Origin of the sequence: Acidiphilium sp. C61, from assembly GCF_905116885.1 — a bacterium.
Taxonomy (GTDB): domain Bacteria; phylum Pseudomonadota; class Alphaproteobacteria; order Acetobacterales; family Acetobacteraceae; genus Acidiphilium.
Map to the genome: position 1 here is coordinate 2,789,589 of NZ_CAJHNI010000005.1, position 56,402 is coordinate 2,845,990.

General features: G+C 67.9%; 51 protein-coding genes and 1 tRNA gene (2 of these 52 cut by a window edge). 25 read left to right on the forward strand and 27 right to left on the reverse strand.

The window, feature by feature from the left end:
- Together HUW10_RS15895 and HUW10_RS15900 are read left to right on the forward strand one after the other, a co-directional pair.
- Positions 1 to 492 carry the end of a polysaccharide biosynthesis tyrosine autokinase gene (locus HUW10_RS15895; protein ID WP_174504368.1) on the forward strand. The gene continues 1,680 nt to the left of window position 1, outside the view, so the window shows 492 of its 2,172 coding nt (coding positions 1,681-2,172); its start codon lies beyond the left edge, outside the window; it ends in the stop codon at positions 490 to 492.
- The gene (locus HUW10_RS15900) at positions 446 to 1,867 is read left to right on the forward strand and encodes a hypothetical protein (RefSeq protein WP_236656448.1); all 1,422 of its coding nucleotides are present in this window, start codon (positions 446 to 448) and stop codon (positions 1,865 to 1,867) included. The genes HUW10_RS15895 and HUW10_RS15900 overlap by 47 nt, the downstream gene beginning before the upstream one ends.
- Here HUW10_RS15900 and HUW10_RS15905 read toward each other — a convergent pair.
- Genes HUW10_RS15905 through HUW10_RS15915 form a run of 3 tightly spaced genes read right to left on the reverse strand, consistent with a single transcriptional unit; the run spans position 1,825 to position 3,975 of the window.
- Entirely contained in the window at positions 1,825 to 2,046 is a 222-nt protein-coding gene (locus HUW10_RS15905) for a hypothetical protein (RefSeq protein WP_174504369.1), read from the reverse strand. The genes HUW10_RS15900 and HUW10_RS15905 overlap by 43 nt on opposite strands.
- A 7-nt stretch (positions 2,047 to 2,053) precedes the next feature.
- Positions 2,054 to 3,049, reverse strand: coding sequence for an acyltransferase family protein (locus tag HUW10_RS15910; protein ID WP_174504370.1), 996 nt, complete (start codon positions 3,047 to 3,049; stop codon positions 2,054 to 2,056).
- Complete coding sequence (locus HUW10_RS15915; RefSeq protein WP_174504371.1) at positions 3,046 to 3,975, reverse strand: glycosyltransferase family 2 protein; 930 nt, start codon at positions 3,973 to 3,975, stop codon at positions 3,046 to 3,048. The genes HUW10_RS15910 and HUW10_RS15915 overlap by 4 nt, the downstream gene beginning before the upstream one ends.
- A 77-nt stretch (positions 3,976 to 4,052) precedes the next feature.
- Here HUW10_RS15915 and HUW10_RS15920 point away from each other — a divergent pair, with 77 nt between their 5' ends.
- The 10 genes from HUW10_RS15920 to HUW10_RS15965 all read left to right on the forward strand — a co-directional run bounded on the left by HUW10_RS15920 (position 4,053) and on the right by HUW10_RS15965 (position 13,794).
- Entirely contained in the window at positions 4,053 to 5,306 is a 1,254-nt protein-coding gene (locus HUW10_RS15920; protein WP_236656449.1) for an outer membrane beta-barrel protein, read from the forward strand.
- Positions 5,303 to 6,181: a WecB/TagA/CpsF family glycosyltransferase gene (locus tag HUW10_RS15925; RefSeq protein WP_174504372.1), complete on the forward strand. Its 879-nt coding sequence runs from the start codon at positions 5,303 to 5,305 to the stop codon at positions 6,179 to 6,181. Before HUW10_RS15920 ends, HUW10_RS15925 begins: the two co-directional genes overlap by 4 nt.
- The gene (locus HUW10_RS15930; protein ID WP_174504373.1) at positions 6,123 to 7,730 is read left to right on the forward strand and encodes a carboxyl transferase domain-containing protein; all 1,608 of its coding nucleotides are present in this window, start codon (positions 6,123 to 6,125) and stop codon (positions 7,728 to 7,730) included. Before HUW10_RS15925 ends, HUW10_RS15930 begins: the two co-directional genes overlap by 59 nt.
- 4 nt (positions 7,731 to 7,734) lie before the next feature.
- Positions 7,735 to 8,523, forward strand: coding sequence for an enoyl-CoA hydratase-related protein (locus tag HUW10_RS15935; protein WP_174504374.1), 789 nt, complete (start codon positions 7,735 to 7,737; stop codon positions 8,521 to 8,523).
- Between the two features lie 3 nt (positions 8,524 to 8,526).
- A complete protein-coding gene (locus HUW10_RS15940; RefSeq protein WP_174504375.1) occupies positions 8,527 to 10,515 on the forward strand; it encodes an acetyl/propionyl/methylcrotonyl-CoA carboxylase subunit alpha in 1,989 nt (662 codons plus the stop codon).
- 21 nt (positions 10,516 to 10,536) lie between these two features.
- A complete protein-coding gene (locus tag HUW10_RS15945) occupies positions 10,537 to 10,836 on the forward strand; it encodes a putative quinol monooxygenase (RefSeq protein ID WP_174504376.1) in 300 nt (99 codons plus the stop codon).
- A gap of 144 nt (positions 10,837 to 10,980) precedes the next feature.
- Entirely contained in the window at positions 10,981 to 11,457 is a 477-nt protein-coding gene (gene rpsF / locus HUW10_RS15950; RefSeq protein WP_174504377.1) for a 30S ribosomal protein S6, read from the forward strand.
- 3 nt (positions 11,458 to 11,460) lie between these two features.
- Positions 11,461 to 11,748, forward strand: coding sequence for a 30S ribosomal protein S18 (rpsR, locus tag HUW10_RS15955; protein ID WP_174504378.1), 288 nt, complete (start codon positions 11,461 to 11,463; stop codon positions 11,746 to 11,748).
- 12 nt (positions 11,749 to 11,760) lie between these two features.
- Positions 11,761 to 12,321, forward strand: a complete 561-nt coding sequence (gene rplI / locus HUW10_RS15960; protein ID WP_174504379.1) for a 50S ribosomal protein L9 — start codon at positions 11,761 to 11,763, stop codon at positions 12,319 to 12,321.
- A 198-nt stretch (positions 12,322 to 12,519) separates the two neighbouring features.
- Positions 12,520 to 13,794 (forward strand): cyclopropane-fatty-acyl-phospholipid synthase family protein, encoded by a 1,275-nt coding sequence (locus tag HUW10_RS15965; RefSeq protein WP_174504380.1) that lies wholly within the window; start codon positions 12,520 to 12,522, stop codon positions 13,792 to 13,794.
- On the opposite strand, the gene murA is transcribed toward HUW10_RS15965, so the two are convergent.
- The 3 genes from murA to HUW10_RS15980 are packed head-to-tail and all read right to left on the reverse strand — an operon-like array spanning position 13,731 to position 15,715.
- Positions 13,731 to 14,987 carry a UDP-N-acetylglucosamine 1-carboxyvinyltransferase gene (murA, locus tag HUW10_RS15970; protein ID WP_174504381.1) on the reverse strand — a complete coding sequence of 419 codons (1,257 nt, stop codon included), beginning with the start codon at positions 14,985 to 14,987 and terminating at the stop codon, positions 13,731 to 13,733. The genes HUW10_RS15965 and murA overlap by 64 nt on opposite strands.
- A gap of 6 nt (positions 14,988 to 14,993) precedes the next feature.
- Positions 14,994 to 15,548: a dCTP deaminase gene (gene dcd, locus HUW10_RS15975; protein ID WP_174504382.1), complete on the reverse strand. Its 555-nt coding sequence runs from the start codon at positions 15,546 to 15,548 to the stop codon at positions 14,994 to 14,996.
- Entirely contained in the window at positions 15,539 to 15,715 is a 177-nt protein-coding gene (locus HUW10_RS15980; protein WP_174504383.1) for a hypothetical protein, read from the reverse strand. The genes dcd and HUW10_RS15980 overlap by 10 nt, the downstream gene beginning before the upstream one ends.
- A gap of 88 nt (positions 15,716 to 15,803) precedes the next feature.
- Between HUW10_RS15980 and HUW10_RS15985 the strand changes: the two genes are divergently transcribed.
- A tRNA-Thr gene (locus tag HUW10_RS15985) sits at positions 15,804 to 15,878 on the forward strand.
- Positions 15,879 to 15,969: 91 nt separating this feature from the next.
- On the opposite strand, the gene HUW10_RS15990 is transcribed toward HUW10_RS15985, so the two are convergent.
- The 8 genes from HUW10_RS15990 to HUW10_RS16025 form a co-directional block, all read right to left on the reverse strand.
- Entirely contained in the window at positions 15,970 to 19,740 is a 3,771-nt protein-coding gene (locus tag HUW10_RS15990) for a glycosyltransferase (protein WP_174504384.1), read from the reverse strand.
- Positions 19,741 to 19,771: 31 nt separating this feature from the next.
- Positions 19,772 to 21,028 carry an FkbM family methyltransferase gene (locus HUW10_RS15995; RefSeq protein WP_174504385.1) on the reverse strand — a complete coding sequence of 419 codons (1,257 nt, stop codon included), beginning with the start codon at positions 21,026 to 21,028 and terminating at the stop codon, positions 19,772 to 19,774.
- Positions 21,029 to 21,473: 445 nt separating this feature from the next.
- A complete protein-coding gene (locus tag HUW10_RS16000; RefSeq protein WP_174504386.1) occupies positions 21,474 to 22,049 on the reverse strand; it encodes a carboxymuconolactone decarboxylase family protein in 576 nt (191 codons plus the stop codon).
- Positions 22,050 to 22,471: 422 nt separating this feature from the next.
- Positions 22,472 to 23,443 carry a CDF family Co(II)/Ni(II) efflux transporter DmeF gene (dmeF, locus tag HUW10_RS16005; protein ID WP_174504387.1) on the reverse strand — a complete coding sequence of 324 codons (972 nt, stop codon included), beginning with the start codon at positions 23,441 to 23,443 and terminating at the stop codon, positions 22,472 to 22,474.
- 8 nt (positions 23,444 to 23,451) lie between these two features.
- Positions 23,452 to 23,730 carry a metal/formaldehyde-sensitive transcriptional repressor gene (locus tag HUW10_RS16010; protein WP_174504388.1) on the reverse strand — a complete coding sequence of 93 codons (279 nt, stop codon included), beginning with the start codon at positions 23,728 to 23,730 and terminating at the stop codon, positions 23,452 to 23,454.
- Between the two features lie 171 nt (positions 23,731 to 23,901).
- Positions 23,902 to 25,122, reverse strand: coding sequence for an outer membrane beta-barrel protein (locus HUW10_RS16015; protein ID WP_174504389.1), 1,221 nt, complete (start codon positions 25,120 to 25,122; stop codon positions 23,902 to 23,904).
- A 232-nt stretch (positions 25,123 to 25,354) separates the two neighbouring features.
- A protein-coding gene (locus HUW10_RS16020) for an IS5 family transposase (RefSeq protein ID WP_174502420.1) occupies positions 25,355 to 26,106 on the reverse strand; the annotation gives its coding sequence in 2 pieces (ribosomal slippage) (positions 25,355 to 25,776 and positions 25,776 to 26,106; 753 coding nt in all).
- A 71-nt stretch (positions 26,107 to 26,177) separates the two neighbouring features.
- Positions 26,178 to 26,929, reverse strand: a protein-coding gene (locus tag HUW10_RS16025) for an IS5 family transposase (protein ID WP_174502217.1) whose coding sequence is annotated in 2 segments (ribosomal slippage) — positions 26,178 to 26,599 and positions 26,599 to 26,929 — 753 coding nt in all. Because the reading frame shifts where the segments join, the coding sequence is not laid out codon by codon here.
- 121 nt (positions 26,930 to 27,050) lie between these two features.
- On the opposite strand from HUW10_RS16025, the gene HUW10_RS16030 reads away from it, so the two are divergent.
- Positions 27,051 to 27,805, forward strand: a protein-coding gene (locus tag HUW10_RS16030) for an IS5 family transposase (RefSeq protein WP_371808630.1) whose coding sequence is annotated in 2 segments (ribosomal slippage) — positions 27,051 to 27,371 and positions 27,374 to 27,805 — 753 coding nt in all. Because the reading frame shifts where the segments join, the coding sequence is not laid out codon by codon here.
- Between the two features lie 113 nt (positions 27,806 to 27,918).
- On the opposite strand, the gene HUW10_RS16035 is transcribed toward HUW10_RS16030, so the two are convergent.
- From HUW10_RS16035 to HUW10_RS16045, 3 genes are read right to left on the reverse strand one after another with little or no spacing between them, the layout of a single operon-like run.
- Positions 27,919 to 30,687 (reverse strand): ATP-dependent DNA helicase, encoded by a 2,769-nt coding sequence (locus HUW10_RS16035; protein ID WP_174504390.1) that lies wholly within the window; start codon positions 30,685 to 30,687, stop codon positions 27,919 to 27,921.
- 47 nt (positions 30,688 to 30,734) lie between these two features.
- Positions 30,735 to 31,370, reverse strand: a complete 636-nt coding sequence (locus tag HUW10_RS16040; RefSeq protein WP_174504391.1) for a uracil-DNA glycosylase — start codon at positions 31,368 to 31,370, stop codon at positions 30,735 to 30,737.
- 23 nt (positions 31,371 to 31,393) lie between these two features.
- Positions 31,394 to 31,966 carry an NYN domain-containing protein gene (locus tag HUW10_RS16045; protein ID WP_174504392.1) on the reverse strand — a complete coding sequence of 191 codons (573 nt, stop codon included), beginning with the start codon at positions 31,964 to 31,966 and terminating at the stop codon, positions 31,394 to 31,396.
- Positions 31,967 to 32,072: 106 nt separating this feature from the next.
- Here HUW10_RS16045 and folK point away from each other — a divergent pair, with 106 nt between their 5' ends.
- The 6 genes from folK to HUW10_RS16075 all read left to right on the forward strand — a co-directional run bounded on the left by folK (position 32,073) and on the right by HUW10_RS16075 (position 38,727).
- Positions 32,073 to 32,573, forward strand: coding sequence for a 2-amino-4-hydroxy-6-hydroxymethyldihydropteridine diphosphokinase (gene folK / locus HUW10_RS16050; RefSeq protein ID WP_174504393.1), 501 nt, complete (start codon positions 32,073 to 32,075; stop codon positions 32,571 to 32,573).
- Positions 32,574 to 32,672: 99 nt separating this feature from the next.
- The gene (rpoZ, locus tag HUW10_RS16055; RefSeq protein ID WP_174504394.1) at positions 32,673 to 33,083 is read left to right on the forward strand and encodes a DNA-directed RNA polymerase subunit omega; all 411 of its coding nucleotides are present in this window, start codon (positions 32,673 to 32,675) and stop codon (positions 33,081 to 33,083) included.
- Between the two features lie 81 nt (positions 33,084 to 33,164).
- Positions 33,165 to 35,369: a bifunctional (p)ppGpp synthetase/guanosine-3',5'-bis(diphosphate) 3'-pyrophosphohydrolase gene (locus HUW10_RS16060; protein WP_236656538.1), complete on the forward strand. Its 2,205-nt coding sequence runs from the start codon at positions 33,165 to 33,167 to the stop codon at positions 35,367 to 35,369.
- A 45-nt stretch (positions 35,370 to 35,414) separates the two neighbouring features.
- Entirely contained in the window at positions 35,415 to 35,819 is a 405-nt protein-coding gene (gene acpS / locus HUW10_RS16065) for a holo-ACP synthase (RefSeq protein WP_174504395.1), read from the forward strand.
- Positions 35,820 to 35,823: 4 nt separating this feature from the next.
- Positions 35,824 to 36,912, forward strand: coding sequence for a class I SAM-dependent RNA methyltransferase (locus HUW10_RS16070; protein ID WP_236656450.1), 1,089 nt, complete (start codon positions 35,824 to 35,826; stop codon positions 36,910 to 36,912).
- 240 nt (positions 36,913 to 37,152) lie between these two features.
- Positions 37,153 to 38,727, forward strand: coding sequence for a 2-isopropylmalate synthase (locus HUW10_RS16075; RefSeq protein WP_174504396.1), 1,575 nt, complete (start codon positions 37,153 to 37,155; stop codon positions 38,725 to 38,727).
- Between the two features lie 130 nt (positions 38,728 to 38,857).
- Here HUW10_RS16075 and HUW10_RS16080 read toward each other — a convergent pair whose 3' ends face one another.
- From HUW10_RS16080 to HUW10_RS16115, 8 genes are all read right to left on the reverse strand, one after another.
- The gene (locus HUW10_RS16080; protein WP_236656451.1) at positions 38,858 to 39,754 is read right to left on the reverse strand and encodes an alpha/beta fold hydrolase; all 897 of its coding nucleotides are present in this window, start codon (positions 39,752 to 39,754) and stop codon (positions 38,858 to 38,860) included.
- The gene (locus tag HUW10_RS16085; protein ID WP_174504398.1) at positions 39,751 to 41,232 is read right to left on the reverse strand and encodes a glycosyltransferase family 39 protein; all 1,482 of its coding nucleotides are present in this window, start codon (positions 41,230 to 41,232) and stop codon (positions 39,751 to 39,753) included. The genes HUW10_RS16080 and HUW10_RS16085 overlap by 4 nt, the downstream gene beginning before the upstream one ends.
- Before the next feature lie 60 nt (positions 41,233 to 41,292).
- Positions 41,293 to 42,552 carry an FAD-binding oxidoreductase gene (locus tag HUW10_RS16090; RefSeq protein WP_174504399.1) on the reverse strand — a complete coding sequence of 420 codons (1,260 nt, stop codon included), beginning with the start codon at positions 42,550 to 42,552 and terminating at the stop codon, positions 41,293 to 41,295.
- Between the two features lie 5 nt (positions 42,553 to 42,557).
- On the reverse strand, positions 42,558 to 43,898 hold the full coding sequence (locus tag HUW10_RS16095) for a glutamine synthetase family protein (protein ID WP_174504400.1): 1,341 nt from the start codon (positions 43,896 to 43,898) through the stop codon (positions 42,558 to 42,560).
- Positions 43,899 to 44,131: 233 nt separating this feature from the next.
- Positions 44,132 to 45,208 carry a spermidine/putrescine ABC transporter substrate-binding protein gene (locus tag HUW10_RS16100; protein ID WP_174504401.1) on the reverse strand — a complete coding sequence of 359 codons (1,077 nt, stop codon included), beginning with the start codon at positions 45,206 to 45,208 and terminating at the stop codon, positions 44,132 to 44,134.
- Positions 45,209 to 45,282: 74 nt separating this feature from the next.
- Positions 45,283 to 46,122, reverse strand: a complete 840-nt coding sequence (locus tag HUW10_RS16105; RefSeq protein ID WP_236656452.1) for an ABC transporter permease — start codon at positions 46,120 to 46,122, stop codon at positions 45,283 to 45,285.
- A 10-nt stretch (positions 46,123 to 46,132) separates the two neighbouring features.
- Entirely contained in the window at positions 46,133 to 47,062 is a 930-nt protein-coding gene (locus tag HUW10_RS16110) for an ABC transporter permease (protein ID WP_174504403.1), read from the reverse strand.
- A complete protein-coding gene (locus HUW10_RS16115; RefSeq protein ID WP_236656453.1) occupies positions 47,059 to 48,132 on the reverse strand; it encodes an ABC transporter ATP-binding protein in 1,074 nt (357 codons plus the stop codon). The genes HUW10_RS16110 and HUW10_RS16115 overlap by 4 nt, the downstream gene beginning before the upstream one ends.
- Positions 48,133 to 48,553: 421 nt before the next feature.
- Here HUW10_RS16115 and ald point away from each other — a divergent pair, with 421 nt between their 5' ends.
- The 4 genes from ald (at position 48,554) to HUW10_RS16135 (ending at position 53,300) form a co-directional block, all read left to right on the forward strand.
- A complete protein-coding gene (gene ald / locus HUW10_RS16120) occupies positions 48,554 to 49,669 on the forward strand; it encodes an alanine dehydrogenase (RefSeq protein ID WP_174504404.1) in 1,116 nt (371 codons plus the stop codon).
- Between the two features lie 2 nt (positions 49,670 to 49,671).
- Entirely contained in the window at positions 49,672 to 50,307 is a 636-nt protein-coding gene (locus tag HUW10_RS16125) for a cupin domain-containing protein (RefSeq protein WP_174504405.1), read from the forward strand.
- 253 nt (positions 50,308 to 50,560) lie between these two features.
- On the forward strand, positions 50,561 to 51,937 hold the full coding sequence (locus HUW10_RS16130; protein WP_174504406.1) for an aspartate aminotransferase family protein: 1,377 nt from the start codon (positions 50,561 to 50,563) through the stop codon (positions 51,935 to 51,937).
- A 1-nt stretch (position 51,938) separates the two neighbouring features.
- Positions 51,939 to 53,300 carry a glutamine synthetase family protein gene (locus HUW10_RS16135; protein ID WP_174504407.1) on the forward strand — a complete coding sequence of 454 codons (1,362 nt, stop codon included), beginning with the start codon at positions 51,939 to 51,941 and terminating at the stop codon, positions 53,298 to 53,300.
- 121 nt (positions 53,301 to 53,421) lie between these two features.
- Here HUW10_RS16135 and HUW10_RS16140 read toward each other — a convergent pair whose 3' ends face one another.
- Positions 53,422 to 55,431, reverse strand: a complete 2,010-nt coding sequence (locus tag HUW10_RS16140) for a sigma-54-dependent Fis family transcriptional regulator (protein WP_236656454.1) — start codon at positions 55,429 to 55,431, stop codon at positions 53,422 to 53,424.
- Entirely contained in the window at positions 55,424 to 55,900 is a 477-nt protein-coding gene (locus HUW10_RS16145; RefSeq protein WP_174504408.1) for a hypothetical protein, read from the reverse strand. The genes HUW10_RS16140 and HUW10_RS16145 overlap by 8 nt, the downstream gene beginning before the upstream one ends.
- A 319-nt stretch (positions 55,901 to 56,219) precedes the next feature.
- On the opposite strand from HUW10_RS16145, the gene HUW10_RS16150 reads away from it, so the two are divergent.
- Positions 56,220 to 56,402: the 5' portion of a DUF167 domain-containing protein gene (locus HUW10_RS16150; protein WP_174504409.1), read on the forward strand. The gene runs 171 nt beyond the window's last position; 183 of the gene's 354 nt are visible here — the first part of the coding sequence; it begins with the start codon at positions 56,220 to 56,222; its stop codon lies beyond the right edge, outside the window.

Here is a 56,402-nt window from a genome sequence, read left to right on the forward strand (position 1 = left end):
CGCCAGCCGAGCCTCGACATGGTCTTTGGCCTTGGCGGCCTTCCCGGCCTGACCGACCATCTCGCCGGGCGCGTTGCGCTGGAGGCGGCGATCCACCGCCCCGCCATCGAGGATGACGACGCCGTTCCCGACGTCATGCCGGCCGGGGCGGTGCCGCGCGAGGCGCTGGCCTTGTTCATGTCCGACCGGCTCGGTCTTCTGATGGACGAACTTCACCGGCGCTACGACCTCGTGATCCTCGACCTCCCGCCGGTCTTCGCCCTGGCCGAGGCGCAGGTGCTCGCCCGCGCCGCCGCGGCCGTGCTGCTGTGCATCCGCTGGGGGCAGACCCCCCGGCGGACCGTGACGGCGGCGATGGCGCTGCTGGCACAGCCGGGGCTGCGTATCCAGGGCGCGGTGCTCACCCGGGTCGACGGCGCGCGCCACGCCCGCTCCGGATTTCCCGATGCCGAGCTCTATCATCCGCGCTATGGCGGCTATTTCCGCTCCTGACGCCCAAGGCCGGACGCGCACCGCCCGGCGGGCGGACCTCCTGCTGTGCGGGGGCGGGGCGCTCATGCTGCTCTGGCCGGCGCTGGAAAACGGATATCCGCTGATCTTCTCGGATACCGGAACCTATATCTCGCAGGTTCTCGAGCTGCATCTCGGCTGGGATCGGCCGCCATTCTACAGCCTGCTGGTGATCGTCGCCGGGCTGGGGCGGTCGCTCTGGCCGGTGATCATCGTGCAGGCGCTGGCCGCCGCCTGGCTGGTCCGCGCCATCCATCGCCAGCTCGCGCCCGCCGCCGGCGCGCTCGAAACCGGCGTGCTGCTCGCGGGCCTTGCCGCCGGAACCTCGCTGTCCTGGACCGCGTCGCAAGTGATGCCGGACATCTTCACGCCGCTGATGGTGCTCGCCTTCGCCGGCCTCGTGCTCGATCCCGCCGCGAAGACCGCGGGTGCCGGCCACGCGCTGGCGATCGGCGCCGCGATCGTCGTGCATCTGAGCAACATGCCGATCTATGCCGGGCTCTGCCTTGCGGTCCTGCCGCTGCGCTGTCTGCGCCACCGGGTCCGCTGGCGGGTGCTGCTGCTGCCGTTCCTGCTCGGCGTTGCATGCCTGACGGCGGTCAACACGCTGGCGCGCGGCAGCCCCTCGCCCTCGCCCTATGGCGCGACCTTCCTCCTCGCCCGGCTGATCGAGAACGGGCCGGCGCGCGCGACGCTTGCGGCCGATTGTCCGCGCGCGGGCTGGGCGCTCTGCGCCTATCGCGACGACATGCCGCGCACCGCCGATGCGTTTCTCTGGCGGGCCGACAGTCCGCTCTACCGCGCCGGCGGTCCGCGCCGTCTTGTCGCGCAGACGGATGCGATCGTCGACCGGACGCTCGCCTCGCATCCGCGCGCCGTGCTGCGCGCGGCGGGGCGGGATTTTGCCCTGCAACTCGTCACCTTCGCGCCGGGCAGCGGCCTGCGCCCCTGGTATGCGACCGCCTGGCAAACGATCCGGCGCGACCTGCCGCGCCCGGCCTATGAAAGCTATGTCGCCAGCCGCCAGGCGCGCGGGCGAATGGTCGTCCCGCCTTTCCTTGCCGCGCTCATGCGCCTGCTCGCCGCTGGCGGCATGGCGGCGACCGCGCTGTTCGCGCTGTTCACGCTCTTCGCCGTTTCACGCCGCGACATCGGCGAGGCGGCGCGATCGCTGGGTTTGCTCTGCTGGATCGTCCTGCTCGCGCTGGCGGGCAACGCGGCGGTGACGGGCGCGCTCTCCGGCCCCCATGCCCGCTACCAGAGCCGGGTTGTCTGGCTTGCGGTGCTCTCCGGCTGGCTGGTGCTGCGGCAGGTTCAGGCCGGGTGCCGGTCCCGCCCGACCAGCAGCACGAAATAGAGTCTCAGCCGGCCGAAGCCGAGCCGGCGCCGCCAGTCGATCATGTGGGTCGGGCGATGGCGCATCCCGAAATGCAGCTCGATCGCGCGGAGCTGGGCGTCGGAAAAACTGACCGCGAGCTCACGCGGCAGCGCGTCGAGAAACCGGCCGAGCGGGGCCGAATGGTCTGGCGCGGCCATGGCCGCATCACTCGGTCATCCGGTCGAGCACGGGTATGGCGCGCAGAACCCTTTGCTTGAGCAGGATCGGGCCGATCAGCCCGGCGCTCATCAGCGTTGCGGCGAACGGGAGGAATCGCGCGCCGTTCCAGCCCGTGACCAGCAGCAGGAGCCCCTTGGCGAGGCCGATGAAAATGGTGTTGAAAAGATAAATCATCAGGGAATTCCGCCCGATCGTTTCGACAATGCGGACGGATGATAGGCATGGAATCCTTACCAGCGCATGAAGCGCCGGGATGGCCGCAAGCCCGAGCCCGAGCAGCCGCAGGTTGAACGGCAGCGCGCCGCCATCGGCCGCGATGGCCGTGCAGCCGGCCGCGAACACCGCGAGCAGCGACCAGCGCCAGCGGTCGATCCATCCCGTCCAGCGATCGCCCAGCGCTCCGGCGGCAAGGCCCGCGCCGAAGAAAATCGCATAGCGCCCGGCCTCGGCCAGATAGAGATGCCAGGGCAGGGGGGCGAGCTGGACCGCCGCGAACACCCCGATCACCGGCCAGAGGCGGCGGCCGCAGGCGGCGAACAGCGGCGGCGTCGCCACGCTGAGCAGGAACAGCGTTGCCAGATACCAGAGCGAATAGGCCGGGCTTGCCAGCGGTCGCCACAGCACGTCGGCAAGCCCGGCGACCAGGCCGCCCGGCATGTTGTCGACATGGATGAAGCGCGCGGCGGCGAGCTTTCCCGCGGTGATGACGAACGCCATGACGCCGAAGGGGATCAGCAGGCGCCGCACCCGCGCGCCGAACAGCGCCGGCCAGCGCGCGGGCGGCGCCGTCGCGTGGCCCGCCAGCCAGGCGACCAGCCCGCTCAGGTAGAAGAAGAACGGCATGTGAAAGCCATAGATCGCGCGACGCAGCGCCGGGTACCACACCACATGCGACGGCTCCTGCCGCGCCACGATGTGGCCAAAGACAACGAGAACGATCGCCAGCCCCTTGGCGCGGTCGATATCCGCCCGCCGGCTCACGGCAGGGCGGTGTCGATGGCGCGGCCCTCGCCCAGCGTGCCCCGCAGGAAGCCCCGCGCATAGGCAGCCTTGCACCGCAGGCCGATCTGGGCGGTGCTTCCTGCCGGCAACAGCCCGAGTGGGGCGAGCAGCAGCGCGTGCAGCAGGAAGCGCGCCGCCCGGTGAAGCCGCTTCTCGCCCAGGGCGCCGAGCATCACCGCCTCTGACACGCCCGACCAGTATTGCCGGCCGACCAGCCAGACCGGGTTGAGCCGGGCGCGGTCGATCTCGTGATACACGACGAGATCGGGGGTGAAGCGCACGCTCAGCCCGCTCTGCCGCAGCCGGCGCAGCACGTAGGTCTCCTCGTTCGAGATCATCAGCCGGCCGCGCCGGCCGAGGCAGGTGGGAAATCCGCCGAGGCGGGTGAGAACCTCGCGCCGGAAGGCGATGTTGGCGCCGTAGGGGTCGAGCCCCGCGGTACTCTCGTCCGTGCAAGGCGGGTCGATGATGGTCAGCACGGCGCGCAGCGCCGGCGGCCACCAGCCCGGCAGTTGCGCCTGCCATTGCGGCAGGATCAGCCCGCCGGTCGCCGCGAGATCGGGATCGGCGGCGATCGTGCGCAGCAACACCGCACACCAGTCCGGCCAGGGCGTCGCATCGTCGTCGAGATAGGCGATCCAGTCGCCGCGCGCGGAGGCGAGGGCGGCGTTGCGCGCCTCGCTCAGCCCGGGTGTTGGCAGCCGCAGGTGCCGCGCGCCGTGCTGTGTCGCTGCCGCGCGGATCGTCTCGGCCTGGTCCGGCGCCGAACCGGAATCGATCACGATTGCCTCAACTGTCTCCGGCAGTGGGGCCAGGGCGGCGAGGCAGCGTTCGGTCTGGCGACCACGATTATGGCTGCAAATCGCGATGCTGAGGCGGGCGGGACCGGCGGCTTCGTGGCGCATGGGTTCGTTTTTCCGCGACATGCAATTAAAGGTTGTGTATATCTGAACCTAATTGACCAGTAATTGCAATTTAATTGATGCGATATCGGCATTTCTCCTGCCTCGCGGCCGCAGCATTGCTCGCCTCTCTGCCCGCCCGGGCGGCGCACGCGGGCGGGCTCGGCAGCCTGTTGCCAATGTCGGTGCCGGGCTTCGGCACGGCGCCGGGCGTCTCGGCCCGGTCCCGGCTCTACCGTGGCGATCTGCCGGTGCCGGTTGCCCCGCTCGCGGCGGCGGGGCTGGAAATTTTTCCCCGCCTCACGACCGCCGCGGGGCTGGACACGGCGCCCGCTTCCGGCGCGCCCGCCACCGCAACCGCCAGCCTGCGGCCGGAAATCCGGCTGCTCGACCAGGATCTCGGGCTTGCCGGTTTCGCCGCCGTCACCCTCGACCGCTATGCCCGCGATCCCGCTGCCAATGCCAACCGGCTGACCACGGCGCTCGGCCTCGCGCTGCCCTTCGGCCCCGACCGGCTGACGCTCGGCGTCGCCCATGTCGATGCGGCGGAGACGGCGCTCGGCCTCGCCGCGGATGGCGGTGCCGCGCCGCTCGATGTCACCACCGATTCCGCCCGGGCCGGGCTCAGGCTCGGCCTCGGCGCGCTCGACGCCGCCGGAAGCATCGCGTTCGATGGCGAACGGGTGAGCGGCACCGCCGCCGCGGCGACCGGGTTTCGCAGCCGCCAGGGGCTGCGCGCGGAACTGCGGCTGGAAAATGCGGCACCGGCGCCGCTGCGCGCGCTGCTGATGCTGCGCGCCGGCACCGTACGCTATCCCGGCAGCGTCCCCGGCGGCATCGTTGCCGACAGTTCCAGCCTCGATGCGCTGGCCGGGATCGTGACGGACCCGCGGGCGATCTGGCGCCTGCGCGTCATCGCCGGCGCCGAGCGGACGCGATACGGGGCTGGCGGGCCGGCCTCCGGCATCGCCGCGATCGGCGATGTCGCGGTGGAATGGACGCCGGATGACCTCATCGCCGTCGCTCTCGATCTCTCGCGCCGCGCCGGCCAGGATGCGGGCTTCGGCAGCCCCGGCAGCATGCTGACCACGGAGCGTCTCGGCCTTGCCGGGTCCTATTCGCGCTCCCTGCTGCTCACGCTCGACGTCGCCGCACGCCAGGGCCGGATCGCCGGCCATGCCGCCGCCGAGATCGACCTTGCCGCCGGCGCGCGATGGCGGCTTTCGCGCGCCCTGTCGCTCCGCCCGTCGTTTCGCCTCGCCGGCCGTCACAACCTGCCCGGTGCCGCGTCGCGCCAGCTGTCGCTGACGCTGTCCCTGGTCTGGACGCCGTGAGCGGCGCGCCCTTCGCCCCGTTCGGCCTGCGGTTCGATGCCCCCGGTCCGGACGCCGCGCGCGATCTCGTGCTGGGCTGGGACCGGCAGCGACCCTTCGGCTATGTCGTGACCCCGAACGTCGATCATCTCGGCCGGCTGCGGCGGCAGCAGGCATTGCGCGCCGCCTATGACGAGGCCGCGCTCTGCCTGCTGGATTCGCGCGTGGTTGCCGGTCTCGCCCGCTTGTGCGGGGTGGCCCCGCCGCCGGTGGTCACCGGGGCGGACTTGCTTGCGGCCATCATGCCGGCGCTCGCCGCGCGCGGCGCGCGCGTGGCCGTGGCAGGGCTTGATGCGGCGGCGATGGGCGCCTTCGCGGCGCGCTGTCCGGGCATCGATTTCACCCATCACGAACCGCCGCGCGGCTTCGAGCACGACGCCGCCGCCCTCGGCGCGGTGGTGGCGTTCATCGAGCGCGCGCGGGCGGATTGCACGATCCTCGCCGTCGGCTCGCCGCGGCAGGAGGTGCTGGCGCGGGCGGTGCGCCGGCGCGGCCGCGCCGTCGGCATCGGGTTATGCGTCGGCGCCGCGCCGCTTTTTCTCGCCGGGGTGCTGCGCCGCGCGCCGGCGCCGCTGCGTGCGGCGGGGCTGGAATGGGCGTGGCGGCTGCTGTGCGAGCCGGCGCGTCTCGCACGACGATATCTGATCGACGGGCCGCCGGTCCTGCTCGCACTCGCGCGCGAGTTCCGCCGCCCCGCCTTGCCGCGGCCCGGCAGTTGCGCGATAGACGAACGCATAATCAACGGGATGGAGGCGCAATGTTCAGGCAGGCTGTCGCATGACGGCGTTCCGCTCGTCCCTCGATCCGCGCAGCGCCGCGTTCCGGGCGAATCATGAGGCGATGCGCCGGCTGGTCGAGGATCTGCGCGACAAGGTGGAGGCCATCCGCGAAGGCGGCGGTGAAGCGGCGCGCGAGCGGCATCTGGCGCGGGGCAAGCTGCTGCCGCGCGAGCGCATCCGCACCCTGATCGACCCGGCCTCGCCCTTTCTCGAATTCTCCCAGTTCGCCGGCCACGGCATGTATGACGAGCCGGTGCCGGCCGGCGGCATCATCACCGGGATCGGCCGCGTATCGGGGCGGGAATGCGTGATCGTCGTCAACGACGCGACGGTGAAGGGCGGCACCTACTACCCGATCACGGTCAGGAAGCATCTCCGCGCCCAGGCGATCGCGATGCAGAACCGGCTGCCCTGTGTCTATCTCGTCGATTCCGGCGGCGCCAACCTGCCCAACCAGGACGAGGTCTTCCCCGACCGCGAGCATTTCGGCCGCATCTTCTACAACCAGGCGCAGATGTCGGCGGCGGGGATCGCGCAGATCGCGGTGGTAATGGGCTCCTGCACGGCGGGCGGCGCCTATGTGCCGGCGATGGCCGATGAGAGCATCATCGTCCGCGAGCAGGGCACGATCTTTCTCGGCGGCCCGCCGCTGGTCAAGGCGGCGACCGGCGAGGTCGTCACCGCCGAGGCGCTGGGCGGTGCGGATGTCCATACGAGGGTCTCCGGCGTCGCCGATCATTTCGCCGAGTCGGACGCGCACGCCCTCGGCATCGCCCGGCGGATCATCGCCGGGCTCAACACCCGCAAGCCAGCGCAGATGGACCTCCTGCCGCCCCGCCCGCCGGTGGGTGCGCCGGATACGATCTATGGCGCAATCCCGGCCGATCCGCGCACGCCCTACGATGTGCGCGAGGTGATCCGGCTCATCGTCGATGCCGGCGAATTCGACGAGTTCAAGGCCCGCTACGGCACGACGCTGGTGACCGCCTTCGCCCGCATCTGGGGCTACCCGGTCGGCATCGTCGCGAATAACGGCGTGCTGTTCTCCGAATCCGCGCTCAAGGGCGCGCATTTCATCGAGCTTTGCGCCCAGCGGGGGATACCGCTGGTCTTTCTGCAGAACATCACCGGCTTCATGGTCGGGCGGAAATACGAATCCGGCGGCATCGCCCGCGATGGCGCGAAACTCGTCACCGCCGTCGCCACCGCGAACGTGCCGAAATTCACCGTGATCATCGGCGGCTCCTTCGGCGCCGGGAATTACGGCATGTGCGGCCGCGCCTATGATCCGCGCTTCCTGTGGATGTGGCCGAACGCGCGGATCTCGGTGATGGGCGGGCCGCAGGCGGCCGCGGTGCTGGCCACCCTCCGGCGCGACAATATCGAGGCCAAGGGCGGCGCCTGGTCGGCCGAGGACGAGCAGGCCTTCCGCGCCCCGATCGAGGCGCAATACGAGCGTCAGGGCCACCCCTATTACGCGAGTGCGCGGCTGTGGGACGATGGCGTGATCGATCCGGCGGAGACCCGCATGACCCTCGCCCTCGGCCTCTCGGCCGCGCTCAATGCGCCGATCGAGCCGACACGCTTCGGCCTTTTCAGGATGTGATGCGATGAGTGATCCGGTTGAGCTTGCCGTCGGCGCCGACGGCACCGCGACGATTTCGATGAACCGCCCGCAGCTTCACAACGCGTTCGACGAGGTGATGATCGCCGCGCTGACCCACACCTGCCAACGGGTGGGCGCGGATCCGCACGTCCGCCGCGTCGTGCTGGAGGGGCGGGGGAAAAGCTTTTCCGCCGGTGCCGATCTCAACTGGATGCGCCGCAGCGCCGCCTACACCCCCGACCAGAACCGGGCGGACGCGATGGGGCTGGGCCGGCTGATGCGGACGCTGAACGACCTGCCGAAGCCGGTGATCGGGCTGGTGCAGGGCGCGGCCTTCGGCGGCGGTGCCGGGCTTGCGGCATGCTGCGACATCGTGATCGCCGCCGAGGATGCGAAATTCTGCTTCTCCGAGGTCCGGCTCGGCCTGATCCCGGCGGTCATCAGCCCCTATGTCATCGCCGCGATCGGGCCGCACCAGGCGCGGCGCTATTTCTGCTCCGCCGAGGTGATCCCGGCACTGGAGGCGATGCGGATCGGGCTGGCGCATATCGTGGCGCCGCGCGACGGGCTGGCGGCGGCGCGGGACGCGATGATCGCGACCCTCGCCCAGGGCGGGCCCGAGGCGCAGGCCGATGCGAAGGCGCTCGTGGCCGATGTCGCCCATCGCGTCATCGACGATTCGCTGGTGGCGATGACGGCGCGCCGCATCGCCGACCGCCGCGCGACCGCCGAGGCACGGGAAGGCCTGACCGCCTTTCTCGAAAAACGGCCGCCCGCCTGGCGGGAGGGCTGAGCCGTGTTCGGGTCGGTCCTGATCGCCAATCGCGGCGAGATCGCCTGCCGGGTGATCCGCACGGCGCGGCGGATGGGGCTGCGCAGCATCGCGGTATTCTCGGACGCCGATGCCGGTGCCGCGCATGTCGCGCTGGCCGACCACGCGATCAGGATCGGGCCGCCGGCGGCGGCGGAGAGCTATCTCGCGATCGAGCGGATCATCGCAGCAGCGCGCCGCACCGGCGCCGAGGCGATCCATCCGGGCTACGGGTTTCTCAGCGAGAACGCTGATTTCGCGGAAGCCTGTGCCGCTGCGGGGATCATTTTCGTCGGCCCGCCTGCCGCAGCGATCCGGGCGATGGGCTCGAAATCGGCGGCCAAGGCGTTGATGGAGCGGGCCGGCGTGCCGCTGGTCCCCGGCTATCACGGCGCCGATCAGGATCCGGCGATGCTGGCGCGGGCAGCGGCGGCGATCGGCTATCCGGTGCTGATCAAGGCCTCCGCCGGCGGCGGCGGCAAGGGCATGCGCGTGGTCCGCGCGCCGGCCGATTTCGCCGCCGGGCTCGACCTCGCGAAGGGCGAGGCGCGCGCCGCCTTCGGCGACGACCGCGTGCTGGTCGAGAAATACCTGACCAGGCCGCGCCATATCGAGATCCAGGTCTTTGCCGACAGGCACGGCAACGTCGTCTCGCTGCACGAGCGGGACTGCTCGATCCAGCGGCGGCACCAGAAGATCATCGAGGAAGCCCCGGCGCCGCTGATCGACGAGACGATGCGCGCGGCGATGGGACGTGCCGCCTGCGATGCGGCGCGGGCGATCGGCTATGAAGGCGCCGGCACGGTCGAATTCATCGCCGAGGACGGCGCGTTCCACTTCATGGAAATGAACACCCGCCTGCAGGTCGAGCACCCGGTGACGGAAATGATCACCGGGATCGACCTCGTGGAATGGCAGTTCCGCGTCGCCGCCGGCGAGGCGCTGCCATTGTCGCAGGAGCGGATCGCCCGGCGCGGCCATGCCGTGGAGGTGCGGCTCTATGCCGAGGATCCGGCGCGCGACTTCGCACCCTCCACCGGCACGCTGGCGCGGCTGCGGCTGCCGGCGGAGAGCCGGCATGTGCGGATCGAGTCCGGCGTGCGCGAGGGCGATGCGGTATCGGTGCATTACGACCCGATGATCGCCAAGCTCGTCACCTGGGACGAGGACCGCGACGGCGCGCTGCGGCAGATGGCGCAGGCGCTCGCCGCTTGCGAGATCGACGGGGTGCAGACCAATCTCGGCCTGCTGCGCCGCATCGTCACCCATCCCGATTTCCGCGCCGCCTCCTTCGACACCGGCTTCATCGCCCGCCACGAGGCCTCCCTGCTGCCGGCCCGCGAAGCCGCCCCGCTCGCCGTGCTGGCGGCGGCATCGCAGTGCTGGCTCGCCGCCCAGCCGCATGTGCCCGACCCGGCCGATCCGTGGTCGCCCTGGGCCACCCGCACCGCCTGGCGGCTGAACGGCGCGCGCCATCAGGACGTGGCCTTCGCGGAGGACGGCACCACCCACCATCTCCGCCTGCATCTCCAGGATGCAGGCCGCTTCCGGCTCGAAAGCGGGGGCAGGGCGGTCGCGGTCAGCATCGCGACCGGCGCGGAAGGCGCGCAGCTGGTCGAGCTTGAGGGCGAGGTGACGCGGCTGCGCGCCGCCTGGCAGGGCGAGCGGATCGTCGTCTTCACCGATGGGGTCCGCCACGCGCTGGTCCCGGTCGACCCGCATGAAGCGACGGGCGAGGCCGAAGGGGCGGATTCGCGGGTGCGCAGCGTCATGCCCGGCAAGGTGGTCGAACTGGCCGTCGCTGCGGGCGACAGTGTAAAGGCGGGCGATCTGCTCGCGGTAATCGAGGCGATGAAGGTGCAGTTCCGCATCACCGCCCCGCGCGACGGCACGATCGCCGCCATCGACTGCGCGGTGGGCGACCTCGTCGAGGACGGCGCCGAGCTGATGGCCTTCGCCGACGATCACGACTGACAAACAATGGGGAGACCAAGCATGCTGTGCATCATGGGAACGATCAGGCTGCCGGCGGAGCGGATGGCGGCGGCGCGCGCGCCGATGGCGGCGATGATCAACGCGACCAGGGCGGAGGCCGGCTGCATCGAATATGCCTTCGCCGAAGACGTGCTCGAACCCGGGCTGATCCGCGTCAGCGAGCGCTGGACCGACCAGGCGGCGCTCGATGCCCATGCCGCCTCCGCGCACATGCAGGTCTGGCGCGCGGCGCTGCGCGAAATCGGCGTGCTCGGCCGCGATATCACGCTTTACGACATCGCCGCGCCGCGCCCGCTCTGACCCGCCCGCTTGCCATCCGGCGGGGATTGTGCAATTCCCGCTGCACCCTGCCGGGCGAATGGCATTTCGCCCGGCTATGCCCGTTTCCATGGGGGAAATTGGCGCCCACCGGCGCCGGGGCTGACATCAACCATAGGGGGACAGATGCCGCTTTATGAATGCGTGCTCATCGCGCGCAGTGAAATCACGCAACAGCAGGTCGACACCATTACCGACGCCGTGGCCGCACAGGTCGAGGGCGAAAGCGGTGCGGTGAAGAAGCGCGAATACTGGGGCCTGCGCAATCTCGCCTACCGGATCAAGAAGAACCGCAAGGGCCACTACGTCCTGCTCGGGCTCGACGCCGAACCGGCGACGATCAGCGAGATGGAGCGTCAGCTCGGCCTGAACGAAGACGTGCTGCGCTTCATGACCATTCGCATCGACGAGATCGACGAAGCGCCCTCCGCGCCGCTCGCCCGCCGTGGCGATGACCGTGACCGCGAGCGCGGGTTCCGTGGGCCGAAGCCGGCTGGCCGCTTCGATTCCGGCCGCCGCCGTGGCCCGGATGACCGCGAGGAATTTCGCGCCCGCGACGAGTTCCGCACCGATCGCGACGACGAGAACAACGAGGAGAACTGAGCCATGTCCGACAGCATCGAGACCGCGCCGGTCAATACCCCGGCCGCCCGTCGCGCCGCGGTCGGCGCACGCCGCCCGTTCTACCGCCGCCGCAAGGCCTGCCCGTTCTCCGGCCCCAACGCCCCGAAGATCGACTACAAGGACGTGCGGCTGCTCTCGCGCTTCCTCTCCGAGCGCGGCAAGATCGTGCCGAGCCGCATCACCGCCGTCTCGGCCAAGAAGCAGCGCGAACTCGCGCGCGCCATCAAGCGCGCCCGATTCCTCGCCCTGCTCCCCTACGTGGTCGATTGAGGAGCTAGAATCATGGCACAAGTCGAACTGATCCTGCTCCAGCGCGTCGAGCATCTCGGGCAGATGGGCGATGTGGTGAAGGTGAAGCCGGGCTACGCCCGCAACTTCCTCCTGCCGCAGGCCAAGGCCGTGCGCGCCACCAAGCAGAACCGCGAGCGTTTCGAGCGTGAGCGCGCCCATCTCGAGGCGCAGAACCTCAAGCGCCGCGAGGAGGCCGAGCGCATCGCCGAGCGCGTCGCCGGCCTGACCGTGACGCTGATCCGCCAGGCGAGCGACGCCGGCTCGCTTTACGGCTCGGTCACCTCGCGCGACGTCGCCGATGCGTGCGGCGAGGCGAGCCTCGGCATCGCCCGCAGCCAGGTGCTGCTGGTCAACCCGATCAAGACGCTGGGTCTCGCCACCGTTCACGTGGCGCTGCATCCGGAAGTCGTGATCGACGTTGTCGTCAACGTCGCCCGCTCGCCGGAAGAGGCCGAGAAGCAGGCGCGTGGCGAGTCGATCGTGCGCGAGGAAAGCGAATACGAACTCGAGACCGGCGAGGAAGACGCCGAGGCCGCGGAACAGACCGCCTGATCGTAGCCTGACGCTTCCAGAGCTGACAGACGGCGCCGATCCACGGATCGGCGCCGTTTTTTTTGCAGTTTGCTCCGATCCCCCGCCGCCGGGCAGCGCTCCGGCATGGAATGGTAGCCTTTCTGCCATTTCCCTCTTTTACGCGACAGTGCCCGTTACCAAATCCTTTCCAGGTTCTTCAGCCGGCGGAGATTTGTCATGCGGAAGTTACTGGACAAGCTGTTGAAACGCCTGGTTGCCTGCGGCGATCTGGGCGTGGTCTGGCCCGATGGAACGACCTCCCACTATGCCGGCCGCCCCGGCCGCACGGCGACCATCGCCCTTCGCGACGAGGCGGCGATCCGCCGTCTCGTGACCGATCCCGCCATGGCCCTCGGCGAGGGATACATGGACGGTTCGATCGAGCCGGTCGACGTCACGATCTACGATGTCCTGCATGTGCTGCTGTCGAGCGTGCAGGATATCGAGGGGCGGGTGCCGGTCCTGCGGGCACGCCGGGCGCTGGGCCGCCTGCTGCGGCCGCTGGCGCAGCTCAACGACGCTCGCCGCGCGAAGCGCAATGTCGCGCATCACTATGATTTGAACGGCCGTCTCTACGCCCTGTTCCTCGATCGCGACCGGCAATATTCCTGCGGCTATTTCCCGCGCGGCGACGAGACGATCGACGAGGCGCAGGCGGCGAAGAAGCGGCATATCGCCGCCAAGCTGCTGCTCGACCGCCCGGATCTGGAGGTGCTGGACATCGGCTGCGGCTGGGGTGGGATGGCGCTGACGCTGGCGCGCGACTACGGGGCCAGGGTCACCGGCATCACCCTGTCCGAGGAGCAGCTCGCCGAAGCCCGAAGCCGCGCCGCCACCGAGGGGCTGGCCGATCGCGTCAGGTTCGAGCTGCTGGATTACCGCGCGATGACCCGCCGCTTCGACCGCATCGTCTCGGTGGGGATGTTCGAGCATGTCGGCCAGCCCAATTACCCCGGCTTCTTCGCCACGATCGAGCGCTGCCTGAAGCCGGATGGCGTGGCGCTGCTGCATGCCATCGGCCGGTTCGACGGCCCGGATGTGACCAGCCCGTGGCTTGCGAAATACATCTTCCCCGGCGGCTATTCGCCCTCGCTCTCCGAGGTGTTCGCCCCGCTCGAGCGCTCCGGCCTGCGCAGCACCGATATCGAGATCCTGCGGCTGCATTACGCGAAGACGCTTGCCCTCTGGCGGAAGCGCTTCGCCTCCAACCGCGATGCCATCGCCTCGCTCTACGACGAGCGTTTCTGCCGCATGTTCGAATTCTACCTCGCCGGCTCGCAACTCGCCTTCGAGGTGCAGGACCACATGGTCTTCCAGATCCAGCTTGCCCGCCGCCAGGATGCCGTCCCGCTCACGCGGGACTACATGATGGATGCCGAGCGGGCGGCTCAGTCCCTGAGCCGCTCGATCTCCGCGCCGCAGGCGGCGAGTTTCCGCTCGACCGCCTCATAGCCCCGGTCGAGATGATAAACGCGGTTGACGATGGTCTCGCCCTTCGCGGCGAGGCCCGCGAGCACCAGCGAGAACGAGGCGCGCAGGTCGGTCGCCATCACCGGCGCGCCGGATAGCCCCGGCACGCCCCGCACGATCGCCGACGAGCCATGGACGTTGATGCGCGCGCCCATGCGGTTCAGCTCGGGCACATGCATGAAGCGGTTCTCGAAGATCGTCTCGGTGATCATCGAGGCCCCCTCGGCCACCGCCATCAGCGTCATGAACTGCGCCTGCATGTCGGTCACGAAGCCGGGGAAGGGCTCGGTCATCGCATCGGTGCCATGCAGCCCGTTGCGCCGGCTGATGGCGACGCCGTCGGCGGCTTCCATCACGTCCACCCCGGCCTCGCCGAGGGTGGCGACCAGCGCGCCGAGGTCGAACAGCCGTGCGCCGCGCAGCAGAACGCCGCCGCCGGTGATCGCGGCGGCACAGGCATAGGTGCCGGCCTCGATCCGGTCCGGCAGGATCGTGTGCCGCGCGCCGTGCAGCGCCTTCACCCCGCGAATCGTGAGCCGGTCCGAGCCGATGCCGGTGATCTCGGCGCCCATCTTGTTCAGGCATTCGGCGAGATCGCCGATCTCCGGCTCGCGCGCGGCATTGACCAGCACGGTCTCGCCCTCCGCCAGCGTGGCGGTGAGCAGAAGCTGCTCGGTCGCGCCGACCGACACGAAGGGAAAGGTGATCGTCGCGCCATGCAGCCCCTTCGGCGCGCGGGCGTTGATGTAGCCGCCATCGAGGGTGATCTCGGCTCCCATCGCCTCCAGCCCCTTGAGGTGCAGGTCGACCGGGCGGGTGCCGATCGCGCAGCCGCCGGGCAGCGACACGCGCGCTTCGCCGGTGCGCGCCAGCAGCGGGCCGAGAACGAGGATCGAGGCGCGCATCTTGCGCACGATGTCGTAGGGCGCCTCGGTATTGGTGATGGCGCCGCCCAGCGACAACCGCTTGGCCCCGGCTTCCTCGACGGCGATGCCGTGCTGTGCCAGCAACTGCGCCATGGTCGCGACATCGGCGAGCGCCGGAACGTTCTCGAGTTCCAGCCGCTCATCGGTGAGCAGGCCGGCGACCATGACTTTCAGCGCCGAATTCTTGGCGCCGGAAATGTCGATGACGCCCTCCAGCGGGCGGCCGCCGCGGATGCGGATTCTATCCATGAAGCCTCACAGTCTGGGGAGTGAAACGCCGCGCTGGCGCATGTATTTGCCGGCCTTGTCGGCATAGCTGATCTCGGGAGGTGAAGCGCCCTGGAGAAAGAGGAACTGGCAGATCCCCTCATTGGCGTAGATCTTGGCGGGCAGGGGGGTGGTGTTCGAGATCTCGATCGTCACCTGGCCCTCCCATTCGGGTTCGAGCGGGGTGACGTTCACGATGATCCCGCAGCGCGCATAGGTCGACTTCCCGAGGCAGATCACCAGCACGTCGCGCGGGATGCGGAAATATTCGACCGTATGCGCCAGCGCGAAGGAATTCGGCGGGATGATGCAGACCGGCCCCTTGCGGTCGACGAAGCTGTCGGATGAAAAATCCTTCGGATCGACGACCGCGGAATCCACATTGGTGAAAATCTTGAAATCGTCGGCCACCCTGGCGTCATAGCCGTAGGACGACAGGCCGTAGGAAATCACCCCGTCGCGCTTCTGGGTCTCGACGAAGGGCTCGATCATCCCGTGCGAAACGGCCTGCGCGCGAATCCAGTGATCCGGCATCACCGGCATGGCGAGTCTCCCGCCGGTTCCTGCGCTGGCGGCGGTGTCTCCGCGCGGGCCCGCGATTGCTGCTTGCGGCGCGCGAGATTGGCGCGCAGCGCCTCGGCCTCGCGCTGCCTGCGCGCTGCCGCGGCGGCCTCGGCTTCCGGGCGCCTGTCTTTTGTCCTGCCGTTCATGGCAGGACAAAGCGGGTTTGCGGCGCCGGCGTCAAGTGGCCGGCTTGCGCCCCGCGGCACCTTTCGATATACCGCCCCGCAACGCGGCGCTGTCATAGCTCAGGGGTAGAGCACCTCATTGGTAATGAGGAGGTCGAGGGTTCAATTCCCTCTGACAGCACCAGTTTCCCCGTAAATCCTGATTTCCCCATAAATCCTGATATAGCGTAACGCGGCGGCAGCATTGCTCACGCCGCTACCCTGCCCCATGAGGGTCAGGATTCTGTCCCCATGCCGAGATGCCGGCCAATCATGGCGGTGGTCTCTTCCCAGGTGATCCAGGGAATACGTGCCGGATCGGGGGTTTCGCCGCGCCGGAACCTCGCAAGCCAGTCCTCGACCGCGTCGGCGAGATCCGCCGCCGCCTTGCCGGAAAAATAGATCGCCTGCTCGCCCGCCACTTCCCTGAACACCGGCAGATCGCGTGCCAGAATCGGCAGGCCGTGCTGCGCCGCCTCGATCAGCGGCAGGCCGAAGCCTTCGCCCTCGCTTGCCGCGATCAGGCAGGTGCTGGCCGCATAGACGGCCTCCAAATACTCGTCGCTGATCCCTTCGAGCCAGAACAGGCGTCTGCCCCGTTCCGGATGGGTGCGCAGCGTCTCCACGATACGCGGAATGGTTCGCCTCTGCGCATCCGGCAGCACCTTCCAGCCCTCCTGGCCGACGATGACGAGCGTCGCCTCGACACCTCGTGCCCAGAGCTGCTCGAATGCCGCGATGGCCTGCAGATGCCCCTTGCGGGGCTCGATCGTGCCGACCATCAGAAACGCCGGATGCTCGCCCAGCCTCGCCAGCACTTGCCGCGCATCGTCGGGCATGCCCCGGCTTGGCGCGGACTGCATCAGATCGGCGCCGTGATGGATCCATTCCCGGCGCTGCGATGGGGACGAGGCGCCGTCGGCATACCAGGCCGTCGCATCGGCCAGGACGGATCTCGAGACACAGATGATCCCGTCGAACCGACCGATCGTCCGCAGCCATCGCGCATGGCCCTGATCAACCCCCTCGGGAAACATCTCAGGCGTCAGGACCGGCAGGAGATCATGGACCAGGAACCAGACCTTCACGCCCCGGTTCTGCCACGCGCGCAAATGATCCTGCTGCAACTCGACGATGTCCGGCGCGAAGTCGAGGCCGAAAAACACGTCACCGGACCACGCCTCGACCACGCCATCCTCGATCCCGGAGTCCTCTATGCCAAGGAAGCGGCAGGTGAATTGCCTGGCATAGCGATAGCCGGCGGTGGTCGCGGTGGCGTAGACCGGCTCGATCCGCCATCCCGCCGGCGGATGGGTGAGCCATTGCCGCAGCACCGCCCGCGCCACGCGCTCGATCCCGGTGCGCAGATCCGTCCGTGCCAGGGTGGAGACATCGACGAGCAATTGCCGGCAGCGCGGATGCGCGGGAAAATTCCGGGCCAGCGAGGTTGCGACCCGCTGCTGCTCCGCGGGTGGAATCGCCATCGCGCGCAGGCCGTGGATCAGGCCGCCAAGCCCCCTTGCGTCGCGTGCATACGCCGTCTCGATCGCCTGCTCATATCGCGCGGCGCATATTCCCGGCGCGTGCTGCGTCCGGATGATCGATCGCGCACGCTCTCCGAGAGCGCTGCGCGCGCCGGCATCCCCGGCAAGCGCGCTGAGGGCATCGAGAAGTTCATCGGTCCGGAATTCATCCGGCAGCATCCGGACCCCGGAAGGATCGAGTTCGGCCATCGTGCCGTGGGCATTCACGATCGTCGGAATGCCGTGGTTCATGCAGTCGATCACGGCGGCGGAGGTTTCGCCGCGCGATCCCGTCCTCAGCTGGACCGCGATATCGGCGGCCGCGAGATAGGTTTCGTAAACCCCGCGCTGTGTCCACCCGGTGATCCGCACACGATCCCGGTACGCCGAAGTGCGGATGCGCTCGGCGAGGGCGCGGCCATAGACGCCGCCCTCGTTCTGGCCGACGAAAGCCAGAAGCGTCCTGCCATCGCTCTCCAGCCTGCTGCCCAGCCAGGCATCGAGCAGCCTGTCGTTGAGCTTCACCGGGTCGAGAAATCCGAACGAGCAGATCAGCAGGTCGTCGGGCCCGATGCCGAGCGATGCCCGCGCCGCTTCGCGGTCACGGTCCTGGGTCGGGGCCCGCAAAAGCGGGATCGCAACGAAATCCCGCGCGCCGGTCGCCCCGAACCAGCTTGCCGCGAGCTGTCGCGCGTGTTCGCTATGGACGATCACGCCGATCGCCCCCTGCAAAAGCTGCAGGTTCGCGGGGTAGTTCCCCAGCGCGCGGCGCACATCCGCGGCGTCGCGCACATCCATCGCCGCGGCGTAGCCATGCTCGCCGACCAATTCCCGCGCCACGGCCTCGCGGCTGAACTGCAGCCGGTGGCCGAACAGGCCGCACATGAAGAAGTCATGCAGCACGATCATGCCCGGATGCGCCGGGAGCGTCTCGAACATGTAGTCGTGGAACGGCGAATTGCCGAACTGGTAGAGGATCCTGTCGTAGTCGTGCGCGTGCTCCCCGAACCACGCGGCCGACCGGACGCCGATCGATGCGGGCAGCCCGTCTTTGTCGATGCTGGTCTGCTCCACGACGATATCGATGTCGTAATGGGCGGCCAGCGCCGGGAGCAGTTCCATGCTGTAGTCGCTGATCCCGCTCGGTTGCGGCGGCATCGGCGAGAAGAAGGCGAGGCGCTTTCTGCCGTTCCCGTCCCTGTACCCGGCCTTGGCCCCGTCCTTGGCTCCGTCCCGCGCCGGCGCCGGCGGTGGGCTCGCGGTGGCGTCAGCGGTCCGGGCGAAAGCCTCCAGCGCCTTCGCCGCCACCCGATCCCAGGTGAACTGGCGCGCATGCGTAATGGCGTGCGCCTCCAGCTCCGCGCGCCATGGGTCGTCGGTGGCGAGGCGATGCAGCACGAGGCGCATGTCCGCGACGTCGAACGGGTCGAACAGCGCGTCATCCCGGCCGATGACCTCCGGAAGGCTGGCGCGTCGGCTGCCGATCGCGGCGCGGCCGCAGAGCATCGCCTCGACCGCGGGCAGCCCGAACCCCTCATGCCAGGATGGCATGACGAACCCCTTGGCCAGGTTGTAGAGCGTGTTCAGATCATCATCCGCCACGCCGTCGATCATCACCAGCTCGTCGGCCGCAAGCCCGCAGCCCGCGGCATGACGCTCGAAGGCTTCGCGTTCCCGCGGCTGGAAATGGCCGATGAAGGCCAGTTGATGCGCCTGCCGCACCGTGGCGGGCAGACCGGCATAGGCCTCGATCAGCCGGCGATGGTTCTTGTGGGCATCCGGCGCGCTCACATACATGAAGAATGGCCGGCGCAGCCCGAGCCGGCCAAGCAGGGCGAGGCGCGCCTCGGCGCCGATGTCGCTCCGCCTGAACCGCCCATCCGCACCGGTGCCGACGGCGACGATCTTCGCTGGATCCCAGCCGAGATGATCCATCGCCTCGCCGGCGGCCGAGCCGGAAATGGCCAGCAGCAGTGAAGCGCGTTTCAGATCTTCCAGCTTGCGGAAATAATGCGCCGCATAGGCCGGATTATCCTTCATGATCTGGTCCTGGTTGAGCAGGGGGATCAGATCGTAGAGCGTGGCGCTCACCCGGCACGCGGCGCCATGGCGGCCGATGCTGGTGACCGCGTCATCGACGAAGCCTTCGAACAGGCTGGAGAGATGGACGATGTCGGGGGCGAGGGAGGCGATGAACGCCTCGCGGATTCGTTCCGCCACCGCCTGCCGCCCGGCATTCGCAGGGTCGATCGCGGCGACGGGGCCGGGCGCATCCCAGACCACGATATTCTCCGCCGGCAGCACGCCCTCGAATACCGCGCGGATGGGCCGGATGGTCTCGGGAAACAGCGCATTCAGCGCGATGATGATCTCGTGGCCGGTATTGTTGCGTGCCAGCGCCTGGGCGAAATTGAGCGAATATCGGCCGATCCCGCGTTGGCCGCTGGCGCTCTGCGCGCCTTGCAGGTCGATGACGATGCGCATGATTGCCGGTTCCCGTCAGCCAGAATTCGGTTCAGGACTTCATCCAGAGATGGATTTGCCGTGCCCGTGGCGACAGGCCGGCCGGTCCGGGCAACCGCCACATCATCGACCCCGCCGCCTCGTGTGACCGGGTGAAGCGGTGGAGCAGGGCGCGCGCGGCGGGAACCCGATCGAGCAGCCGCACCGCCATGTCATGCTGACGGGGATGGTGAAGCAGCCAGCGCGACAAGGCTTGGATCATCCGCAGTCCGACCCGGTGCGGCCGGCTACCCGGCGCGAGCCGGGCCCAGGCCCGCGTCCCGTTCCGCAGCCATCGCAGCCTCGTCGTCGCGGCTCGCAGCGGACCGGTCATGCGCCAGGACCGGCTGGCATGGATCGCTTGCAGCTGCTGCCTTGCCTCGTCGAGCCACGCCTTGCCCTGTTCGAGTTGGCGCCTCGTCGCCGCCTGCCGCGCCTCTGCGTCTTCAGCGAGCCTCGTCGCCTCCCGCAGGCGGGTTTCGAGGCTGGCGATCCGTCCGAGCAGGTTCGCCCGTTCCGCCTCGGCCTCCTGCACGACGTGATGGCACAGGCGCGACGAGGCCCGTCCGCTCAACTTGAAATAATCGAATACATTGGGCGGAACATCGAAATGATGCTTCAGGTCGAGATGGTCGTGGCTCAGATAGAAATGGTTCAGCCCGTCGCGATACACCAGCTCGTAGCCATGGCCGAGCAGGGCGTTCTCCCAGGGCCTGCCGGTCGGGTCGGGCAGACCCGGACGGGTGCTCTCGACCACCACGATCCACGGCCTGACGGTCGAGGGCGCCCAGCTCGCAATGACATCCTCTTCCATGCCCTCGACATCGATCTTCAGCCAGTGAACCTCGGTTCCCTCGAAGCGGTCCAGCACGCGGGACAGCGTCATCGCCGGCACCTCGATCCGCCGCGACGCGAAGCCCTCGTGCCGATGCGCCTCGGCGATCGCGGCGACGCCGGTGCTCAGCCCGGTATCCGCAATCTCGAAGAACGAAATGGTCCCGCCCGTCGGGCTGATGGCGGCCTCGATGACCGTCTCGTCCGGCCGTGCCGCGCGCAGAAGCGACGCGTAATCCGGATTAGGCTCGACATGCACGCCCCGCCAGCCGCGCTCGTAGAAGGCGAGGCTGACCGAATCGATCGTCGGATCCTGGGCGCCGATATCGACATACCTGCCCGCGCCGACATGTTTCAGGGCACGCCAGAGCATGACGTCTTCGAAATTCTGCGCGTAGGATATGAAATCAACGAATGCGTCGGTCTGTGCGTCCATGATGTCCAAAATCGGGTCTTGCCGCCGCAGCATGTCCGGCGCTGCCGCGCGCCATGCCGTCCATTTTCCGAATGATCGTTTTGTGTTTACGAAAGTATCAGGATGCTCCGCTTGTCCACGCGGATTAGACGATATTAAGGCTTCGTCGCAATAATAACATCGGACTAAATAAAATATAATTCCTTGTAGAAATACGGAAAATCGTGGCGCGGCGGCGGTGCCGCAGCGCGGCTTCCAGGCTACGGAAGCCGCCGAGGCGAGGATGCCCGCCATGGCGTGCGCGTCCGCCAACCAACGCGCATCCTGAGGCTCCCTGGAGCCTCATCTGATCGTATGATCATGTTATGAACAAAAAACGCCTTCCGGCGATCTTGCCGGAAGGCGCCCTGAAATCCGGTGTGCGATCCCCCATCCGCTCCGACATGGACCGGATGGGGCGCAATGATCAGGCTGCGGTCGGCAGCTTGTAGCCGGAGAACATGCTGTCCACCTCGGTGTGGAACAGGTGGTTGGCGTAGTTGCTGAGCGTCTTGACCGCCATGGCGAGAACGATTTCCAGCGCGTGCCGGTCGACGTAGCCGGCGGCGCGGAAGCGTTCGAGATCCTGCTGCGTCGGGCGGCCGCGGGTATCGAAAATCACCTGGGTGAAGTGCGCCAGCTCTGCGAGCTTCGCATCGGCGATGGTCCGGCCCTCGCGCAGCGCGGCCAGCACATCGGCCGGCACCTGCGACATCTTGTCGGCGATCATGCTGTGCGCCGCGGTGCAGTAGCCGCAGCCATTGGCCCGGCTGATCACCAGAAAGACCACTTCCTGCTCCACAGAAGTCATGCCGGAATCGGTGCGGAACCGCACATAGCCGTCGAGATACGTGTCAAGGAAACCGGGCGAATTCGCCATGTTCGCATACATGTTGGGAATGAAGCCAACCTGTGCCTTGGCCTTTTCCAGCACGGCGCGCGCGGTGGGCGATGCGGTTTCGAGCGTGAGGGCGGGGAGGTTCAGTCTTGCGTCAGCGGTCATCGTAACCTCTTCATGAATGGGTGGGTGGCACGACAGGCGCGGCCCGTCGCTCTTCCATCTGTGGGTTGTTTATAATCAAACGTTCGTTTGAAAACAATCCCCGATAAAATTCCCCGCTAGAGCACTTTCCGATCCGGCTGGGTCGGATGTAGTGCTCTAGTATATTGATAAATCGAGCATCTTTATCCGATCAGATGGTTCCATCTGATCGGATGATGCTCTAGAGCACGTTCCGATCCATCCGGATCGGATGTCGTGCTCTATCTTGTTGATAATTAGAGCATCTTTATCCGATCAGATGGTTCCATCTGATCGGATGATGCTCTAAAATCCTGGATGCCCGTCACGGCGCCCGGAACCCGGAATCTCGGTAACCCGTCATGAAACCAGGCCCGCGGCGCGATGGAGACGCGCCGCTTCGCTCAGCGCATCCGCACTTCGATCGTCAAATGCGAGAGGGAGGTGAAGCCGGCGAGTTTCTGCCGATAGGCGTCCGGGCTCATCCCCGTGGCCGAGCGCACGCTCAGAATGGCGCCGAGATGGCCCGGTCCGAGCCGCCACAGATGCAGGTCGCTCAGCTCGTCGCCATCGGCCTCGATGGTTTCGCGCAGCCGCCGCACAAGTTTCCGGTCCGGCGTCATGTCGAGCAGGATCGCGCCGGTATCGTGGATCAGCCCGAACGCCCAGCTGGCGATGACGAGGGCGCCAACGATGCCCACCACCGGGTCCATCCACAGCCAGCCAAAGGCCCGCGCCAGCAGCAGGCCTACGATCACCAGAACCGACACCGCCGCGTCGGTCGCCACATGCACCACGGCCGCCCGCATGTTGTTGTCCCGCCCGGTCGCGGCGTGATTATGGTCGTGGTCGTGGTCGTGGTCGTGGTCGTGGTCGTGGCCATGATGATGACCATGATCGTGATGATGGTCATGCCCGAGCCCGAGGATCAGCGCGCTGACGACATTGACGACAAGGCCGAGCCCCGCGATCGGCAGCGCCTGAGCGAAATCGATCGTCACCGGCGCAAAGAACCGGCGCACCGCCTCGAACCCGATCAGCAGGGCGATCATCGCGAGAATGATGGCACTGCTGAAGCCGGCGAGGTCGCCGAACTTGCCGGTGCCGAAGCTGAACCGCGGGTCATCCGCGTGCTTGCGGGCGTAGCGATAGGCGAGGGCTGCCAGCAGCAACGCGCCGGCATGCGTGCTCATGTGCAGCCCGTCCGCCACCAGCGCGATCGAGCCGTAAAGCGAGCCGCCAATCACCTCGATCAGCATCATCGCGGTGCAGATCCAGATCACCCACCAGGTGCGCTGCTCGTTGCGCGCGTGATCGGCGCGGAGAAACACGTGATTGTGATCGGCGGCGCTGCGATCGGCGTGGCTGTCTGGCATGGCGTCTCTCATTTCAGGTAGGCGCGGATCACCGCCAGCAACTGGTCGGTGGCATCCCGGTCCAGCGCATCGGGGTGAGTTTCAGGATCGACGAGATGGTTCCGCACATGATCCTCGACGATCTCGGCCATCAGCCCGGCCACGGCACCGCGCACGCCGGCGATCTGCTGCATGACGGTTTCGCATCCCGCCTCGGCCTCGAGCGCGCGTTCGATCGCCTCGACCTGCCCGCGGATGCGGCCGACCCGTGCCAGCAGCTTCCGCTTGTCCCGGATGGCATGTGTCATGCGAGCGAGCGTAGCATACTCCCCCACACTATCCAACCCGTGGAACGCACTCAGGGCAATCACCCCTCCAAACCCCGAATTCGAGTTCCTGCATTCGGGGTTTGTGGCCGCGGGGATAGAGCATCATCCGATCCATCCGGATCGGACAATGCTCCGATCAGGTGCGGACGATCAGAACAGTAGCCCCGCTTCGAGCACCAGGGTCGCCTGGTTCGGCTGCTTGCCGCTGGCGCCGTAGCCGATCACCCCGTCCCCGCCATTCAGCAGGTGCAGCACGCCGAGATCGCCGCGGACGAACAGATGGTTCTTCTGCCAGGTCGGCGTGATCGACATCCCGATCCCCTTCGCATTCGGCTGCAGGAACCAGTTGCCGAACCCGTTCGAGCCAAACCCGCTCGCCGCGAAATACTCCACCCATCCGCCCAGCGAATAGGGTCCGTGGCCGAACGTGTAGTTGGCAAACAGCGCGGCGCCGAAATCCGTCGTCGTCTTGCGGATGCCCGCCTTGATGTCCTTCTTCGCGTATACGAACTGCGCTTCCGGCACGAGATTGAGGTTGCCGCGCGTGTAGCTGTAATAGGCGCCGACCATCGACGAATTGATCTGCACGTTGCCGGGCCCGACAAGGCTCTGGCCATAGGGTTTCGCCGCGCTGCCATAGGTATGGGCGAGGGCGCCGGTCCGGCTCAGATTGGTCGCGCCATAGACCGACAGCACGTTGTTGCGGTTGAAATTGTAGTTCACCAGCCCCTGGAGGAAATTGAACACGCCGGTATCGAAACCGTCACCGAAGGCGACGCTCGCGCTCACCGGCCCTTTCGAGACATTCAGCATGACGCCGAGGCTCTGGTAGTTCTGCACATTGTAGAGTGCCGTGGTCAGCACGCTCGGATTGCCCCAGTCGATCCCGGCCTCGTAGCCCTCGAGCGAGTCGATCTGCCCGACCGAGACCGAGAGATGCGGGCTCGGTGCGAGCGTGACATAGGCGGCATAGATCGGCCCGGTTGCGAATGTATTCACCGAGGTGGCCGCCGGCGCCGTGCCGAGCGAGAGCGAGTTGACCGAGCCGACCTGCAAGGTGAACCGCACGAGGCCCGTCGGCTTTTGCAGCGAGATCTGGCTGTTCATCAGCTCCGCGCCGAAATTCCGGCTCGAGCGAAGCAGGTCGTGCCGGCCGACCTTGCCGGTGCCGGTCAGCGCGTAGCCATACCCGTCGATGCCGCCGCTGACGACGAGCGGGCCGAGCGCGCCGCCGTCGAATGTCATGGGGGCCGGGCCGTTCAGAGCCTCGGCCGGCTGCACCGTGCCGAACACCACGGCGGCGCAGACGCTGGTCAGCAGTCTCAGTTTACGGGAATTCCGGCCCAAGGCGGGCGGCAGCGCGGTTTTCATAATGCCTCCTGCGATCCCGTTCGGGATCCGTATCGTAAAAATTTATTTAAAACGTACAGAAAATAGGACAGATCGTTACTTCAATTAAACATATCTTTGGATGGTCCGCAAATCCCGCAGCCCCACGCGCGAAGGGGGGCGCAGTGTCGGCCGCCGCTTCAGGTGCAGCCGGATTATCCGATCCTGATGGATCGGAACGTGTTCTAAAACGTGCTCTAGGGTTTGTGGGGATTCATCGTGAGTTGATGACGGCTGCGGCGAGGTAGATCATTGCCTGGAAGCTCTGGTCTGTTTTGCAGGCGCGCAGGGCGATGCGTTTGAACTCTTTGAGCTTGCAGAAGAAATTCTCGACCAGATGACGCCATTTGTAGATTTCGCGGTCGATTTTCAGCTTCAGTGCCCGGGCCGGATGCTGGGAAATGACGACCCGGGCGCCTCTTTCGTTGAGTTCTGCGACCAGAGCGTTGCTGTCGAATGCCTTGTCTGCGATCAATCCACCGAATTCGACGTTGTCGATCAGTGGCGGGACCTCGATGCCGTCATGGCGATTGCCCGGCATGAGACGAAAGCGCACAAGGTTGCCCAGGGCATCCGTCAGCGCCAGGATTTTGGTTGTCATGCCACCTTTGGAACAGCCTATGGCCTGGCTTTGAGTCCCCCTTTTGCGCCCTGGCCGTGACGGTGGACCTTGACGATCGTGGCGTCGACCATGGCGTATTCCATATCGGGTTCATCAGATACCGCGTCGAAAATCCGTTTGAAAACATCAGCGCGGCGCCAGTCGTTGAACCGGCGGTAGGCCGTGCTCCAGTTGCCAAACATCGAAGGCAGATCACGCCACGGACTGCCAGTGCGGACAATCCAAAGTACCGCTTCCAGAAACAGCCGATTGTCCCGCCCGCTGCGGCCAGGGTCACTCGCCTTGCCAAGACAATGCGGTTCCATCCTCGCCCATTGGGCGTCCGTCAGTACAAATCGTTCCATTCACAGCTTGAATCACAGCAACACCCAAATGGGAATCCCAAATCCCCACAAACCCTAGGGTTTGTAGGGATTCATCGTGAGTTGATGACGGCTGCGGCGAGGTAGATCATTGCCTGGAAGCTCTGGTCTGTTTTGCAGGCGCGCAGGGCGATGCGTTTGAACTCTTTGAGCTTGCAGAAGAAATTCTCGACCAGATGACGCCATTTGTAGATTTCGCGGTCGATTTTCAGCTTCAGTGCCCGGGCCGGATGCTGGGAAATGACGACCCGGGCGCCTCTTTCGTTGAGTTCTGCGACCAGAGCGTTGCTGTCGAATGCCTTGTCTGCGATCAATCCACCGAATTCGACGTTGTCGATCAGTGGCGGGACCTCGATGCCGTCATGGCGATTGCCCGGCATGAGACGAAAGCGCACAAGGTTGCCCAGGGCATCCGTCAGCGCCAGGATTTTGGTTGTCATGCCACCTTTGGAACAGCCTATGGCCTGGCTTTGAGTCCCCCTTTTGCGCCCTGGCCGTGACGGTGGACCTTGACGATCGTGGCGTCGACCATGGCGTATTCCATATCGGGTTCATCAGATACCGCGTCGAAAATCCGTTTGAAAACATCAGCGCGGCGCCAGTCGTTGAACCGGCGGTAGGCCGTGCTCCAGTTGCCAAACATCGAAGGCAGATCACGCCACGGACTGCCAGTGCGGACAATCCAAAGTACCGCTTCCAGAAACAGCCGATTGTCCCGCCCGCTGCGGCCAGGGTCACTCGCCTTGTCAAGACAATGCGGTTCCATCCTCGCCCATTGGGCGTCCGTCAGTACAAATCGTTCCATTCACAGCTTGAATCACAGCAACACCCAAATGGGAATCCCAAATCCCCACAAACCCTAGGTTCTGTACCTATTGCCATGACTACGGGGCGTCTGATTCAAGTCTGTTCGGAGGACTTGGAACATGGCGGAACTTTTCTGGCTGAACAACACGCAATGGGCTGCGATCGAACCATTGCTGCCGAAGCTTGGCGGCAAGCCTCGGGTTGATGACCGCCGGGTGCTGAGCGGCATCCTGCATCGCTTTCGCGAGGGCTTGCGATGGCGAGCGCTTCCTGAGGCCTATGGGCCACGAACCACTGTGTTCAACCGGTTCAACCGCTGGAGCCAGCGTGGCCTCTGGCAGGAGATCTTCGCGGCGCTTGTCGCCTGCGCGGATCCGCCGCGCATCGCCATGGTGGACAGCACCTCGGTTCGGGCACATCGCGCGGCCGCGGGCGGTAAAGGGGGGCGCAAAGCCAGGCCATCGGCCGGTCGAGGGGTGGACGGACGACCAAGATCCACGCCGTCGCAGATGAGCAGGGACGCATCGCCGCACTCCTCCTGACGCCAGGACAGGCCTCCGACATCAGCGGCGCGAGGGCGCTTCTGCCCACAATACCGCCACCAGAAGAGCTGATCGCCGACAAAGCCTACGACGCTGATGATCTTAGCACCTTCCTCACCCGCCAAGGCACCAGGCCGGTGATCTCGCCCATGCCCAACCGCCGCGCCATTCCGCCCTTCGACCCCGTCGCCTACAGAAAGCGCAATCTCATCGAACGCGCCTTCTGTAGGCTCAAGGACTGGCGCGCCATCGCCACACGATATGACAAAACCGCACGAAATTTCCTCGCTGGTATTTGCCTTGTCCTCGCCGTCACATCTTGGATCAGTTGAGTCCAGAGCCTAGAGCATCATCCGATCAGATGGAATCATCTAATCGGATAAAGATGCTCTGTTTATCAATGTGATAGAGCACTACATCCGATCCAATCGGATCGGAAAGTGCTCTAAGACGCTGCGAAAAACTGCCGCACGGCCTCGACCGTCTCGGCCAGCCCCACGCGCTCTACGGCAACGCCGGGCGGAAACGCGCTCTCGAGTCGCGAGGGAAACGCCCGGTCCAGCAGCACGAACACGCCGCGGTCATCGGCGCGGCGGATCAGCCGGCCAAATCCCTGCCGCAGTCGGAGCCTGACGATCGCATCGTCATAGCCGCGCGGATCGCCGTCCGAGAGATGGGTGCGTCGCACCCGGTGCAGGATGTCCGGCCGCGGCCAGGGCGTCCGCTCGAACACGACGAGACGCAGCGCGTTGCCCGGAATGTCGACCCCATCGCGCATCGCGTCGGTGCCGAGCAGGCAGGCATTCCGCTCGGCGCGGAAACTCTCGACCAGGGTCGCGTTGTTCATCGCATCGACATGCTGGGCGAAGAGCGGAATGTTGGCCGCATCCAGCGCGGGGGCGATCCGCGCCTGCACGTCGCGCAGCCGCGCGATCGCGGTGAACAGCCCCAGCGCGCCGCCGCCCGAGGCGAGGAACAGGGCGCGGAACCCCGCGGCCAGCGTCTCGGGCGAGGCGCGGAGATTGTCGCGCACGATAAAAATCCGGGTCTGCGCCGGATAGTCGAAGGGTGAGGCGAACGCGGCGCGGATCGCCGGTGCTGCGAGATGGGTGGCGCCGCTGCGCGCCTCGGCCCGCCGCCATTCGGCATCCTGCTCGGCATCCTCGACGGCGGTGGTGCGGTCGCGCAGCGTCGCCGAGGTGATCAGCAGCCCGTGCGCCCGGCTCGCCACGGCATCGGCGAATGCCTCGGTCGGGTCGAGCAGGTGCGACAGCAGGGCGCTGTCGCGGCCATGGCGGATGAACAGCACGTGACGCGGCCGTTCGCCCGGCTCCGGCGGCGCGGCGGTGACGGCGGCGAGCATCCGCCGCCAGCTCGCCACCGGATCGAGCGCGCGGCGCGTGAGGCCGCGGATCGCCCCCTCGATTCGCTGCCGTTCGGCGCTCTCGATGGTGCCGGCCTCCTCGTCCAGCCGCGCCGCGAGCCGTGCGCGCAGCGACGCGAGCGGCGTTTCGAGCCGGGCGAGATCCCGCCCGAGATCGGCGGCGGCGGCGGCAAGCTCCGGCTCGGCCGGGTAGAGATCCGCCTCGATATCCAGTGCGGCGTCGCGCTCGGCCGGGGTGGCGCGGGCGCGGGCCTGGGCGGCGAGGGCGGCGAGAAAGGCCTCGGCCGCGCCGGGGCCGATCTCGTCGCGCGTGGCCGCCGGGTCGGCAAGCCGCGCCAGCGCCGCCCCGCCAGGCAGCACCCGCGCCGCCGCCCGCATCGCCTCCAGCGGCGGAGCGAGCTGCGAATCCGCGCCGACCAGATCCTCCAGCCGCCGCGCCAGCCCCCGCGCGCGCGACCGCCCGCCCTCGGCGCCGAGCAGCCACCGGCGCAACTCCGCCATGCTGGCGCCGGAAAGCTCGGCCGCGAAGGCGGAATCGGCGGCGTCGAACAGATGATGCCCCTCGTCGAACACATAGCGCGTCGGCACGCTCGCATCATCGAGCCCGCCCCAGACCGCCTGCGCCATCACCAGCGCATGGTTGGCGATCACGAGATCGGCGCCGCGGGCGCGGCGGATCACATGCTCGATCGTGCAGCGCTTCCAGTGCGCGCAGGCCGAATGGATGCACTCGCCGCGCCGGTCGGCGATCTGCGCGAGCAGCCCGGTGCCGAACAGCTCGGCGAACCAGCCCGGCAGGTCGCCGCCGGCGATGTCATGGTCGCCCGAGGCCAGCGCCCAGCGCGCGACCAGCCCGAGGCCGACAAGATTGCCCCCCCGCGCCCCGGCGGTCGCGTCCTCGAAATTCAGCAGGCAGAGATAGTTCTCCCGCCCCTTGCGCAGCACGACGCGCTGCCGGCGTCGCGCGGCATTGCTCTCCAGCCGCGCGGTCTCCTGCTCGATCTGCCGCTGCAAGTGCCGCGTATAGGTCGAGATCCACACGCTGCCCTGGTTGCGCTCGGCCCAGAGCGAGGCCGGGGCGAGGTAGCCGAGCGTCTTGCCGGTCCCGGTGCCGGCTTCGGCCAGCACGCAATGCGGCGCGCCCTCGGCTTCCGGCGGCGCAAAGGCGGCGGTCGAGGCCGAGGCGTAATCCGATTGCGCCGGTCGCGCTTCCGCCGCGCCGCCGCGCAACTCGGCCAGCCGCGCGCGCGCCGCGTCCGGCGGCACAGCATAGGCCAAGGGTGGCGGCCGCGGCGCCTCCTCCTCCCATTCGGGCAGGATCACGCCGAGTCGCAGCGCCGCGCGGTCGGGCCGTGCGGCGGGCTCGCCCAGCGCTGCCGCCACCGGCTTCGCCCAGGGCCAGCCGGCTTCCCCCATCAGCGCCGCAAGCCCCGCGGCCCGCCGGTTCATCGGCAGCGCCGCCCCCTGGCCGAGCCGGCCGAGCAAGGCGGTGGCGATGTCCGGCAGCAATGCAGCCGCCGCCTCGATCGTGGCCGGCGGATCGAAATCGAGGGCGCGGGCAAGGCCCGACGGGGTCGGCGCCGCCGTCACCGCCGGCAGCACGAAGGCGAACAGGTCGAGCAGGTCGAACACCGGGATCGACAGGTCGAGCCGCCGCAGCGTCGCCGGGCCATGCACCACGAGGGGCGGCGGCAGGTCGCGCAGCGCCGCCCGCGCCTGCGCGGCGGTGAGCAGCCGCAACTCGCCATCGGGATCGAGCAGTGCCGCCCTGCCATGCGCCGTCACCAGCGATGGCGCGGCTTGCGGGGCAGGGGGATGCGCGGACTCCATGCGGTCTCTCTATCCCGCGCCGGCGGTTTCGCCAAAGGGCGCGGAAATCAGCCGGCGATCCGCGCGAGCAGGGTGCCGACCACCGATTCGAACATCGCCGCGGTCAGCCGGCCGGTATTGGTGTTGAGGCGGGAGACGTGGAAACTGTCCGCGAGCGCGATGCCGCCCGGCAGCTCGATCATCGCGCCATGGCCGAACCGCGCATGGCTCGCCCGCAACCCGAAGGCGCGCAGCGTCGCCTGGTGCGCGACGCCGCCGAGCGCGAGTATGCCGCGCAGCCGCGTCATCGCCGCGATCTCGTCTTTCAGGAACGGGTTGCAGGCGGAAATCTCGGCCGGCAGCGGCCGGTTTTCCGGCGGCACGCAGCGCACCGCATTGACGATCCGGCAATCCAGCAACTCCAGCCCGTCATCCGCGCGCTCGGCATAAACACCGCTGGCGAGGCCGAATTTCAGCAGCGTGCCATAGAGCAGCTTGCCGGCGAAATCGCCGGTGAAGGGCCGGCCGGTGCGGTTGGCGCCGCGCAGCCCCGGCGCCAGCCCGACGACCAGCAACCGCGCCTCGCGCGGGCCGAAGCCCGGCACCGGCGCATTGAACCAGCCGGGAAACGCCGCGCCGTTCGCCGCGCGAAATTCCGCAAGGCGCGGGCAAAGCTGGCAGTCGCGCGGCGGCTCCGCTGGCATCGGCGGTTCGGTCCCCGAAGGGCTCAGTCCTGGGTCGCCTCGGCGCGCTGCGTGCGCTGCTTCGGCTCGGTCTGCCGGCGGGTAAACTCGGGTGCGATATCGGCAAGATCGACGAACTGGTCCGCCTGCCGGCGCAACTCGTCGGCAATCATCGGCGGGCTGGTCTTGATGGTCGAGATGACCGACACGCGCACGCCCCGCCGCTGCACCGCCTCGACGAGCCGGCGGAAATCGGAATCGCCCGAGAACAGCACGGCATGATCGATATGCGGCGCGATTTCGAGCATGTCGATCGCGAGTTCGATATCCATGTTGCCCTTCACCCGGCGCCGCCCGGCGCCATCGGTGAATTCCTTGGCCGGCTTGGTGACCAGGGTATATCCGTTATAGGCAAGCCAGTCGGTGAGGGGCTTCAGCGGCGAATATTCCTCGGTCTCCAGCAGGGCAGAGTAATAATGCGCCCGGATCAGGTGCGACTTGTCGAAAAATTCAAGAAGTCTCCTGTAATCCACGTCGAAACCCAGGGCACGAGACGCTGCATACAGATTTGCGCCATCGATGAACAAAGCCGTTTTTTCTTGTGGTAACAGGCGCATCAGAAAAAGCCTTTCAGGGATAATATAGTTCGGTCAAACATGTTGCTTAAAACAGGTTCGGCTATCACGGTTGCGCCGATATGTCACGCAAGCAAGAGTAGCATTCATGATTCTGGTCGCGCTCGGTGCAAACCTGTCTTTCGCAGAGAGTGTCTCACCGTATGACACATGTTTTCGTGCCTTGGAAGACGTCGTAAAAATTCCAAATATTTGTTTCGATGCGGCTTCGGGTTGGTATCGAACTTCGCCGGTGCCGCCCGATCCATCGCAGCCGGACTATTGCAACGGTGTCGCCCGGTTCTCCGGCACACCCGATCCGGCCGACCTGCTCGCCGCCCTGCACCGGATCGAGGACGCGTTCGGCCGCACCCGCAGCGTCCTTAACGCCGCGCGAACACTCGATCTGGACCTCATCGACGTCAACGGTATCGTACGCAATGCGGTCCCGCCCATTCTGCCGCATCCGCGCGCCCATTTGCGGGGTTTCGTCTTGCGGCCGTTACTTGATGTCGCCCCCGATTGGGTGCATCCTGTGATTAAGTCGTCGGCAGCAGAGCTGCTTGCAGCACTCCCGGCGGAGGAAATGCGCGGCATTTCGCGCTGGTAGCAGGAACGCACCGGTTCGCTTGCGTGCCGGGCGCTAAGTTGCTATTTTTCCCAATCAGGTTGTTCACGGCGCCCTTGTGCGCCCGGCTGGAGTGTTGCCATGGCCCGCGTCACCGTCGAAGACTGCATCGAACAGATCCCCAACCGGTTCGAGCTCGTGCTGCTCGCGGCCCAGCGCGCCCGCAACCTCGCCCGCGGCGCCACCATCACGATCGACCGCGACAACGACAAGAACCCCGTCGTCGCCCTCCGCGAAATCGCCGATTCCACCGTGGTCTTCGGCGAGCTTGAGCAGGATCTGGTCAAGTCGCTCTCCCGCGTCCCCGACCCTGAGCCGGCCGATGAGGAGGTGCAGGACCTGATCCCGACCGACCAGAACATTTTCGGCCTGCAGGACGTCTCCGCCGAGGAGGAAGCCGCCGCGATGGCCGCGGAATCCGAGGAAATGACCTCCGAGGACATCGCCGCGGCGATCGAGGCCGAGCTCGGCGGCGGCCGTCCGCGCCGCTGACCGGACCTTGAACCGGTGGGCGCGCCGCGCGATGGGCTGGCATTGAACCAACCCTCCCGCGCGCCCGAGGGGCTTTCCGGCATCACCGTCACCCATGAGGCGCTCACCCCGCTGATCAGCCGGATCGCCGCGTACGATCCGCGGATCGACGCCGCCCTGATCGACGATGCTTACGGCGTCGCCGAGGCCGCCCATGCCGGCCAGACCCGCGAAAACGGCGATCCCTACATTTCCCACCCGCTTGAAGTCGCCGGAATCCTCGCCGATTACCGGCTCGACGCCAGCAGCATCGCCACCGCCCTGCTGCATGACGTGATCGAGGATACCGGCGTCACCCTGCCGACCCTGTCCGGCCGCTTCGGCCCGGAAATCGCCGGCCTGGTCGATGGCGTCACCAAGCTGACCCGCCTCGAACTCCAGTCCGACCGCACCAAGCAGGCCGAAAATTTCCGCAAGCTCGTGCTGGCGATGAGCAAGGACATCCGCGTCCTGCTCGTCAAGCTGGCCGACCGGCTGCACAACATGCGCACCATCGATTTCGTCCGCGCGCCCGAGCGCCGCGCGCGAATCGCCCGCGAGACGATGGAGATCTACGCGCCGCTGGCCGAGCGCATCGGCATGGACCGCGTCAAGGTCGAGCTGCAGAACCGCGCCTTCGCCGTACTCGATCCCGAGGCCGCCGATTCGATCAAGGCGCGGCTGAACTTCCTGCGCGGCCAGGGTGCCGACGTGATCGACGAGGTGCGCGGCGAACTCGGCCGCATCCTCGGCGATGCCGGGGTCGAGGTGGTCGATATTTCCGGCCGCGAGAAGTCGATCTACTCGATCTGGGAAAAGATGCAGCGCCGCAACGTCGCCTTCGAGCAGTTGTCGGACATCATGGCGTTCCGCATTCTCGTGCCCACCCGCGAGCAATGCTACATAGCACTTGGCGCCATCCACGCCGCCTTCCCGGTCATCGCCGGCCGCTTCAAGGACTATATCTCGACCCCCAAGGCCAACATGTACCAGTCGCTCCACACCGGGGTGACGCTGCGCCATCCGCGCAACCAGAAGATCGAGGTGCAGATCCGCACGCCCGAGATGCACGCCATCGCCGAAAACGGCGTTGCCGCGCACTGGCTCTACAAGCAGGGCGATGCCTCGCCGTCCGATGTCAGGCAGTTCCGCTGGGTGCAGGACCTGCTCGAAATCCTCGAAAACTCGTCCGCCCCCGACGAATTCCTCGAAAACACCAAGCTCGAACTCTACCAGGACCAGGTCTTCTGCTTCACCCCCAAGGGCCAGCTCATCCAGCTCCCCCGCGGCGCCACGGCGGTCGATTTCGCCTATGCGGTCCACTCGCAGATCGGCGATACCTGTGTCGGCGCCCGGATCAACGGCCGGCTGATGCCGCTGCGCTACGAGTTGCAGAATGGCGACCAGGTGGAAATCCTCACCGCCCGCGGCGGCACGCCCTCGCCCTCGTGGGAGCGCTTCGTCGTCACCGGCAAGGCGCGCGCCCGCGTCCGCCGCTTCATCGCCAGCCAGCTGCGCGAGCAGAACCGCGACCAGGGCAAGGCCGCGCTCGCCAAGGCGTTCCGTCAGGATGGCGTCGATGGTTCGGAAAAGGTGCTGGACGCCGCGCTGAAGGGGCTGAAACAGGCCAGCCTCGACGATCTCTACGTCGCCGTCGGCACCGGCAATCTCGCCGCGAAGGACGTGGTTCACGCCGCCTATCCGGAACTGCGCGAAAGCCGCGCGCCGCGCATGGTGCCCGGCCTGCTCGCCCGCGCCCCGCGCCCGCCCGCGCGCGGCACCGGCCTGCCCATCACCGGGCTGATCTCCGGCATGGAGGTGCATTATGCCGGCTGCTGCCATCCGCTGCCGGGCGACAAGATCGTCGGCATCATCGCCACCGGCAAGGGTGTGACCATCCACACCCGCGACTGCCTCACCCTCGAAACCTTCGCCACCACGCCCGAGCGGTTCATCGATGTCGACTGGGACTATGCCCAGATCGCCCACGGCCGCGACGGTGCGCGCGACGGCGCCGGCCGCGAGCGTCCCTTCACCGGGCGCATCAGCGTCATCGCGGCCAATGCCCCGGCGACCCTCGCCAACATCGCCAACGCCGTCGCCAAGCAGGACGGCGCCATCGCCAATCTCAAGATCGTCCACCGCCAGCAGGATTTCTTCGAATGCCTGATGGATGTGGAGGTGCGCGACCTGCGGCATCTGTCCCAGGTGATCGCCGGGCTGCGCGCCGCCGGCGGCATCGCCCAGGTCGATCGCGCCCGCACCTGACCCCGCCGGGTTGGCGCTGCCGCCCTCAATGGCTATGACGCTCGCATGATCATCGGCACCGGCTCCGACCTCTGTGACATCCGCCGCGTCGAGCGCACGCTCGAACGCTTCGGCGAGCGGTTCATCCAGCGCGTCTTCACCGAAACCGAGCGCCGCCGCGCCGCCCGGCGCCCGGCGCAGTTCGCCGCGACCCTCGCCAAGCGCTTCGCCGCCAAGGAAGCCTGCGCCAAGGCGCTCGGCACCGGCTTCAGCCGCGGCGTCTTCATGTCCGATCTCGGCGTGGTCAACCTGCCGAGCGGCCAGCCCACCATGCAGCTGACCGGCGCCGCCGCCGAACGCCTCGCCGCACTGACCCCGCCCGGCCGCACCGCCTTCGTCCATGTCTCCCTGACCGACGAGCCGCCCTACGCCTATGCCCATGTGATCATCGAAGCGCGGGACGGCGCGTGAGCCGATGAGCGAATCGGCCATGACGGTCCCGCTCTGCCGGCATTTCGGCGTTTGCGGCGGGTGCAGCGCGCAGGATGTCGCCCCCGAAGCCCTGGCCGCGTCCAAGCGCGCCCGCCTCGCCGCCGCCCTCGCGCGGGCCGGATTCGCTAGCCCCGAGATCGCACCGATAATCTCGATCCCGATGGGCTCCCGCCGCCGGGCGGATTTCGCCGTCGCCCGCGTCGCCGGCGCGGTCCGGCTCGGCTTTCACGAGGCCCGCTCGCGCAACGTGGTCGACATCGCCGAATGTCCGCTGCTCCGGCCCGAGCTCGAAGCGCTGATCGTCCCGCTCCGCGCGCTGCTCGCCCGGTTGCAGGGGCTGCGCAAGAGCGCCGATCTCAGGGTCAACCTGCTCGATGCCGGCGTCGACGTGTCGGTTGCACTCGATGGCGAGGCCACCGCCGCCGACCGCGCGCGGCTGGTCGCCTTCGCGCAGGAACACGACCTGCCGCGGATCAGCCTCGGCGCCGAGCCGGTGCTGATCCGCCGCCCGCCCACGCTCGACTGCGCCGGCCTCGTCGTCGTCCCGCCGCCCGCAGCCTTCCTGCAACCGAGCTTCGAGGGCGAGGCCGCAATCCGCGCCGCCGTGCTCGCCGGCTTGCCGCCGAAGCTCACCCGCAAGTCGCGCATCGTCGAGCTCTACGCCGGAATCGGCACCCTCACCGGCGCGCTCGCCGCCCATGCCAGGGTGCATGCGGTCGAAGGCAGCGCCCCTGCGGTCGCCGCGCTCGATGAAGCGGCGCGGACCGGCGGCCTGGCCGGCCGGATCGACACCGAGCGGCGCGACCTCGCCCGCCGCCCCGTCACCGCAAAGGAACTTGCCGGCGCTGCCTGCGTCGTGCTCGACCCGCCCTTCGATGGCGCCGGCCCGCAGATCGCCCCGCTGGTCGAGGCGAAGCTCCGCCGGATCGTCTATGTCAGCTGCAACCCCGAGGCCCTCGCGCGCGAGGCTTCAGCCTTCGCCCGCGCCGGCTACCGCCTGCTCGCGTCCACCCCGATCGACCAGTTCCCCGGCTCCGACCATCTGGAAAGCGTCATCGTCCTCGGCCTCTGAGCGGGGCGCGCGGCAGCAAAACCTTGCGCGCGGCGAAGTCGCCATGTTACCTACGATCGCATGAGCCAGACGGGATTCCGTTCCGCGCTTTTCCTGCGCCGCGCCGCCATTGTGCTGCGGGGCCTTCCGCTCGCGCTTCGACTTATCGACCCCTGGGCGTAACACCCGGCTGAAAACCGGCGCGCACAGGGGAGACAGACGAAGCGACCCACCGGTTCCCCAGCAGAGCGAGTGCATTCCATGACGATCCATCACCCGAATTTCGGCGCGATCCAAGACGATCGCGTGTTCATCTTCGACACCACGCTGCGCGATGGCGAGCAGTCGCCCGGTTTCTCGATGAATCTCGACGAGAAGCTGCGCATGGCCGAAGCCCTGGCCGAACTCGGCGTCGACGTCATCGAGGCCGGCTTCCCGATCGCGAGCCAGGGCGATTTCGAAAGCGTGCGCCGCATCGCCGAGACCATCAAGGGGCCGGTCATCGCCGGCCTCGCCCGTTCGGGCCGCGACGACATCGTCCGCGCCGGCGAGGCGGTGAAACCGGCCGAGCGCAAGCGCATCCACACCTTCATCTCCACCTCGCCGCTGCACATGAAATACAAGCTGCGAATGGAGCCCGAGGCGGTGCTGGAGGCGGTGGTCCGCTCCGTCACCCTCGCCCGCGACTATACCGACGACGTCGAATGGTCGGCCGAGGATGGCAGTCGCACCGAGCCCGATTTCCTCTGCCGCTGCGTCGAGGCGGCGATCCGCTCCGGTGCCACGACGATCAACATCCCCGATACGGTCGGCTACGCCGTGCCGGAAGACATCGCGCGGATCTTCACCATGCTGCGCGAGCGCGTCCCCGGCGCCGATGCGGTGATCTTCTCGACCCATAACCACAACGATCTCGGCCTCGCCGTCGCCAACACCATCGCCGCGATCAAGGCTGGCGCGCGGCAGATCGAATGCACGATCAACGGCATCGGCGAGCGCGCAGGCAATGCCGCGCTGGAAGAGATCGTGATGGCGATCCGTACCCGGCCCGATGCCGTGCCCTACCGCAACAATATCGACACGCCGCGCATCCTGCGCACCTCAAAGCTGCTCGCCACCATCACCGGGTTCGACGTGCAGCCCAACAAGGCGATCGTCGGGCGCAACGCCTTCGCGCATGAAAGCGGCATCCACCAGGATGGCGTGCTCAAGAACGCCGCGACCTACGAGATCATGACGCCCGAATCGGTCGGCTGGCAGAAGACCAGCCTCGTGCTCGGCAAGCATTCCGGCCGCGCCGCCTTCCGCGACAAGCTGCGCGCCCTCGGCTATGGCGAGGTTGGCGACAACGCGCTGAACGACGCCTTCCGCCGCTTCAAGGACCTCGCCGATCGCAAGAAGCTGGTCTACGACGAGGACATCGCCGCCCTGTTCGACGAAACCGTGCTGCGCGACCAGAGCCGCATCCGCTTCGTCGCGCTGGAAGTCTGGGCCGGTTCGAAGGCGAAGCCCCGCGCGCGGCTCGAACTCGAGGTCGATGGCGAGATGAAGGTGCACGAATCGCATGGCGACGGTCCGGTCGATGCCACGTTCAACGCCATCCGCGCGATCTGCCCGCATGAGGCGGAGCTGAAGCTCTTCACCGTCGGCGCCGTCACCGAGGGCACCGATGCGCAGGCGAAATGCGGCGTCCGCCTCGAGGAAGGCGGCAAGAGCGTCGACGGCCAGGGATCGGATACCGACACCATCGTCGCCGCCGCCCGCGCCTATGTCCACGCGCTCAACAAGCTCATCGTCAAGCGCGAGCGCAAGGAACCGGCGGCGCTGACCGCCTGACCCGGTCCCTTCTGGCAGGCGGCGCCATAGAGCACGTTCCGATCCTTCCGGATCGGATATCGTGCTCTATCATATTGCTAAACAGAGAATCTTTATCCGATCAGATGACTGCATCTGATCGGGTGATCTTCTATCCGTCCACCAGAAATCCCTGGAGTGCGGCCAGCGTCGCCCCCGGGGCTTCCTCCGCGAGGAAATGGCCGGACTCGATGGCCTGCCCCCCGACCGGGCCGGACGCATACCCCTGCCAGATCTCAAGCGGATCGTAGAGCGCGCCGACCAGCCCGCGCGACCCCCACAGCACCTGCAAGGGGGGCGTGATCCGCTCCCGCCGCGCGCGGCTCTCGCGGTCATGGTCGAGGTCGATCGCCGCCGCCGCGCGATAATCCTCGCAGATCGCCGTCACCGTCGCCGGGTCGGCCATCGCCCGCCGGTAATCCGCCATCGCGGTCTCGTCGAACACCGCCTTCGCGGTCTTGTGCCGGGCGGTCTGCGACAGCAGCCAGTATCCGGCGTCGCGGTTGATCAGGTCTTCCGGCAGCGGCGCCGGCTGGGCGAGGAAGAACCAGTGATAATAGCCCATGGCGAAGCGCATGTCGGTGCGCTCGAAATGCTCGATCGTGGGAATGATGTCGAGCAGTGCCAAGCGCGAGATCCGCTCGGGATGATCGAGGGCCAGCCGGTGCGACACCCGCGCCCCGCGATCATGGCCGACCAGCGCGAAGCGGCCGATCCCGAGATGCGCGGCGAGGTCGACGATGTCTCGCGCCATGCGCCGCTTGGAATAGGCTTCGTGGTCCTCGCTCGCGGCCGGCTTGTAGCTCAGCCCATAGCCTGTGATGTCCGGGCAGATCACGGTGAAGCGCGAGGCTAGCGCGGGAGCGATCCGATGCCACATGCAATGGGTCTGCGGCATGCCGTGCAGCATCACCAGCGGCGGTCCGCTGCCGCCACTGCGCAGCCGGAACTGCCGCCCGTCGCCGAGATCGGCCGTCGTCTCGCTGAACCCTTCGAAAAATCCGCTCATCTGCGCTCCCGGCATGTGTTGGCGAATACCGCAAGCAGCGGTCCCGCCGGGACAGAGTGCCAGCAGGGCGCGGCCTTGAACAGGGCATCGAGACGCGGCACCAGCGCGCGGCTCGCCCCATCCGCCTCGATCCGTGCTATAGCGATGCGCGGATAAGGCAGGGAAGCCGCCAGCACCGCCGGCCCTGCCGTCCGCGCCACCAGAATCCGCATCGCCGCCGGCGCCGCCGCCACGAACGGGCCCGGCACGCCCACCCCGTCATTGCCGAACGGCAGAACGACCAGCGTGCCCGCCGGCAGACGCGCCGCCGCCCGCGCCGTGCGCCCGGCCGGCTGCATCGTCGCCGGCGAAAGCGCGAGCCCCGCGACCGACGCCGCCCCGACCGCCAGCAGCACCGCCAGCACCCGCGGCCGATCCCGCAGCGTGGCCGCCAGCGCCAGCCCGGCAAAGGGCAGGCCAAGCCACACATAGCGCATCTCGAAAGGCTGGTTGCCGAACGCCGCCCCCAGCGCCAGCAGGCCGAGCGGCGGCGCGGCGAACCCCGCCGCCAGCAGCGCCCGATCCTCCCGCCCGAGCGCCCGCCGCCCGTCGCGCAGGACAAGGAACACCAACCCGGCCAGACCCACCCCAAGCACCGCCGCAACCGGCATGGCGAGGGCGGGCGGCACCTCGCGGGGCAGCGCGCCGAGCAGCGCGCCGGCTTCATCCCGCGCCAGCGCGCCCAGCGCCGGGGCGAGGTGAAACGGCGGAAACTGCCCCCGCCGCGACCCCGCCTGGGCAAGAAAGAACCACAGCCCCGCCGGCAGGAACACCGCCCCGCCCATCGCCGCCGCCAGCCACACTTGCCATCGCCGCCAGGTCATCCAGGCCAGCCACAGACCCACCGCAGCCGCGGTGAAGCTGGCGAGATAATTGCTGAAACACGCGGCACCCAGCAGCGCGCCGGCGCAAAACCCGGCGCGGACATCGCCCCCTCGCGCCGCGCGGATCGCCAGCAGCGTCCCCCCCATTGCGCAGAGCGTCGCCAGCGCGAAATCCCGCGCCACGATCCCGGTATAGGCGAAGCCGTAGAACAGCGTCGTTATGCCGATGGCGAGCGAGGGACCGATACCCATCCGCACGGCGATCCGCCCGAGCAGCGCCAGCGCGCCCAGCGTCTCGCCGACCGAGAGCAGCCGCAGCCGGAACAGCCCGGTCCCGATCGCGTCGCGCCAGAGCGACAGCAGCCAGAAATACAGCGGCGGATGCACATCGCCTTGCCGCAAGCCCGTCGCAATCGCGCCAAACCCCGCATGGCCGCGATAGAATGCCCGCGCGGCGCCGGCGCTGAAGGGCAGGGCGGGCCAGTCCGGCCGCGGGTGCGAGGCGACAAGGAAGACGGAATAGAACTCGTCATACTCGCCACCCCGGCACCACGCGATCGCGACGAGCAGGATGGCGGCGCCGCACAGCGCGGGCGCAAGGCGGGCAGGGCGCATGTCGGCAGCTCCGGGTCTATCCCGAATAGCAACCACAGGTTGTTGTGCCTGACAACCCGGTCAAAGCATGTCCCGCAGCCGGAACCAGCTCGTCGCCAGCACCAGGGTGGGCATCCGCAGCAAGGGCCCGCCCGGAAACCGCGCATGCGGAATCCGGGTGAAGGTATCGAACCGCTCGGCGCGGCCGGCCACCGCCTCGGCCATCAGCCGGCCAGCGAGCCCGGTCAGCGCCACGCCATGCCCGGAAAACCCCTGGGCGAACAGCACGTTGCGGCCGAGCCGGCCGAAATGCGGCAGCCGGTTGCGGGTGATCGCGACATTGCCGCCCCACACATGCTCGGCCCGCGCATCCGCGAGCTGCGGAAAGGCCCGCTTCGCCCGCGCCAGCATCGCCGCGCCGAGATTGGGCGGCGGCAGCGTCGAATAGGAAACCCGCCCACCGAACAGCATCCGGTCGTCCGCGCTGCGGCGGAAATAGTCGAGCACGAAATTGAGGTCCGCCACCGCCTCGTCATGCGGAATGAGATCGCGCACATCCGCCCGCGATTCGGTCGCGACGATATAGGTGCCGACCGGCATGACATAGCCCGCGATCGGCTGCGCCAGCGTGCCGAGATAGGCATTGCCGCAGATCAGCAAATGCCCCGCGCGCACGCTGCCGCCCGCCGTCTTCAGCACCACACTCTCCCCCGGCGTGATCGACGCGACCCGCGTGCCCGTATGGATCGTCGCCCCCGCCGCCATCGCCGCATGGGCCAGGCCGAGCGTGTAGTTCAGCGGATGGATATGGCCCGCCACCGGGTCGAGCAGCCCGGCGCGGTAGCGCGGGCTGCGCAGCCGCTCCTGCAGCGCCGCACCACGCAGCAACCGGAATCCCTCCAGCCCGAGTTCCTCGAGTTCCCGCTGCCAGGCTTCCAGCTCGGCCACCTGCCGGTCCTTCACCGCGACATGCAGGTAGCCAAGCCGCGGATCGCACGGGATCGCGAACCGCGCGATCTGCGCATGCACGAGGTCCACTGCCTCGAGCGACATCTCCCACAGCGCCTTCGCCGCCTTATCGCCGACAAGCCGCCTGAGCTTGCCGAGATCGGCGGCGAAGCCCGGCAGCACCTGCCCGCCATTCCGCCCCGAGGCGCCGAAGCCGATGCGCTCGCCTTCGAGCACGACGACGCGATAGCCACGCTCGGCAAGGTGCAGCGCCGCCGAGCATCCCGTCATCCCCGCGCCGATGATCGCGACATCGCAGCTGATGTCGCCTTCGAGCGGCGCCGTCGTCGCCTCATACCGCGCCGTGGTGTCGTAATAGTTCGACAATGCCATGCGGTTCAGACGTTCAGCAGCAGGTGTTCGCGCTCCCACGAGCTGATCACCCGCAGATAGGTCTCGTATTCGAGCCGCTTCACCGCAACGAACACCTCGACCAGCTTCTGCCCGAGAATGTCGATCAGCGGCCGCGCCTGTTCCATCATCTCGAGCGCGTGCGAGAGTTCGCGCGGCAGCGAATAAGGCTGCGAATAGGCCGAGCCGCGGAAAGCCGGCGTCGGCGTCAACCCTTCGACCATGCCGAGATAGCCGCAGGCGAGCGAGGCGGCGAAGGCGAGATAGGGGTTCGCATCCGCCCCCGGCACCCGGTTCTCGACGCGCATCGCATCCGCCTCGCCATAGGGCACGCGCAGCCCGCAGGTCCGGTTGTCGTGCCCCCATTGCAGGTTGATCGGCGCGTTCGAGAAGCGCGTCAGCCGCCGGTAGGAATTCACGTTCGGCGCAAAGATCGGCATGATCACCGGGATATATTTCTGCAACCCGGCGATGAACGAGAGAAACAGCGGGCTCGGCCGCCCGTCCGTATCGGCGAACAGCGTCCGCCCGGTTTCGAGATCGACCACGCTCTGATGCACATGCATGGCGCTGCCCGGCTCCTCGTCCATCGGCTTGGCCATGAAGGTGGCATACATGTCGTGCCGCAATGCGACCTCGCGCACCGTGCGCTTGAACAGGAACACCTGGTCCGCCCGGTTCAGCGGGTCGCCGTGCAGGAAGTTGATCTCGACCTGGGCCGCCCCCTCCTCGTGGATGAGCGTGTCGAGATCAAGTTCCTGCATTTCGCAGAAATCGTACATCTCCTCGAACAGCGGGTCGAACTCGTTGACCGCGTCGATCGAGTAGGATTGCCGTCCGGTTTCCTGCCGCCCGGAGCGGCCGACCGGCGGTGCCAGCGGATAGTCGGGATCGGTGTTGCGCCCGACGAGATAGAACTCCATCTCCGGCGCCAGCACCGGCTTCCAGCCGCGCTCCTCGTAGAGTGCCAGCACATGGCGCAGCACCTGGCGCGGGGCGATCGTCACCGGCCTGCCGTTGGAATACTGGCAGTCATGGATGATCTGCGCGGTCGGCTCATGCGCCCAGGGCACGAGGCGAACGGTGGCAGGGTCGGGGATGAGATTGATGTCGATGATCGCCGGATCGGTCAGCTTGTCATCCGGGTCCTCGGGATATTCCCCGGTGACGGACTGGATGAAGATGCTCTCCGGCAGCCGTGGCGCGCCGCCGCGCAGGAATTTCTGCGCCGGCATGATCTTGCCGCGCGGAATACCGGTGATGTCGGGCACCAGGCATTCGACTTCGGTGATGCGGTGTTCGTTGAACCATTCAGCCAGGTCGTTCATGTGTGCCTCAAGGGCGGTCCCGGCGGGCGGCGAGGCCCGCCGGCGATATGCCCGGTTGCAGATATGCGGCGCGGGGTCCGGCCGCCGCGCCGCAGGTCCGGCGCGCCCGGCCGGGCGCGCCGTCTTGCCTTAGAGCATCATCCGATCAGATGGAATCATCTGATCGGATAAAGATGCTCGACTTATCAATATGCTAGAGCACTACATCCGATCCAATCGGATCGGAAAGTGCTCTAGTGCTGCCGGACCGCGGTCCAGATCGCACCGAACTCCTTGGCCTGCGCCGGCGTCAGCGCCGGCAGGAAGCTCAGCCGCTTCATCTGCGCCGGCGTCGGCGTGACCAGCTCCTGCTTGATCGCCTTGTCGAGATACGGAATCGAGGCCGCGTTCGGGCTCGGATACATGTTGAAGTTCGACAGATCCGCCCCCTCCTTGGCGCCGAGGATGAAGTTGATGAACTTGTAGGCCAACTCGGGGTCGGGCGCATGGGTCGGGATCGCCATGTTGTCCACCCAGGCTTCCGAGCCTTCCTTCGGCAGGATCCAGCCGATGTTCAGGCAGGTCTTGTCGGCATAGCACTGCGCGACGCTGCCGCTCCAGGTCATGCCCATCGCCACGACCCCCTTCTTGAGCTGCTGCATCGTCGGATCGCCGTCGACGAAGCCCGAGAAGTTCGAGCGCTTGACCTGTGTCTCGATCAGTTTCGCCGCCTTGATCCAGGCCGCCTTGGTCTTGCAGGCGAAGCCCTCGCCGAGATAGGCGCAGGCCGCGCCGATCAGGTCGCGCCCCGAGCCCTTCATCATCGAGAACGGATAGCCCGAATTGTATTTCGGATCGAACAGCGCCGCCCAGCTATCGGGCGGGTTCTTGATCTTGTCCTTGTTGTAGCCGATCACGATCGTGCCCCACTGATAGGGGACCACGTACGCATCGTGCGGATCGTAGCTGACATTGCGGAAGCGCGGCAGCAGGTTCTTGAAGTTCGGCAGCTTCGCCTTGTCGAGCTTGCGGATCAGCCCCTGCTGGACCAGCTGCGGGATGTAGTAGCTCGACGGCACGACGACGTCATACTGCGAATCCCCGCCGGCGCGCAGCTTCGCCTCCAGCTCCGAATTCGAATCGTAATAGGTCTGCACCACCTTGCAGCCGCAATAGGCCTCGAATTTCTTGATCAGGCCCTTGCCGATATAGTCCTGCCAATTGAACAGATAGAGCGTCTTGCCCGCGGCATGCGCGGCCGGCGCCCCACCGCCGATCGCGATCAGCGCGGCGAGCGCGCCCCCCGCGATCCTGCCCATCAATCCCTTCATCAAAAACCTCCTGTAGCGTTTTCCATCCGCGTTTCCGCGTCCTCGTCCATTGCCTTTGCGGCGGCTCGTCGGTCTCAGTCGCCCGGCCGCGCGACGAGCTTTCGCGTCCGGTTTCTCGTGAAGGCGTATTGCAGCAGCCCGGTGCCGATCACGGTCGCGATCATCAGCGTCGCCAGCGCGTTGATGTCGGGTGAAACGCCCTTCCGCGCCACCGCGCTGTAGATATAGATCGGCAGCGTCGTGCTGCCCGGCCCGGCGGTGAAGAAGCTGATCGTGAAATCGTCGATCGACAGGGTGAAGGCGAGCAGGAACCCGCCGATGATCGCCGGCCGGATCACCGGCACGGTCAGATGCAGGAAGGATTGCCGCGCATCGGCATACAGATCGTGCGACGCCTCGAACATGTTCGGATCGAGCCCCGAGAGCCGCGCGAACACCACGAGGGCGACGAACGGCGCCTCGAAGGTGACATGCGCGATCCCCATCGTCAGCAGCCCCGCGCCCAGCAGCCCGGTCGTGCCGTGGATGAAGCTGAAGAATATCAGCTCGGAAATCCCGAACACGAGGCTCGGCATGATGATCGGCGTATAGATGATCAGGCTCGGCAGCGCGCTGCCGAAGCCCCGCGCGCGGCGGTCGCGATAGCGATACAGGCCGAAGCCCATCAGCGTGCCGAGCGCCGTCCCCAGCACCGAGGAGCCGATCGCCAGCGTCAGCGACCGCCGGAACGCCGCGATCACCTCCGGCGAATGCAGCAGGTCGGCATACCAGTAGAAGGTCTGCCCCTTCGCCAGAGGCGGCGGTGCGAAGGAAAAGATCGCGATCAGCAGCAGCGGCGCATAGAGCAGCACATAAACCGGCAGGCTCATCGCCAGCAGCGAGCGGCGGGTCGATTTTCCCATCGAGATGGCCATCATCCGCGCCTCACATCATGCTCTCCTCGGCGCCGCCGAGCCGCTTGCTCAGCACGCGGAAGGCGAACAGTCCCGCACAGGTGAATACCAGCATGAAGATCGTCAGCGCCGCGCCATAGGGCCAGTTCGGCGTCTCCAGGAATTGCGAGGCGATCAGCGAGCCGATCATCATCGACTTGCCGCCGCCGAGCAGCGTCGGCACCACGTAGTCGCCGAAGGCCGGGATGACGACGAGAATGATGCCCGAGAGCAGCCCCGGCAGGGTCTGCGGAAACACCGTGTTCCAGAACAGCCTGGGGCCCGAGGCGTAGAGATCCCGCCCGGCCTCGACCAGCGCCCAGTCCAGCTTCTCCGCCGCCGCGTAAAGCGGCACCACCATGTAGGGTAGATAATTGTAGGTCAGCCCGATCTGCATCGCGAGCACGCCGGGAAACAGGCCGAGATGCGGCTGCAGCAGCCCGAGCGACTGCACGAGATGCGACAGCGCCGATTCCGGCCCGAGCAGCTCCATCCACGCATAGGTCCGCACCACCTGGTTGGTCCAGGACGGCAGCACGATGAACAGCAGCAACAACGGCCGCGCCGCCGGCGGGCGGGTGACGATGAAGAACACCACCGGATAGGCGAACAGCACCGTCAGCACCCCGGCACTCATCGCCTGGACCAGCGAGCGCGCGAGCACGGTGATGTTGCCGGAACTCCAGCCGAGAATCGAATACCCGGCGACCTCGCGCAGCGGCTGCAAGGTCAGCGGCAATTCCGGCCCGCCATAGCTGCCCGAGGTGAAGAAGCCGATGCCGAGCAGGATCGCGCTCGGCAGCACGAGAAACGCCACGATCCAGGCAAGGCCCGGCCCCGCCGTCACCCAAAGCCGCACCGCGCGGCCGAAGCGCTCGGCCCGCGCCGCACGCCCGCGCAGCGAGGCGGCCGCCGCACTCATGCGCCGATCAGCACGATGTTCTCGGGCTTCAGCTCGCAGGTCACCGCCTCGCCGGGCCGCCAGCTCCGTTCGGCCGCCTGGTTGTTGGTATCATAGACCAGCAGCGGCGCGCCGTTCTCCAGCTCGACCCGGTATTGCGTCGATGCCCCCATGTAAATCGCCTCGCGCACCACGCCGGCGAGCATGTTCGCCCGCCCGGCGGGCGCGCCGCCCTCGCCATACATCCAGATCTTCTCGGGGCGGATCATCGCCGTCCCGCGCGCGGGATCGGGCGCGCTGATCGCCAGCCGGCCGAGCGGCGTCTCGATCAGCCCGCCCGGCAGCGCGCTCACCGGCCAGATGTTCGACAGGCCGAGGAACTCGGCGACGAACACGCTCGATGGCCGCTCGTACACATCCAGCACCGGGCCGACCTGGAGCAGCCGGCCGCGCTGCATCACCCCGATCCGGTCGCTCATCACCAGCGCCTCGTGCTGGTCGTGGGTGACGAAAATGAACGTCATGCCGAGCCGCTTCTGCATCCGCATCAGCTCGACCTGCAATTCCGCCCGCAGCTTGGCATCCAGCGCCGAGAGCGGCTCGTCGAGCAGCACCACCTCCGGCTCGTTGACCAGCGCGCGGGCGAGGGCGACGCGCTGGCGCTGCCCGCCGGAAAGCTGCGCCGGGTTGCGGTCGGCGAAGGCGTCGATCTGCAACAGCTCCATGATCCGCTGCGTGCGCGTGCGCCGCTCGGCGCGGGCGATGCGCCGCATCCTGAGCCCGAAGCCGATATTCTCCGCGACACTCAGATGCGGGAACAGCGCGTAGGACTGGAACACCGTGTTCACCGGCCGATGATGCGCCGGCACCGCCTGCATTTCCCGGCCGGAGACCAGGATGCGCCCGGAATCGGGCGTCTCGAAGCCGGCGATCATCCGCAGCAGCGTCGTCTTGCCGCAGCCCGAGGGGCCGAGCAGGGTGAAGAACTCGCCCGGATGGACCACGAGATTGACCCGGTCGACGGCGATGGCATCGGCGGCGAACACCCGGCTGATGTCTTCGAGAATGATCTGCCCGCGCCTCTCGGCCACCTCCGGCCTGCTTGCGGTATGCTGCGCTTTCATGGCTGCCGAGACTACCGGTCCCGCCATCAGCCGCAAGCCCCCCGCGGGGATATCGGCGCGGCGCCGCGGCATCGCGGCGCTTTGTCGCGTTCCATGATCTCTCCCAGCTTTCCTGCCGGATGGCTCCGGCGGATTTTTCGGCCCTTGCGCCAGCTTTCGTTCCCTGAAGGTGAAGCATCGCCAAACTCACGGTTATCGTCAAGAATAATCAACGAGCGGGATGAGGGTTGACGAAGCATCGCCCCCCTTTCCACCGCCGCCGTTGAAAGTTCGGATCATATTGCCGAAAACCTCGTTGGCGGTCGCATGAGCCGGTTGCGCGGGGCAGGGGGCGCGACTAGGGTGTGATGATTATTCTAAACACCACCGTCGCGAAAGGATCCTGCCCATGCTGATCGGCGTTCCGCGGGAGATCAAGAACAACGAATTCCGGGTCGGCCTCACGCCCGCTTCGGTGCGCGAGCTGCACGCGAACGGCCATCGCGTCCTGGTCGAGACCGGCGCCGGCGAGGGAATCGGCATGGACGATGCGGCCTATGTCCGGGCCGGCGCCGCCATCGCCCCGGATGCCGCCACCGTGTTCGCCGAAGCCGAGATGATCGTGAAGGTGAAGGAGCCGCAGCCCGTCGAATGCCGCCGCCTGCGCCCCGGCCAGATCCTCTTCACCTATCTCCACCTCGCCCCCGATCCCGAACAGGCGAAGCTGCTGATGGAGTCCGGCGCCATCGCCATCGCCTATGAAACCGTGACCGACGCGCAGGGCCGCCTGCCGCTGCTGGCGCCGATGAGCGAGGTCGCCGGCCGCATGGCGGTGCAGGTCGGCGCGGTCTCGTTGCAGAAGGCCGCCGGCGGGTTCGGCGTCCTGCTCGCCGGCGTGCCCGGCGTGCCGCCCGCCCATGTGGTCGTGCTCGGCGGCGGCGTGGTCGGCACCAACGCCGCCCGCATCGCCCTCGGCATGGGGGCCGATGTCACCATCCTCGACAAGTCGATCGCCCGCCTCGCCCAGCTCGACGATCTCTACGGCCCGCGACTGAAAACGATGTTCTCGACCACCGAGGCGCTGGAGCAGATGATCTTCAACGCCGATCTCGTCATCGGCGCGGTCCTCGTCCCCGGCGCCTCGGCGCCGAAACTGGTCACCCGCGACATGCTCGGCCACATGCGCCGCGGCGCCGTGCTGGTCGATGTCGCGATCGACCAGGGCGGCTGCTTCGAGACCAGCAAACCCACCACGCATGACGACCCGACCTATATGGTCGACGGCGTCGTGCATTACTGCGTCGCCAACATGCCCGGCGCCGTGCCCCGCACCTCGACCTTCGCCCTCGCCCAGGCGACGCTGCCCTACACGCTGCGCCTCGCCGGGCAGGGCTGGCGCGAGGCGCTGCGCGCCGATCCGCATCTGCGCGCCGGGCTCAACGTCGCCGAGGGCCGGATCGTCCACCCGGCCGTCGCCGCCGCCCTCGGCCACGAGGTGCTGCCGGTCGAGCGGGTTCTCGCCTGAGCATGGACGCCGACGCGCCGTCCCCGCCCGAACCGGCGTCCCTCTCCGCGCCCGCCGCCGATGCTGACGCCGGGGCCGATGCTGACGCCGATGCCGGCGTCGGCACGCGGCTGCGGCGGATGCGCCAGGTCTTCGGCCTCACCCAGCGCGAGCTGGCTCGCCGCGCCGGCGTCACCAACGGCGCCATCTCGCTGATCGAGCAGGGCCGGGTCAGCCCGTCGATCTCCTCGCTGAAGAAAATCCTCGACGGCATCCCGATGTCGCTGGCCGAGTTCTTCACCCTCGACCTCGCCGCCCCGGAAGACGTGTTCTTCACCGCCGCCGAGCTGACCGAAATCGCCTTCGGCGAGCGGATCTCCTTCCGCATGGTCGGCCGCCGGCTGAAGGACCGCGCGCTGCAGATGCTGCACGAACACTACGCTCCCGGCGCCGATACCGGCGAGGCGATGCTCCGCCACGAGGGCGAGGAAGCGGGTGTGATCGTCAGCGGCCGCCTCCTCGTCACCGTGGGCGACCAGGAGCGCACCCTCGGCGCCGGCGATGCCTATTATTTCCACAGCCGCATCCCGCATCGCTTCCGCAACCCGTTCGACGCGCCCTGCGAAGTGATCAGCGCCAACACGCCGCCGAGCTTCTGACCCGGCACATTCCGGTTGAACCGCGCGGCCGGAGCCGATACTCTCGATCGGTGATGTTTTGCTCCGGTCCACCAGCGCCGGCTCCGTCCCGCCCTGGCGCGCGGCGCCAGCCCGTCTCGCCCCGCGCCGGCCTCGACCTGCATGCCGAGATGCTGCGCCTGTGCGCCCGCATCGGCTTCAGCCCGCCCCGTTCCTGATCGCTGCCGAGCCGCGGCCCAGGCCGCACCCCCCGCACGACACAACGGAGACATTCATGCCCGACCAGCCCCTCGCCCTCGACTGGCAGCACGCCGATGCCGCCCACCACCTCCACCCCTTCTCCGACCACAAATCCCTCCACGAGGGCCGCGTGCGGATCATCACCGAAGGCGACGGCGTCTGGCTGACCGACGATCAGGGCAACCGCATCCTCGATGCGATGGCCGGCCTCTGGTGCGTCGCCGCCGGCTATGGCCGCGCCGAACTGGTCGAGGCCGCGGCGGCGCAGATGCGCGCGCTGCCCTTCTACAACACCTTCTTCAAGACCTCGACGCGCCCGGTCATCGCCCTGGCCGAGCGCCTCGCCGCGATGGCGCCGGGCGATCTCAACCACGCCTTCTTCGCCTGCTCCGGCTCCGAAGCGGTCGATACCGCGCTGCGCATGGCCCGCACCTACTGGATCACCCGCGGCAAGCCCGCCAAGCGCATCATCATCGGCCGCGACTACGGTTATCACGGCTCCACCACGCTCGGCGCTGCCGCCGGCGGGATGAAGGACATGCACCGCCAGGGCGCCGCACTGCCCGATTTCGCCCATATCATGCCGCCTTACTGGTATGGCCGCGGCAGCCAGATGGACCCGGCCGAATTCGGCCTGCACGCCGCTCGCGCGCTGGAAGCGAAAATCGCCGAACTCGGGGCCGACAACATCGCCGCCTTCATCGGCGAGCCGATCCAGGGCGCCGGCGGCGTCATCATCCCGCCCGCGACCTACTGGCCGGAAATCCAGCGCATCTGCCGCGAGAACGACATCCTGCTGATCGCCGACGAGGTGATCTGCGGCTTCGGCCGCACCGGCCGGATGTTCGGCTGCGAGACCTTCGGCATCCAGCCCGACATGATGACCCTCGCCAAGGCCATCACCTCCGGCTACGCGCCGCTCTCCGCCGTCATGGTGGGCGACCGCGTGGCCGATGTGCTGATCAACGAAACCGGCGAATTCTATCACGGCTTCACCTATTCGGGTCATCCGGTCTCCTGCGCCGTCGCCCTCGCCAATCTCGACATCATCGCCCGCGAGCGCCTGCCCGAGCGCGCCGCCGCCAGCGGCGAGATCCTGCGCGCGAAGCTGCACGACGCGCTGGCCGACCTGCCGATCGTCGGCGAGATCCGCGGCGTCGGCCTGATCGGCGCGATCGAGCTGACCGCCGACCGCCGCACCCGCCGCTTCTTCGAGAAAACCGGCCGCGTCGGCACGATCTGCCGCGACCATTGCTTCGCCAACGGCCTGGTGATGCGCGCGGTGCGCGACACGATGGTCTTCTCCCCGCCGCTGATCATCAGCGACGCGGAAATCGACGACATGGTCGCCCGCGCCCGCCGCGCCATCACCGCGACGATGGACGAGGTCCGCGCCGAGATGGCGGCCTGAGATGGACGCGATGGCCGCCCCCGACGATCCGCGCGCGCTGCTCGCCGATTGCGAGCTGATCGAGGCGTTCATCATCGATGTGAACGGCGTGCCCCGCGGCAAATGGCTCCAGCGCGACCGGGCGGAGGCGCTCTTCGCCGGCGGCGTCGCCCTGCCGCGCTCGGCCTACCTGCTCGACATCTGGGGGCGGGACATCGTCGAGGGCGGCATCGCCTTCGACACCGGCGACCCCGACGGCGTCTGCCTCGCCGTGCCGCACAGCGTCGCCATCATGCCCTGGGCCGAGGGCCGCGCCGCGCAGGCGCTGCTGACCATGCAGGAGCCGGACGGCTCGCTGTTCTACGCCGATCCGCGCGGTGTGCTCTCCCGCGTGATCGACCGTCTCGCCGCGCGCGGCCTGACCGCGGCGGTCGGCGTCGAGCTCGAATTCTACCTGCTCGATCCCAACCGCACCGGCGGCCAGCGCGTCGCCCCGCGCGGTGCCGATGAAAGCCACTGGCGCGGCTGGCAGACCGATACGCTGGGGCTCTGGGAAATCCACGACTACGAGCCCGTGCTGCGCGACCTGCTGCGCGCGGCGGACGCCCAGTCGATCGCGCTCGACACGTTGATCAGCGAGAACGGACCCGGCCAGTTCGAGGTGACGCTGCACTACGCGGCGGATGCGCTGCGCATCGCCGACGACGCGGTGCTGTTCAAGCGCGCGGTCAAGCAGATCGCCCGCAAGCACGGCCTCGCCGCGACCTTCATGGCCAAGCCCTTCGGCAACTGGGCCGGCAGTGGCATGCACGCCCATCTCTCGCTGCTCGACCGCGCCGGGCGCAACGTCTTCACCGGCGATGCCGCGCGCCCCGCCCCGCTGCTCTACCACGCGCTCGGCGGCCTCGTCGCCGCGATGCCGGAGACGATGCTGACCTTCGCGCCCCACGCCAATTCCTACCGCCGCTTCGCCCCCGGCACCCATGCGCCGGTCTTTGGCGACTGGGGGCACGACAACCGCATGTCCTCGATCCGGGTGATCAACGCCGACCCCGCCGCCGCCCGCATCGAGCATCGCGTCGCCGGGGCCGACAGCAACCCCTATCTCGTCCTCGCCGCCCTGCTCGGCGCGATGGAGCAGGGGATCGCGGAGGGAACCGATCCCGGCGCGGAAACAAGCGGCGACCGTGTGGCCTCCACCGCGCCGCGCCTGCCGATCGCCTGGAGCCAGGCCACCGAGCGCTTCGCCGGCTCCGCCCATGCCCGCGCCATCTTCGGCGAGGCCTTCCAGTCCATCTTCGCCGCCTGCAAGCGCCAGGAAATCGCCGAATTCCGCCGCCGCATCTCCGATGTCGAATACGACGCCTACCTGAAAAACGCGTAGAGCACTTTCCGATCCTTTCGGATCGGATGTAGTGCTCTACCATACTGATAAACCGAGCATCTTTATCCGATCAGATGACTCGATCTGATCGGAACGTGCTCTAGGCGCGCGCGCCGCGCGGTCAGACGAAGCCGCGGCGGATGCCGAACTGGTCGAGCTTGCGATACAGGGTCGGCCGCGAAATCCCGAGCCGCTGCGCCGCCCGGCTCAGATTGCCGTTCTCCGCCCGCAGCATGTTGCAGATCGCCAGCCGCTCGGCCTCGCCGATGCTGGCCGGCGCCGCCATCTCCGCCGCCGCCTCGTCGCGAAGCGGCGCATCGCGGAACTCCGCCGGCAGGTCGGCGCGCCGCACATGCCCGTCATGGCGCAGGATATGCAGCTTCTCCATCAGGTTGCGAAGCTGGCGCACATTGCCCGGCCAGGAATGGTCGCGCAGCGCCTCAAGCGCATCCGCATCGAATTCAAGCGGCGCCGCGCGCAGCCGCCCGGCGATGCGATGGTTGAAATGCTCGACCAGCAGCAGGATGTCCTCGCCGCGCGCGCGCAGCGGCGGCACCTCGATCGTCACCGTGCTGATCCGGTAGAACAGGTCGCGCCGGAACCGCCCGGCCTCGACCTCGCGGCGCAGGTCGCGATTGGTCGAGGCGACGAGCCGCACCTCCACCGGCCGCGTCCGGCTGTCCCCCAGCCGCCGCACCACCCGCTCCTCCAGCACCCGCAGCAGGAAGGGCTGGATCTCGATCGGCATCTCGCCGATCTCGTCGAGGCAGAGCGTGCCGCCATGCGCCAGCTCGAACACGCCCGGCTTGCCCTCGCGGCTCGCGCCGGTGAAAGCGCCCGGCACGTGGCCGAACAACTCGCTGCCGAACAGCTCGCGGGTGATGCCGCCGCAGTTGAGGGTCACGAACGGGCTGCCCGGCGTCCGCCGGCTGCCCTCATGGATCAGCCTTGCGAACAGCTCCTTGCCGACCCCGGTTTCCCCCTCGATCAGCGCCGAGGTCACATCCGGCGTCGCCGCCACCCGGCGGGCGATCTCGACCGCGTGGCGCAGTGCCGTGCTGTCGCCGACGATCCGCAGCGCGCCATCCTCGCCAGCCTGCGTCGCCCCCGTTGCTGTTATCCTTGCTGGCGTTATCCCCGCTGGCGTCGCCCCTGCGGCCATCGGGCGCGCGGCGCGCTCGGGAAACACCAGCGCCGCGCCGCGGATGCCGTTCTCCGCCTGCAGCGAGCTGACATGGCAGCGCCCGAGTGCGGCAGGCAGATCGCCGTCCCCGGCCTGCCCGGCGAGGAAGCGTTCGAGCCGCCGCTCCGCGGTCTCCGCCGTCGCATCGGTGCGGAAGGCGTGCAGCGTGCTCTCCGCGACATTGTGGCAATAGACCGGCCGGCCGCGGTGATCGACGATCAGCAACCCGTCGCTGCGCCGGTAATCCGTCGCCGAGGAGATGAACGCCTCCAGCAGCCGGGCGCGTTCCTCGTTGCGCTGCTCGGCCAGCGCCTTCTCGATTTCCTGCGCCGCGGCGACGACGAGGCCGATATTGTGCGGCCTGAAAATGTCCGGATGGCCGGAGAGGTCGACCACGCCGATGATGCTGTTGTCGAACGGATCGCGGATCGGCGCGCCGGCGCAGGTCCAGCTCTTGATTCCGGCGCAGAAATGCTCGGCCGCATGCACGAAAACGGGCGCGCCCGCCCAGAGCGCGGTGCCGATCCCGTTGGTGCCGACGACATCCTCGGTCCAGGTTCCGCCGATCGCGAGATTGATGTCCATGCCCTCATGCAGGGTGCGGCGATCGCCCATCGCCTCGAGCAGCACGCCATCACCATCGGCCAGCACGAGCATCGCGCCGGTCCCCTCCAGCAGCCGCCCGATCGTCCCGAAGCTGCGCCGCGCCGCCCGCGTCAGGTCGCGGTTGCGCTCGATCAGCGCCTCCACCTCGCGGTTCAGCGGCGCCTCGCTCTGCCGCGCGTCGATCCCGCACGAGGCGCAGCGCGACCATGAATCCCCGATCAGCGAGCGGACGCTGAAGCCCCGCGCGCAATGCGGCTCGCCGGCGAGCAGCCGCTCCCATGCCTCCATCGTCGCCCGCTCGTCATAAGCGGCCATTCCCGGCGCCGCCAGGCTGTCACTCAATGCCGAGCCGAACGCCGACCTCGCCGGCCAGTTCGTCCTCCCCCTGCTCCGGGTCGAGCCGCATGCCGTCCAGATCCGCGAGGCTCTCGACGATCTCCGGCGCCGCCGGCGCGATGAAGCCGTTCGCGGCACTCGCCAGCACGAACACCTCTTCGCCGCCGCGCCGCACCACATTGCCCACATGATGAAGCTGGTAGCCGCTATTGCCATCGACGATGCAGACCCGGCCATTGACGCTGATCCGCACCGCCGGCGCCGCCGCCTCCGCCTCGGGCCGGCTTGCCAAGCCGGTGCTGATGATCAGGCCGCGCGCCTGCGGTGCCGGCTTCGGCGCCTTGCGTGCCGAATAGCCGCCTGCCGTGATGTGATCGGCAATGCGCGTGATCGTCGCCCGGTTTTCCTGCAACACCTTGCGGATCCGCGCATCTTCCGGGCGCGGGCCGTCGCGTTTGGTGTAGATGTTGACCATGGTTCCTCCCAAAAAGAATCCTCAGGTCGCTGCATCGGCGTCGATGGTTCTGCGGATCGTCCACCATCTCCCATGCCGACGGGTTCAGTTATGCTGGATGACGGATGAATTGGTGGTAGCCAGATGCCGCAAGTTGTGAAAACAAGTAACGGATCGAATTTTTGTTGATATTTCCTCAAGTTTTTCCACGCATCCGCAACCTTGCCGCGCAGGTGCCGCCCTCTCGCTGTTCCGATTCGGCGCAGTTCTTGCGGCACTGCAAAAACCGCATCGGGACACGCAGCGGAATGAATGACGCCGCGATCGCCTGTCACCGCCGATGACACCATCCCCGCCGCCGCCTTTCTGGTCGGACAGTGCGGCCGGCCTGCTGGTCGCGCTGAAGGTGCAGCCGGGCGCCCGCCGCCCGCGTCTCGGCCCGGTCGTCGAGGCCCCGCCCGCGCCGGGCTGGCCACCAGCGCGCCTGCGCGTCGCCGTCGCGGCACCGCCGCAGGAAGGCCGC

What these genes read in the sequence shown, in the direction of transcription:
- HUW10_RS16110 (WP_174504403.1), bottom strand. Translation starts at nt 47,062, where the DNA reads ATGAGTGCGGCGGCCGCCTCGCTGCGCGGGCGTGCGGCGCGGGCCGAG.
- HUW10_RS15945 (WP_174504376.1), top strand. Translation starts at nt 10,537, where the DNA reads ATGCTGTGCATCATGGGAACGATCAGGCTGCCGGCGGAGCGGATGGCG.
- HUW10_RS15900 (WP_236656448.1), top strand. Translation starts at nt 446, where the DNA reads ATGCCGAGCTCTATCATCCGCGCTATGGCGGCTATTTCCGCTCCTGAC.
- HUW10_RS16135 (WP_174504407.1), top strand. Translation starts at nt 51,939, where the DNA reads ATGGACGCGATGGCCGCCCCCGACGATCCGCGCGCGCTGCTCGCCGAT.
- HUW10_RS16040 (WP_174504391.1), bottom strand. Translation starts at nt 31,370, where the DNA reads ATGCCAGCGGAGCCGCCGCGCGACTGCCAGCTTTGCCCGCGCCTTGCG.
- HUW10_RS16070 (WP_236656450.1), top strand. Translation starts at nt 35,824, where the DNA reads ATGAGCGAATCGGCCATGACGGTCCCGCTCTGCCGGCATTTCGGCGTT.
- ald (WP_174504404.1), top strand. Translation starts at nt 48,554, where the DNA reads ATGCTGATCGGCGTTCCGCGGGAGATCAAGAACAACGAATTCCGGGTC.
- HUW10_RS16075 (WP_174504396.1), top strand. Translation starts at nt 37,153, where the DNA reads ATGACGATCCATCACCCGAATTTCGGCGCGATCCAAGACGATCGCGTG.
- HUW10_RS15990 (WP_174504384.1), bottom strand. Translation starts at nt 19,740, where the DNA reads ATGCGCATCGTCATCGACCTGCAAGGCGCGCAGAGCGCCAGCGGCCAA.
- HUW10_RS15905 (WP_174504369.1), bottom strand. Translation starts at nt 2,046, where the DNA reads ATGGCCGCGCCAGACCATTCGGCCCCGCTCGGCCGGTTTCTCGACGCG.
- HUW10_RS15980 (WP_174504383.1), bottom strand. Translation starts at nt 15,715, where the DNA reads ATGAACGGCAGGACAAAAGACAGGCGCCCGGAAGCCGAGGCCGCCGCG.
- rpsF (WP_174504377.1), top strand. Translation starts at nt 10,981, where the DNA reads ATGCCGCTTTATGAATGCGTGCTCATCGCGCGCAGTGAAATCACGCAA.
- rplI (WP_174504379.1), top strand. Translation starts at nt 11,761, where the DNA reads ATGGCACAAGTCGAACTGATCCTGCTCCAGCGCGTCGAGCATCTCGGG.
- HUW10_RS16000 (WP_174504386.1), bottom strand. Translation starts at nt 22,049, where the DNA reads ATGACCGCTGACGCAAGACTGAACCTCCCCGCCCTCACGCTCGAAACC.
- HUW10_RS16045 (WP_174504392.1), bottom strand. Translation starts at nt 31,966, where the DNA reads ATGCGCCTGTTACCACAAGAAAAAACGGCTTTGTTCATCGATGGCGCA.
- HUW10_RS16095 (WP_174504400.1), bottom strand. Translation starts at nt 43,898, where the DNA reads ATGAACGACCTGGCTGAATGGTTCAACGAACACCGCATCACCGAAGTC.
- HUW10_RS15920 (WP_236656449.1), top strand. Translation starts at nt 4,053, where the DNA reads ATGCGATATCGGCATTTCTCCTGCCTCGCGGCCGCAGCATTGCTCGCC.
- HUW10_RS16015 (WP_174504389.1), bottom strand. Translation starts at nt 25,122, where the DNA reads ATGAAAACCGCGCTGCCGCCCGCCTTGGGCCGGAATTCCCGTAAACTG.
- dmeF (WP_174504387.1), bottom strand. Translation starts at nt 23,443, where the DNA reads ATGCCAGACAGCCACGCCGATCGCAGCGCCGCCGATCACAATCACGTG.
- HUW10_RS15965 (WP_174504380.1), top strand. Translation starts at nt 12,520, where the DNA reads ATGCGGAAGTTACTGGACAAGCTGTTGAAACGCCTGGTTGCCTGCGGC.
- HUW10_RS16035 (WP_174504390.1), bottom strand. Translation starts at nt 30,687, where the DNA reads ATGGAGTCCGCGCATCCCCCTGCCCCGCAAGCCGCGCCATCGCTGGTG.
- acpS (WP_174504395.1), top strand. Translation starts at nt 35,415, where the DNA reads ATGATCATCGGCACCGGCTCCGACCTCTGTGACATCCGCCGCGTCGAG.
- rpsR (WP_174504378.1), top strand. Translation starts at nt 11,461, where the DNA reads ATGTCCGACAGCATCGAGACCGCGCCGGTCAATACCCCGGCCGCCCGT.
- folK (WP_174504393.1), top strand. Translation starts at nt 32,073, where the DNA reads ATGATTCTGGTCGCGCTCGGTGCAAACCTGTCTTTCGCAGAGAGTGTC.
- dcd (WP_174504382.1), bottom strand. Translation starts at nt 15,548, where the DNA reads ATGCCGGTGATGCCGGATCACTGGATTCGCGCGCAGGCCGTTTCGCAC.
- HUW10_RS16125 (WP_174504405.1), top strand. Translation starts at nt 49,672, where the DNA reads ATGGACGCCGACGCGCCGTCCCCGCCCGAACCGGCGTCCCTCTCCGCG.
- HUW10_RS16085 (WP_174504398.1), bottom strand. Translation starts at nt 41,232, where the DNA reads ATGCGCCCTGCCCGCCTTGCGCCCGCGCTGTGCGGCGCCGCCATCCTG.
- HUW10_RS15995 (WP_174504385.1), bottom strand. Translation starts at nt 21,028, where the DNA reads ATGGACGCACAGACCGACGCATTCGTTGATTTCATATCCTACGCGCAG.
- HUW10_RS15930 (WP_174504373.1), top strand. Translation starts at nt 6,123, where the DNA reads ATGACGGCGTTCCGCTCGTCCCTCGATCCGCGCAGCGCCGCGTTCCGG.
- HUW10_RS16090 (WP_174504399.1), bottom strand. Translation starts at nt 42,552, where the DNA reads ATGGCATTGTCGAACTATTACGACACCACGGCGCGGTATGAGGCGACG.
- murA (WP_174504381.1), bottom strand. Translation starts at nt 14,987, where the DNA reads ATGGATAGAATCCGCATCCGCGGCGGCCGCCCGCTGGAGGGCGTCATC.
- HUW10_RS16105 (WP_236656452.1), bottom strand. Translation starts at nt 46,122, where the DNA reads ATGGCCATCTCGATGGGAAAATCGACCCGCCGCTCGCTGCTGGCGATG.
- HUW10_RS15915 (WP_174504371.1), bottom strand. Translation starts at nt 3,975, where the DNA reads ATGCGCCACGAAGCCGCCGGTCCCGCCCGCCTCAGCATCGCGATTTGC.
- HUW10_RS16080 (WP_236656451.1), bottom strand. Translation starts at nt 39,754, where the DNA reads ATGAGCGGATTTTTCGAAGGGTTCAGCGAGACGACGGCCGATCTCGGC.
- HUW10_RS15935 (WP_174504374.1), top strand. Translation starts at nt 7,735, where the DNA reads ATGAGTGATCCGGTTGAGCTTGCCGTCGGCGCCGACGGCACCGCGACG.
- HUW10_RS16010 (WP_174504388.1), bottom strand. Translation starts at nt 23,730, where the DNA reads ATGACACATGCCATCCGGGACAAGCGGAAGCTGCTGGCACGGGTCGGC.
- HUW10_RS16145 (WP_174504408.1), bottom strand. Translation starts at nt 55,900, where the DNA reads ATGGTCAACATCTACACCAAACGCGACGGCCCGCGCCCGGAAGATGCG.
- HUW10_RS16100 (WP_174504401.1), bottom strand. Translation starts at nt 45,208, where the DNA reads ATGAAGGGATTGATGGGCAGGATCGCGGGGGGCGCGCTCGCCGCGCTG.
- rpoZ (WP_174504394.1), top strand. Translation starts at nt 32,673, where the DNA reads ATGGCCCGCGTCACCGTCGAAGACTGCATCGAACAGATCCCCAACCGG.
- HUW10_RS16130 (WP_174504406.1), top strand. Translation starts at nt 50,561, where the DNA reads ATGCCCGACCAGCCCCTCGCCCTCGACTGGCAGCACGCCGATGCCGCC.